Genomic DNA, 55248 nt, shown 5'->3' with positions numbered 1-55248 from the left:
CTGCTGGAACTGGTCGGCGCTGCGCTGGGGAGCACCAATGCCAGCAACGACCAGGAAGAGCCGAGCCTGGAAGACGACACGCCGCAACCCACAACAGGTCGCATTGCGGCCGGCCTCGAATCCATCAAGCGCCTGGTGCAGGTCGACCAGAAACCCATTGGCAGAACGCCGCGCTCGAACCTTGCCACCTACACCGGACTGTTCGACAACGTGCGCAAGCTGTTCGCCGCGACCGACGATGCGAAGGCTGCCGGTTACGACGCCGGGCAGTTCTCCTTCAACGTCGCCAAAGGTCGTTGCGAGGTCTGTGAGGGCGAAGGCTTCGTCAGCGTCGAACTGCTGTTCATGCCCAGCGTCTACGCACCCTGCCAGACCTGCCACGGCGCCCGTTACAACCCGCAGACATTGGCCGTCCGCTGGCAAGACCTGAACATCGCCCAGGTCCTGCAACTGACCGTCGACCAGGCCGTAGAGGTGTTCGCCGAACAACCCGCAGTACTGCGCTCCCTGACCGTCCTGCGCGACATCGGCCTTGGCTACCTACGCCTCGGCCAGCCCGCGACGGAGCTCTCCGGCGGCGAAGCCCAACGCATCAAACTCGCCACCGAACTGCAACGCAACCCTCGCGGCGCCACCCTCTACGTGCTCGACGAACCCACCACCGGCCTGCACCCCAGCGACGTCGACCGCCTGCTGGTGCAACTCAACGCGCTGGTCGACAACGGCCACAGCGTCATCGTCGTCGAGCATGAAATGCGCGTCGTCGCACAGAGTGACTGGGTGATCGACATCGGCCCGGGCGCAGGCGACCAGGGCGGCAACATTGTCGCCAGCGGCACGCCGGAGAAAGTCGCCAAGGCCAAGGCCAGCCGCACAGCGCCATTCTTGCGTGCAGTGTTGGCAGGGATCTAATTCCCGCCCACGCGGTCCGACGATACACGCAAACCACCCAGGGACAGATTCATGAAACGGATTTCCACCGCTGCACTCCTGCTATTGATGCTCTGCGGCTGCACCACCCCCGGCTCAAGCGTGAAAGACAAGATCTGGTACGCCGAAAAAGAACAGCCGGCGCGAGTGCCCTGGCACGTCTACCTGATGTTCAAGGACGATAACCATTTCATCTGGTGGCGCACCGTCGAAGGCCCCGACGCGGTGCTGAAGAAGTTCGATGCCTACACCCACGACAACGGGCCCGGCGTCGATTCACCGGTCAGCTACGTTCGCACGGGCGACCGCATCACAGCGCAGTCCCGCGATTCCGTGCACAGCAAGACAGGCGAAACGATCTTCACCGACATTCGGACATTCGATGGCCGATTCGTGGGTGACAGGCTGGAGATAGACTATCAGATGACCACCGTACGACCCGACCGCCCTTCGACTGAGGAGCGGGTGATTCGGTGGTCGTTGAAGCGGTTGAGTAGCGTGGGTGGGGAGTGACGCTAAGGACAATTAAAGCCCCCCCCTACTGCCCCATGATGATCCGGTACCGCCGCTGATACTCCTCGTACGAGACGTTCTCCTGCGTCAGCTTTTGTACTTGCTATGATCGAAACCTGCCACGCCGAACACTCGCTAAACCCTCGCCGAGCCGACAGGTTTGCGTCTTTCCACCGAAAGGCTCGGCGCCGGCATAGCCCCTCAATCACTTCGCAGCACGAAACTTCCGGATTAGTCATATGGTTCAGTCGTCAAGCCACTTGTACGCGCTTACAGTTGAGGCGTTTCAACGAAGCACGTAAGAAGGAGGCCCCATGCCGTTCAACAACAGATCTCAGCGCCAAGTCCAGAGCCTGCGACGTATGCGCGAGTGGCACCTCAGCCAGGCCGTCAAGGCAAAGATTGACGGAAAAATCGAGGAATCGGATTACCACTATCGGTATTATGACCTGCTCGGCCCGGCGGTCGAGGTGGCGACACCGGCAAGCCGCTGATCAATGCCTTTTAGGGCCGGACTGCTCAGTGAATCGAATGCTCGCTCGCAGGCGAGGCCGGCCATTCTGGATTCCGTAAGCTTTAACCAGCTCTCCCGCACGTTTGTCAGAGCGCTGGAGCTGGTGGGAGAGCATCGTTGGGGCGCGAGTGGCTGACGCGCCTCACTGGCTCACTGGGCAGTTCCGGCCTTCGCGGCTTGGCCTGCTTGACGGCCGTGGCAGGCAGGACATTGGTACATCACCTGGGCAATCGAACTCACCATGTGCTGGTGAATGCACAAAACATTGCGCGTAGGCAGGAGAGGAGTTGGTAAGCATTGATTGCAAAAAGCCCCGCGTGGCATAGGCCAGCGGGGCTTTTTGAGAAGGACTGAGCGCCCTTGGGAATCGCAATTGGTGCCCCGAGCCGGAGTCGAACCGGCACATCCTTTCGGACGACGGATTTTAAGTCCGGTGTGTCTACCAATTTCACCATCAGGGCGGTAGCACGTGTGCGTTGTCAGAGCAGCCCAACTGATAAGCAGTGGGTGCCGACAAGAGGTGGGAATATATACATCCCTACCCGGTGAAGCAAGCTTGAATGGCGTCTAAATGCGTCTGGACCTAAATTTCATGCGGATAAAAAAGCTCCGCAAAATCAAGGCCCTACTGCATCAGCGAAAGCATCATAGTCATGGGTGAAAGCTCAGGACAAGGAACGAAGCCTGCATGCCTGGCATAGTAGGTCACAAGGCTTTCGTTCAAGGGATGCACAATCACGGCGACTGACCCGATGATCTCGGAGGCTACGATGCAGCGTTCGATGGCGTCCGCCAACAGCGCGAGCGACAGACCACATCCACCCGCCCTTAGCGAAACGCCCATTCTCCCAAGAATTGTCACAGGCAATGGATCTGGAGCGTTACGGCGCATCTTTGCGGTTGTGCCATGGCGACGATCCACTGCTCCGTTGGAGAGCGTGTAGTAACCGGCGATGTTGTGAGTACCTTTGAAACAGACCACGTAAACCATAGCGTGTTTCGCCTGCTGCGCCTTGAGCGCTTTGGCTCGCAGGTATTCGTTGATCGAAGCTTCACCACAGTCGAAGTCATCGGTGATGTGAAGCGCATTCAGTTTTTCCGGTGGGCTCAGCTCCAGGGCTTTGGCCTTGCGAGCAGTTTCTTCACGCATTCGTTGCCCCCCAACGGATTATCTGCAAGCGCCCTCTCGAATCGGTCAAACGCGTCATCGCCCAGTAAAAATAGCCTGCGATCCAGCAGGACCTCCTCGGCACGCTTACAAGCGGCGTCGATGATGAAACTGGTCCGGTCAGTACCGAGCAGTTCAACCGCAGCATCGATCAGGCTTCTTTTCCTGGTATCGACCCGCATGTTGATTGGAACGGGTTTCTCACGCTCTAACGGTTGGTTCATGGTCTGGTTTCCTCTCCAGGGTGTTGCATGGCCGTGCACACAGATGGCTAGTGACTTGGCACAACACGGGGGTGTCCTTCCATTGACGCAGTGACGGGCAAATCGCAGTTGGATGCTAACATCCTGTATAGCTATCGTATAGCTGTATAGCAAATGCACTTACGATCCGCATGCGAGTAGCAAAAATGCACAGTCGTCTCGCGCAACGACCTGACTCGAAGCGTAGCCCGTACTGGAGGATTTCGAAGTTGCGGAATGATAGGAAATGATGCGGAACCTATCGCCTGAATTTCGGGCACAAAAAAACCCGTAAGACGTTGATCTTACGGGTTTTAAATGTGGAGGCCGAGGTCGGAATCGAACCGGCGTAAGCGGATTTGCAATCCGCGGCATAACCATTTTGCTACTCGGCCCCAAACGTACAGTACCCTGACAACTGACACTGAACGCGTTACAAACTGGAGCGGGAAACGAGACTCGAACTCGCGACCCCGACCTTGGCAAGGTCGTGCTCTACCAACTGAGCTATTCCCGCTTGGTGTGGGCGCCATTCTATAGATTCAAATGACGCCGTCAACCCTTTGATTTAAAAAAACTTATTTTTCTTCTGCGGTGGTGCGCAGATGCGGCCATGCGGCGCGCAGATATTGCAGCATCGACCAGAGGGTCAGCCCCGCCGCGACCATGAGCAGGATGTAGCCGAGCACCACCCAGAAGGTAAAGGCTGGCGGGTTGGCCAGCAGGATCACCAGCGCCAGCATCTGCGCGGCGGTTTTCCATTTGCCCAGGTTCGACACGGCGACCTGGGCGCGTGCGCCGATTTCGGCCATCCATTCGCGCAATGCCGAGATCACGATCTCGCGACCGATGATGACGGCGGCGGGCATGGTCAGCCAGAAATTGGCGTGAGCCTGTACCAGCAGTACCAGGGCGACGGCCACCATCAGCTTGTCGGCCACAGGATCCAGGAACGCGCCGAACGGTGTGCTCTGCTCCAGGCGGCGGGCCAGGTAGCCGTCGAGCCAGTCGGTGGCTGCGGCCAGCGCGAATACCGAACTGGCTGCCATGTAGCTCCAGTGATAAGGCAGGTAGAACAACAGAATGAAGATCGGAATCAGCAGGACACGTAATACGGTAATCAGATTAGGGATATTCATCGGCACAACTGGCTACGAGGTGAGCGGGCATTCTACTCGCTGTGCAGGTTTGCATAAATCGACTCTGCGAGCTTTTTACTGATTCCGGGTGCCTTGGCGATCTCTTCGACGCTGGCCCTGGACAATTCCTGTAACCCACCGAAGTGCTTGAGCAGGTCACGACGTCGGGTCGGCCCTACTCCCGCCACGCCCTCAAGGGTCGAGGTGCGGCGGGTCTTGCCGCGTCGGGCGCGGTGGCCGGTAATCGCGAAGCGGTGGGCTTCGTCGCGTATCTGTTGAATCAGGTGCAGCGCCGGCGAGTCGCCGCGCAGGGTGAACTCGTGGGCAGCATCATTGAGGTAGAGGGTCTCGAAGCCCGCCTTGCGGGTCGTGCCCTTGGCGACGCCGAGCAGGATCAGGTCCGGCACGGCCAGTTCGTTCATGACGTCGCGCGCCATGTTGAGCTGCCCCTTGCCACCATCAACCAGCAGGATGTCCGGCAGCTTGCCCTCGCCGTCCTTGATCTTGCCGAAACGTCGGGTCAGCGCCTGGTGCATCGCCGCATAGTCGTCCCCCGCCGTCACGCCTTCGATATTGTAGCGGCGGTAATCGGACTTGATCGGGCCTTCAGGCCCGAACACCACACAGGAGGCCACGGTGGCCTCGCCGCTGGAATGGCTGATGTCATAGCATTCAAGGCGCTGCGGTGGCTCGTCGAGTTTCAGGACGTCGGCCAGCGCTTCGAAGCGCGCGGCCATGTGCTGACGGTTGGCCAGTCTCGCAGCCAGCGCCTGTTCGGCGTTGGTCACCGCCAGTTGCTGCCAGCGCGCCCGGGTGCCGCGCACGCGGTGGCTGATGGTGATTTCCCGCCCGCGGGACGCATCGATGGCCTCGATCAGCGCGGGGAAGTCTTCGTTGACCACGTTGACGATGACTTCGCTCGGCAGCTCTCGCTCGCCGCCGCCCAGGAAATACTGGGCCAGGAACGCCGACATGACTTCGCCGACCTCCTCCTCGATACCCACCTGCGGGAAGAAGTTCTTGCTGCCCAGCACCCGCCCGCCGCGCACGCTGATCAGGTGCACACAGGCGCCGCCCGGGTTGACGAACGCGGCCACCACATCGACATCGCCGGTGCCGCTTTCCATGCTCTGCTGGTCCTGAACCCGACGCAGCAGGCCGATCTGGTCGCGCAGTTCGGCGGCATGCTCGAAGTTGAGGTCCATCGCCGCCTTTTCCATCAGCGCGTTCAACTCATCGGTCAGCGCATTGCTGCGCCCCTCGAGAAACATCACCGAGTGGCGTACGTCATCGGCGTACACCTGCGGCTCCACGAAGCCGACGCAAGGCGCCTTGCAACGCTTGATCTGGTATTGAAGGCACGGCCGGGTGCGGTTCTTGTAGAAGCTGTCTTCGCACTGGCGCACGTGAAAGGTCTTTTGCAGGATCGCCAGGCTTTCGCGAATCGCTCCCGCGCTCGGGTACGGCCCGAAATAGCGCCCCTTGGCCTTCTTCGCACCGCGGTGGATGCTCAAGCGCGGAAACGGCCCATCGGACAGGTGCACATACGGGTAGGATTTGTCGTCGCGCAGCAGAATGTTGTACGGCGGGCGCGACTCTTTGATGAGCGTCTGCTCCAGCAGCAACGCCTCGGTCTCGTTGGCGGTGATGGTGGTTTCGATCTGGCTGATGCGCCCGACCAGTGCGCTGGTCTTGGGTGCATGGCCGGTCTTGCGGAAGTAGCTGGCAAGACGCTTCTTGAGGTTTTTGGCCTTGCCCACGTAAAGCAGCCGCCCCTCGATATCGAACATGCGATAGACGCCGGGGCGGCCACTGCAGGTGGCGAGAAAGGCACTTGGATCGAACGGTTGGGTCATTTCAGGCGCTGGCATCGACCATGCCGTGACGTACAGCCAGCAAAGCCAGCTCGACATCGCTGCCGATGGATAGCTTCTCGAAGATACGGTAACGGTAGGTGTTCACGGTCTTGGGCGACAGGCACAGCTTGTCGGAGATGGTCTGCACCTTCTGGCAGCCGACAATCATCAGGGCAATCTGGATTTCCCGCTCGGACAGCAGGTCGAACGGCGAATTACTGGTTTGCGGCTGGAAGGACTTGAGCGCCAGCTGCTGGGCGATCTGCGGGCTGATGTAGCGCTGGCCGGCGAACACCAGGCGGATGGCCTGGACCATCTCGGTCAGCCCCGCGCCCTTGGTCATGTAGCCTGCGGCGCCGGCTTGCAGCAATCGGGTGGGGAACGGATCTTCTTCGCAGACCGTCACCGCGACCACCTTGATTTCGGGGTGGCTGCGCAGCATCTTGCGAGTGGCTTCGAGGCCGCCGATGCCTGGCATCTTCACGTCCATCAGCACCACGTCGGGTTTGAGTTCCCGGGCCTTCTTCAGCGATTCCTCGCCCGAATCCGCCTGCCCGACAACCTGCAGACCGTCGATGTCAGCCAGCATTCGCGTGATACCTGTGCGCACCAGATCATGGTCGTCGACAACCAGCACCCTAATCAAGCAAACACCTCACCAAACGATTTATGACGAACGCTCGTCACCTTAGCAAAAAGAAAATGCAGGACCTAGCTCGAAACATTGTTCCAGTGACGAGTTTTCAGAGGCCGTGCGAATGATCTACAACGATGCTGACAAGCTATCATCATCGACCATGAAACTTGCAAAAAATCTTCAAACGTACGCTTGCAGCCAGACAGGACTGTCAGTCCTCCTCTGAAGTGATTTTCTTTTCGGGGCTGTACGTCCCTTTGTATTCGGCCAGGGTCGTGGTCAGGCGCAGGATCGCGTCCCGATCCTCCTTGACCAGCGACCGGTAGCTGCCCAGCACCCACTCCTCCACTTCACTGAGGTTTTCGATGGGCGCAGGCGTGCGCGAACCGGTCAGCACGTACAACACGTCGACGCCTTTGGCAGCCACGGCAGCCAGGTAGTCTGCCTTGGGCGTGCGGTCGCCGCTCTCGTACTTGCCCTGCGCATTGGGCTCCACGCCACCAATTTCTCCGAATGCTCGTTGCGACAGCCCCAAGCGCTCGCGTTCTTCCCTAAGCCGGGCACCAATTCCACTCATTTGAATGCATAACCTTGTTGACCCCATCCTTACGAATGGTAGAATCGAGATAAATTTAAACAGACTTGAACGGTTTTGAACTATGCCCGGAATACGCACCGCAGCACAAGCCAAGGCCTGGCTAGAACAACAAGGTAAATCTGTTCAAGAGTTTGCTCGGGAAAACAGCGTCGATCCGGCAACGACTTATCAGATTCTTTCCGGCCGCAAGAAAGGTCGCAGAGGCGAGTCGCATAAAGTGGCCGTGCTGCTGGGCATGAAAGTCGGCGTGATTCCCGCCGAGCCGATTAAGGATGATGATGCGGCAGAGGCCGTTATTTAACCCTTAGTTGTAAGAAGTTTCTTTAAGAGTTGAAGGCCCATTACTGTCCCGGAGCGCTTCTTCTATCTGTAAGGATGCCGTCTGTTTCGCACGTTCAGCACCACCGACGCGTCTTCACCCCGCCTCCACGGCTCTCTCCATGCAGTAAAGCTCAGCGTCTTCATGCACATGGGCATAGCCCAGCCTGCGGTAGAGCTGTGTCGCCGGGTTGCTTTTGAACACTTTCAGACGAATGTGAGTGCAGCCCCGCTCCCGGGCGATACCTGCGATGCATCGCATCAGCCAGCCGCCCACACCCTCAGCCCGATAGGCTTCTATCAACTGCACGTCACGCAGGTAGAGGTAGCCGCCTTCGATGGTGAACCCCAGAAAACCGATCAGCCGGCCAACCTTGTGCACCCGGTAGCTTTCGCGCTCCGGCCATTGAGCGTCGAAGGCGTCCGGTTGCCAGACCATCCCGTGCCGTGCGTAGTAATCACGCATGTTGACCCGCGTCAGCTCCCGCGCGAACGGCAGGTCATCGTCCGTCGCCGGCTGCAGGCGCAGATCCTCTTCTCGCGCGGTCGCCATGTAAGCCCCTCATCTTCCTTGCGGTGGTGCCATTCTACTGACCGACCGCAGATTGACCAGCCCGGGCCCGGAATAGAGCGGCGCAAGTGTAACTTTTGATGAGGGTCATTGAATTTTCCAATTGAATTAGCGCACCCGCCTGAAGTAAGCTCGGTTTCAACTTACGGAGACAGACCATGTTGCCTTCCACCCTTTCCCAGCCTTGCCGCCCTGCCGACGCCTCGCGTCTGGTAGCGGACACTGCTGTGTGGAACGCGACCGCAGTCTGCTCGCCTGTTTCTTATTTTTATGGGTATTGGTTTAGCCACTGGCGCGCCTGATACCCAAACGGCGCCCACAACCACGGGACGCCAACCAGAGATAACTCTACCCCCGGTCGGCCTCCCGACCGGGGGTTTCGTTTTTCTGGGCCACGTAAAACCTGACTAACGCTTCACACAGAGGATCAAGACATGAACTACAGCACCTATTACCGCAACGACATCGACTTCGCATGGCGATTTAGCAGCCTCCGTTCGGGACAGTCAGCCGCCTCCGACCGGTCACTTGCAGGTGGCAAATCCGTAAATCGAGCCAATACGGCACATTGTCGAACACCCCAGTAGGCCCGCGCGGGACATTGCCCGCCGGCCAGGAAGCCCTGAACATGAATTCGTCCGTCGCTGCAAAAAATCTGTCTGACATGCCGGTCAACACCGTGACCCTGATCGACAGTCACCCTGCCCCACAACGCTTGCCCAGCACCCTGGCGCTGAAAAGCCAGTTGCCGCTGGACGCCGCCCTCACTGCGCAGATCCAGGCCCATCGCCAGTCGGTGCGCGCCATCCTCAACGGTGAAGACTCCCGCCTGCTGGTCGTCGTAGGCCCCTGCTCCATCCATGACCCGCAATCGGCCCTGGAATACGCCGGCCGCCTGGCCGAGCTTGCCACCGAAGTCAGCGACCAGATGCTGCTGGTGATGCGCGCCTATGTCGAAAAGCCCCGCACCACCGTTGGCTGGAAAGGCCTGGCTTACGATCCGCACCTGGACGGCAGCGATGACATGACCGCAGGCCTGACCCTGTCGCGACACCTGATGCGCGAAATGACCCGCCTCGGCCTGCCGATTGCGACCGAGCTGCTGCAACCCATGGCCGCTGGCTACTTCGACGATCTGCTGAGCTGGGTGGCCATCGGCGCACGCACCACCGAATCGCAGATCCACCGGGAAATGGCCAGCGGCCTGCAGATGCCGGTCGGTTTCAAGAACGGTACCGACGGCGGGATTTCCGTCGCTTGCGATGCGATTCGTTCGGCGGCCCATGCCCATCGCCACTTCGGTATCGACCGCCAGGGCCACCCCGCGATCATCGAGACCCAGGGCAACCCGGACACGCACATCGTGCTGCGCGGCGGCCACAACGGCCCGAACTTCGATGCCGCAAGCGTTGCGCAGGTCAATGCAAGCCTGGACAAGAACCGCATCGCGGCGCGCATCATGGTCGATTGCAGCCACGCCAACAGCGGCAAGGACCCTCTGCGTCAGCCTCAGGTGTTCAATGACGTGCTGCAGCAACGCCTGGCGGGCGACCAGACCCTCATCGGCATGATGCTGGAGAGCCACCTGTTCGAAGGCTGCCAGCCGCTGAGTGAGTCGATGCGCTACGGGGTTTCGGTCACCGATGGCTGCCTGGGCTGGGATCGCACCGAACGCCTGTTGCGTGAGGCGGTCAACCAGTTGCGCTACCGTTAACGGCCGTCAGACTGACAAGCCGGAACTTTCTCGGGAAAAGCCTTCCTTAATCCGGTAGGCTCTTTCTTTTTTTTGACAGGAGTAACTCACATGGCCAGAGCTACCGCTCGCCACATCCTTGTTTCCAGTGAAGAAAAGTGCAACGAACTCAAAGCCCAGATCGAAAACGGCGCCGACTTCGCCGAAGTCGCCAAGGCCAACTCCAGCTGCCCTTCCAGCCGCCAGGGCGGTGACCTGGGCTCGTTCGGCCCAGGCCAGATGGTCAAGGAATTCGACACTGTCGTGTTCAGCGCTCCGGTGAACGTCGTGCAGGGTCCGGTGAAGACCCAGTTCGGCTATCACCTGCTGGAAGTGACCAGTCGTCAGGACTGATCCACAGGTCACCCCACAAACGGCCCGCCCTCAAAAGCGGGCCGTTTTTTATTTGGTGCGGCGTATTTCGTTGCTGTATCGATTCCGGCAAAGAATTTGCTTTAACTTTTGTTCGGCCCGCAAGGCCGGTACATTGGCACGATGGTGCAAGCTGTTTATCCGGGCTGCGCTGCCGATGCGTCATGATCCAGCCGTATTGTGCGGTTACAAAGACACAGCCGTTGCGGTACCTTGCCACCACAGGTAACGAATAAAAAATATAGGGACGGGCCGCAATCGCCCGCCCATGACCTCAAACCCTGATGCCCGCAAACGGCGTCAGTCAGGATTCGTGTAATGCGTTTTGTTTTTTCATCGCTGATGGCCGCAACACTGGTCCTGCTTTCAGGTCTGCAACCTCTGTCCGCTGCTCCTCAATATGCCCTGACCGTCTACGGCGAGGCGCCTCGTTACCCTGCCGATTTCAAGCATTTCGACTACGTCAATCCCGATGCCCCAAAAGGCGGCAGCATGCGCCGCTCGGCACAGGAAATCGGGCAGTTCGATCACATCATGCCGTACATCGACAAGGGCACCGGGGTGTCTCAGGTCAACGGCCTGCTGTACTCACCGCTGGCGGTCAAGTCACTGGATGAGCCCTACACCGTCTATGGCCTGATCGCCGAAAAGATGGAGCGCGCCGCCGACGGCATGTCCCTGCGTTTCTACCTCAATCCCAAGGCGAAGTTCTCCGACGGCACCCCGATCACCGCCCAGGACGTGCGCTTCACCTACGATTTGCTGATGACCCAGGGCAGCCTGTCCTATCGCACCGAGTTCGGTGACGTCAAAGGCGTCGAGGTCGAATCGCCGACCCAGATCCGCTTTGACTTCAAGAGCAACGAAAGTCGCACCCTGCCGCTGGACCTGGCCTCCCTGCCGGTGTTTCCGGAGCACTGGTGGAAGGACCGGGATTTCGCCAATGGCGGCGGCTTCGAAGCGCCTGTAGGCAGCGGCCCGTACCGTGTCGGCAAGGTAGACCCGGGGCGCAGCATCACTTTCGAGCGCAACCCCGACTGGTGGGCCAAGGATCTGCCGGTCACCCGGGGGACGTACAACTTCGATCACTTCAGCGTCGAGTACTTCGGTGACACCGACGTCGCCCGGCAGGTGCTGCTCGGTGGCGGCTACGACTACAACCGCGAGTATTCGGCTACTGGCTATTCAGTGCGCTATGACAGCCCTGCGCTGACCGAAGGACGCCTGCAGCGGGCGCATCTGGCCCCGGGCATGGTGCAAAGCTCCCAGGGTTTCGTGTTCAACCTGGACCGGCCCAAGTTCCAGGACCGCCGGGTGCGCCAGGCCCTGGCGATGCTGTGGGATTTCGAGTGGACCAACCGGCAGATGATGCGCAACGTGTACGTGCGCCAGAACAGCTACTTCTCCAACAGCGATCTGGCGGCGACGCAATTGCCGACCGAATCGGAGCTGAAGATCCTCGACCCCCTGCGCGACCAGATCCCGCCAGAGGTCTTCACCACCGTGTTCCACACACCCAAGACCGACGGCACTGGCTTCATTCGCGACAAGCAACTGCAAGCCCTGGCCTTGCTGGAGGAAGCCGGCTGGATGCCCAAGGGCGACAAGCTGGTGAACGCCGAGGGCGAACCGCTCAGCTTCACGTTCCTCAACGGCCAGAGCGGTTTTGAAAAGATCCTGCTGCCCTACAAACGCAACCTGGCACAGATCGGCATCGATTTCGAAATCCGCCGCATCGATTCGGCGCAGTACCTGAACCGGGTCATGGCCCGGGACTACGACATGATCGTGACCGGCTACAGCGTCTCGACCTCACCGGGCATGGAGCTGTACAACAACTTCGGCTCCAAGGTCGCCAAGGACTCGGGCTCCAGCAACTACATGGTGCTGCGCGACCCGGCCATCGACACGCTGATCTACGGCCTGGCCAAGGCCGACAGCAAGCCTGCGATGATCGACTATGCCCATGCGCTGGATCGCGTGCTGCAATGGGGCTTCTACTGGATTCCCAACTACTACCCGCCGGGCTCGTCCACGGTGTGGTGGAACCGCTTTGGCATTCCCAAGGTTCAGGCCAACAACAGCGAGGCCATCGACACCTGGTGGGAGCTAAGCCCCCAGGCCTTGAGCCGTGAGCAATTCGCCCAGCAACGGGGTAACTCGGCGCTACCCTGGGAGGTGAAGTAATGTTTGGCTACCTGATGCGGCGCCTGTTGCTGATCATCCCGACCCTGCTGTGCATCCTGCTGGTGAACTTCTTTATCGTCCAGGCCGCGCCCGGCGGGCCGGTCGAGCAGGCAATCGCCAAGTTGCAAGGTGTGGCGGGCGGTACCATTGGCGCCGGACACACCGAAACCATGAATGTCGGCCAATCCCGCGCCAGCCGCGGGCTGGACCCCAAGCTCATCAAGGAGATCGAGCACCAGTACGGCTTCGACAAACCGCTGCATGAGCGCCTGTGGCTGATGCTGAAGAACTATGCGCGGCTGGATTTCGGCAACAGCTTCTTTCGCGGCGCCAAGGTCACCGACCTGATCCTGCAAAAGATGCCCGTGTCGATATCACTGGGCCTGTGGGCGACGCTGATCACCTATCTGGTGTCGATCCCGCTGGGCATTCGCAAGGCGGTCAAGCACGGCAGTCATTTCGACATCTGGAGCAGCACCGCGATCATCATTGGCTACGCCATGCCCGCATTCCTGTTTGCCATGCTGCTGGTGGTGCTGTTTGCCGGCGGCACCTCGCTGAGCTGGTTTCCGGTGCGTGGGCTGGTGTCGGAAAACTTTGACTCATTGACCACCCTGGGCAAGATCGCCGACTACTTCTGGCACCTGGTGCTGCCGGTCATGTCGTTGGTGATCGGTGGGTTCGCGACGCTGACCATTCTGACCAAGAACTCCTTCCTCAACGAGGTCACCCGCCAGTACGTGATCACCGCCCGAGCCAAGGGCCTGAGCGAGCATCGCGTGCTGTACGGCCATGTATTCCGCAACGCGATGCTGCTGGTGGTGGCGGGCATTCCCCAAGCGTTCATCAGCGTGTTCTTCGCGGGATCGCTGATGATTGAGGTGATCTTCTCCCTCGATGGCCTGGGGCGCATGAGCTATGAAGCGGCCGTTTCCCGGGATTACCCGGTGGTGTTCGGCACGCTGTTCATCTTCACGCTGTTCGGGCTTCTGATCAAACTGGTCGGGGACATCTGCTACACCCTGGTCGACCCCCGAATCGACTTCAGCGCGAGGAATGCATGATGCGCAGGCTGTCTCCGGTGGCTCGCCGACGTTTCGAGCGCTTTCGCAACAACCGCCGTGGCTGGTGGTCGTTGTGGCTGTTCTGTGGGCTGTTCGTCATCAGCCTGTGCGGCGAACTGATCGCCAACGACAAGCCGTTGGTGCTCAGTTACCAACACGAATTGTACTTTCCTGCCTTCAAACGCTACACCGAGGTGGAGTTTGGCGGCCAGTTGCCCTTCCAGCCCGATTACCGCAGCGATTATGTGCGCGAGCTGATTACCAAGGGCGATGGCTGGATGTTGTTCCCGCCGATCCCCTTCAGCGATGACACACCCAACTATGACCTGAACAAGCCAGCTCCCAGTCCGCCCTCGGAAATCAACTGGCTGGGCACCGACGACCAGGCCCGCGACGTGCTGGCGCGGGTCATCTTCGGTTCTCGGGTGTCGATTCTGTTTGCGTTGGCACTGACGGTCATCAGCGCCTTGATCGGCATTGCGGCGGGTGCGCTACAAGGCTATTACGGCGGCTGGGTGGACCTGATCGGCCAGCGGCTGCTGGAGGTCTGGTCCGGCCTGCCGGTGCTGTACCTGCTGATTATTCTTTCGGGGTTCGTCGAGCCCAATTTCTGGTGGCTCCTGGGGATCATGGCGCTGTTCTCGTGGCTGGCGCTGGTCGATGTGGTGCGAGCCGAGTTCCTGCGCGGGCGCAATCTGGAATACGTCAAGGCCGCCCGCGCGTTGGGCCTCGATGACCGCAAAGTGATCATGCGGCACATTCTGCCCAACGCCATGAACGCCACCTTGAGCTACCTGCCGTTCATCCTGACCGGCGCAATCTCGACCCTGACGGCCCTCGATTTCCTCGGCTTCGGCATGCCCGCCGGCAGCGCCTCGCTGGGCGAACTGATCGGTCAGGGCAAGCAGAACCTGCAAGCGCCATGGCTCGGCTTCACGGCATTCTTCACCCTGGCGCTGATTCTGTCGTTGCTGGTGTTCATTGGCGAGGCGTTGCGCGACGCCTTCGACCCGAGGTCCTGACATGTCTGAAAATCTGATTGAAATCCGAGACTTGTCAGTATCTTTTAATGGAAATACTGTCGTCAGGAACCTGAGCCTGGACATCCCCGCTGGCCAGTGTCTGGCGCTGGTTGGCGAGTCCGGCTCGGGCAAGTCCGTGACCGCTCACTCGATCCTGCAACTGTTGCCACAGGCCGGCACTGTCAGCACCGGGAGCATTCGCTATCGTGGCCAGGAGCTGCTCGGCGCTGATGGCAAGCTGATGCGGCGCATCCGTGGCAACCAGATCGCGATGATCTTCCAGGAGCCGATGACCTCGCTGAACCCGCTGCACACGGTGGCCAAGCAGATCGGCGAGACCCTGTTGCTGCACAAGGGCATGAGTGGCAAGGCCGCGCAGGTACGCATTCTCGAATTGCTGGAGCTGGTGGGCATCCAGCACCCCAAGAAGCGCCTGAAGGCCTATCCGCATCAATTGTCGGGTGGGCAGCGGCAACGGGTAATGATTGCCATGGCGCTGGCTTGCGAGCCCGAGTTGCTCATCGCCGACGAACCGACCACGGCGCTCGATGTCACCGTTCAGCGTAAAATTCTGTTGCTGCTCAAGAACTTGCAGCAACGTCTTAACATGTCACTTCTACTCATCAGCCACGACCTCAACCTGGTCCACAGCATTGCCCAGCAAGTCTGCGTGATGCGCGCCGGTGAAATAGTCGAGCAGTCCAATTGCCACACCCTGTTCAAAACCCCGCAACACCCCTACAGCCGCCTGCTGCTTGACGCAGAACCCGCAGGCGAGCCGCTTCCCCGGGATACACGTGAGAAAGTACTTGAAGTCGAAAACCTGCGCGTCTGGTTCTCCCTGGGCGGCGGGATCTTCAATCGCCATCACGAATACCTCAAGGCCGTGGACGATATCAGCCTGAGCATCGAGCGTGGCAAGACCCTGGGCATCGTGGGCGAGTCCGGCTCCGGCAAATCGACACTTGGTCAGGCAATCCTGCGCTTGCTCGAATCGCGTGGCAGTATCCGCTTCAAGGGCCAGTCACTGGACACCCTGAACCAGAAGCAGATGCGCCCCTGGCGCAAGCAGATGCAGGTGGTGTTTCAAGACCCTTATGGCAGTCTCAGCCCGCGCATGTCGGTGGCGCAGATCATCAGCGAGGGGCTGGAAGTCCACAGCGAACTGGACAAGGTGTGCTGTGAGGCCGAAGTGATTCGTGTACTGGAGGAAGTCGGCATCGATCCGTTGAGCCGGCATCGTTACCCCCATGAATTTTCCGGCGGGCAGCGGCAGCGTATCGCCATTGCCCGGGCGTTGGTGCTCAAACCTGCCCTGATCCTGCTCGATGAACCGACGTCCGCACTGGATCGCACCGTGCAGAAACAGGTCGTCGCGCTGTTGCGTCAGTTGCAGGAAAAACACGGCCTGACCTACCTGTTCATCAGCCATGACCTGGCGGTGGTGCGTGCGCTTGCCCATGACCTGATCGTGGTCAAGGACGGCAAGGTGGTCGAGCGCGGCGCCAGCCATGACGTATTCGATGCGCCTCAGCACCCCTATACCAAGGAACTGCTGGCGGCGGCGCACCCGGGCTTCAACTGAGACAGGCATTGAATAACAGCGAAAACCAGCAGTCTGTGCGGCCAGTTGCCGGAGTAACAGGAACTACGGAACAGTGCATGAAAGACAGTGACAGCCTCAAGGATTACCGACGCGTGCGGCGACTGGCGATCCGTTCGCTGTTCGAAATCATCGAGCAGTCCAGTGAAGGTACTGTGATCGGGGACAAGGAAGCGCGGATCGTCTGGATCAACGAGCGATATGCCAGGCGTTTCGGGCTGGAAGATGCCAGCCGTGCGGTCGGTCAGCCCTGTGAGAAAGTGATTCCCGGCAGCCTGCTGCGCCAGGTGGCGAGCAACGGCCAGCCGATCCTGCTGGACATGATGGACACCGCCAAGGACCCGCTGGTGGTGATGCGCCTGCCGATCCACGACGACGTCGGCGGGGTGATCGGCGCCATCGGCTTTGCCCTGTTCGATGAGCTGCACGCGCTGTCGCCGCTGCTCAAGCGTTACCTGAGCATGCAGCAGGAGCTGGCCTCGACCCGCTCGCTTTTACGCCAGCGCCAGGCCAAGTACAGCTTTGCGCATTTCATCGGCACCAGTGCCGCCAGCCTTGAAGTCAAGCGCCGGGCGCGGCGCAGCGCCAGCACGGAATCGCCTGTATTGCTGCTGGGCGAAACCGGCACCGGCAAGGAGCTGTTGGCCCACGCCATCCACAACACGTCGCCACGGGCGCACAAGCCGTTCGTGAGCATCAACAGCGCGGCGATTCCGGAGACCCTGCTTGAAGCCGAGTTTTTCGGCACCGCACCGGGCGCGTTTACCGGCGCGGATCGTCGTGGTCGCCAGGGCAAGCTGCACCTGGCCGAGGGCGGCACGCTGTTTCTCGACGAGATCGGCGACATGCCCCTGCCTTTGCAGAGCAAGTTGTTGCGGGTGTTGCAGGAGAAAGAATACGAACCCGTGGGCTCCAACCAGATGGTCAAGAGCGACGTGCGGTTGATCGCCGCAACCTCCACCGACCTTGAAGCGGCGATCAAGCGCGGCGAGTTCCGCGCTGACCTGTATTACCGCCTCAACGTGCTGCCGATTGCCGTGCCGCCCTTGCGCGAGCGGCTGGATGACCTGCCGGCCCTGAGCGAGGCGATTCTGGAGGAGCTGCGCAGCCAGCATGATCTGACGCCCTCGGGAATGGCAATGCTTGGGCAGCACGCCTGGCCGGGCAACATCCGCGAACTGCGCAATGTGCTGGAGCGCGCCGCCTTGCTCAGTGACGACCCGCACCTTGAAGCCGAGGACATCCGGGCGGCCATCGGCACGCTGGTGCCTGTGGTGAGGACGGCTCCTGTGCTGTCGGCTTCAGCCAGCCAGGAGTCCTACAGCGATGCCCGGCAGCGCTTCGACCGCGATCTGATCCAGACGCGCCTGGCCCAATGCAAGGGCAACGTGGTGCTGGCGGCGCAGCAGTTGGGGCTGGGACGGTCGACGCTTTACAAAAAGATGGCGGCGTTGGGGATTGTTGAGTCTCAATAACGAGACACGTCCACAAAAAGAGACAGCAGTTCAAACGACGTTCCCGTAGCAGCACGGCTTGCCGGCGGGAGCGATCTTGAGAATGTCCCCGCCGGCAAGCCGTGCTGCTACGGGTCGGGTGTCTCAATAATGAGACTTTAACGCACGCCGCTGAGGTTCTCATCTAAAATAATTGATATAAATCAATCACTTAGCCAACTGGCACAAAACTGGCTATACCTCCTGTTACGCGGCTCGACCGCTTCCATAAGAAAAACAACAGGAGACACTCGATGAGTGTGATCATCGCCTTGGCAGCCCTTGCGCTGTTGATGCTTGCTGCTTACCGTGGTTACAGCGTTATTCTCTTTGCCCCCATCGCCGCCCTGGGTGCGGTGCTGCTGACCGACCCTTCCGCCGTGGCCCCGGCCTTCACCGGCGTGTTCATGGACAAGATGGTGGGCTTCGTCAAACTCTACTTCCCCGTGTTCCTGCTCGGCGCCGTGTTCGGCAAGCTGATCGAGCTGTCCGGGTTTTCCCGCTCCATCGTCGCCGCCGCCATCAGGCTCCTGGGCACCCGTCAGGCGATGCTGGTGATCGTGCTGGTCTGCGCCTTGCTCACCTACGGCGGCGTTTCGCTGTTCGTGGTGGTGTTCGCGGTGTACCCCTTTGCCGCCGAGATGTTCCGCCAGAGCGACATCCCCAAGCGCCTGATTCCCGCGACCATCGCCTTGGGTGCGTTCTCCTTCACCATGGACGCCCTGCCCGGCACGCCGCAGATCCAGAACATCATCCCCTCGACCTTCTTCAACACCACCGCCTGGGCCGCGCCCTGGCTGGGCCTGATCGGCACCGCGTTCGTGTTCTGCGCCGGCATGCTGTTCCTCCAGCGCCAGCGCAACAAGGCCCAGCGCGCCGGTGAAGGTTACGGCACCGAACTGCGCAACGAGCCGGAAACCGCCGAGGACATCCGGCTGCCCAACCCCTGGATCGCCCTGGCGCCCTTGCTGTTGGTGGGCGTGATGAACCTGCTGTTCACCCGGTGGATTCCCCAGTGGTACGGCAAGACCCACACCCTGGCGCTGCCGGGCATGGCGGCGCCGGTGCAGACTGAAATCTCCAAGATCACCGCAATCTGGGCCGTTGAAGCAGCTTTGCTGGTGGGCATTGTGTTCGTGCTGCTGTTCGCCTTCGGCGCCGTGAAATCGAAGCTGGCCGAGGGCAGCAAGGGCGCGGTCAGTGGCGCGCTGCTGGCGGCGATGAACACGGCGTCCGAGTACGGCTTCGGCGCGGTGATCGCCTCCCTGCCGGGTTTTCTGGTGCTGGCGGACTGGCTCAAGTCCATTCCCAATCCGCTGGTCAACGAAGCGATCACCGTGACCTTGCTGGCCGGTATCACCGGCTCGGCCTCGGGCGGCATGAGCATCGCGCTGGCGGCGATGTCCGACAGTTTCATCAGCGCCGCCCACGCCGCCAACATTCCGCTGGAGGTCCTGCACCGGGTCGCGGCCATGGCCAGCGGCGGCATGGACACCCTGCCCCACAACGGCGCCGTCATCACGCTGCTGGCGGTCACGGGGCTCACCCACCGCGAGGCGTACAAGGATATCTTCGGTATCACCATCATCAAGACCCTGGCGGTCTTCGTGGTGATCGCCACGTTCTATGCAACCGGCATCGTATGAGGAATCGAACATGAGTCTGCAAGGCAAAACCGCATTGGTCACCGGCTCCACCAGCGGCATTGGGCTGGGCATCGCCCTGACGCTGGCCAAAGCCGGGGCGAACCTGGTGCTCAACGGCTTCGGCGATGCGTCGGCGGTGATCGAGCAGGTCAAGCAGTTCGGTGGCAAGGTCGGCCACCACCCGGCGGACGTCAGCGACGTAGCGCAGATCGCCGACATGATCGCCTATGCCGAGCGCGAGTTTGGCGGCGTGGACATTCTGGTCAACAACGCCGGCATCCAGCACGTCGATGCGGTGGAAGACTTCCCGGTGGAAAGCTGGGACAAGATCATCGCGATCAACCTGTCCTCGGTGTTCCACAGCACCCGCCTGTGCCTGCCGGGCATGAAGGCCAAGGGCTGGGGGCGCATCGTCAACATCGCTTCAGTGCACGGCCTGGTGGGCTCGACCGGCAAGGCGGCCTACGTGGCAGCCAAGCACGGGGTGATCGGGCTGACCAAGGTGGTCGGCCTGGAGACGGCGACCAGCAAAGTGACCTGCAACGCCATCTGCCCCGGCTGGGTGCTGACGCCACTGGTGCAGAAGCAGATCGACGATCGCGGCGCTGAAACCGGCGACCTGGAGCAGGCCAAGCATGACCTGCTGGCCGAAAAACAGCCTTCGCTGGAGTTTGTCACGCCGACGCAGCTGGGTGAGTTGACGCTGTTTCTGTGCAGCGAAGCCGGCGCGCAGGTGCGTGGGGCGGCGTGGAATATCGATGGAGGGTGGCTGGCGCGCTGAGATTGCCTTTGCGGCTGACTCATGCGTAATCCTTGAAATCGCCCCCGCCGGCAAGCCGTGCTGCTACGGTTTCAACGTCGTCCACAACATCGGCGATCACATCGAACCGTCGTAGCAGCACGGCTTGCCGGCGGGGGCGTCCTGGGAGCCGCCATTGCTCTAGGAACCCGGTTCATCCCGCTCGTCCACCAACCCCCAATCCTTCACGTCCACCTGGGCCGCAGGCTGTGGCGCCGGGGGTGGTGTGGTGATGGTGCTCGGGCCGTTTTCGTTGTGCAGCTTCAGGCGCAGGCGCACGTTGTTCGCCGAGTCGGCATTCTTCAGCGCTTCGTCTTCGCTGATCGCCCCTTCGATGGCCAGGTCATACAGCGCATTGTCGAACGTCTGCATGCCCAGGTTCGTGGACTTCTCCATGATGCCCTTGAGTTCGGTCAGCTCGTTGCGGTGAATCAGGTCGCGAATGGTCGGCGTGCCGAGCATCACTTCCACCGCCGCCCGGCGCTTGCCGTCCTTGGTCTTGACCAGCCGCTGGGACACGAACGCCTTGAGGTTGTTGCCCAGATCGTGCAGCAACTGCGGCCGACGCTCTTCGGGGAAGAAGTTGATGATGCGGTCCAGCGCCTGGTTGGCGTTGTTGGCGTGCAGGGTGGAAATCGCCAGGTGGCCGGTGTCGGCGAACGCCAGGGCGTGTTCCATGGTTTCACGGTCGCGGATCTCGCCGATCAGGATCACGTCCGGCGCCTGGCGCAGGGTGTTCTTCAGCGCGGCATGGAAGCTGCGGGTATCGACCCCGACTTCGCGCTGGTTGATGATCGACTTCTTGTGCCGATGGATGAACTCCACCGGGTCCTCGATGGTGATGATATGCCCGCTGGCGTGGCGGTTGCGGTGGTCGATCAACGCCGCAAGCGACGTGGACTTGCCCGAGCCGGTCGCGCCGACGAACAACACCAGCCCGTGTTTTTCCATGACCACGTCCAGCAGCACGGGCGGCAGGTGCAGGTCTTCGAACTTGGGGATGTCGAGCTTGATGTTACGCGCGACGATGGACACCTCGTTGCGCTGCTTGAAGATGTTGATCCGGAAACGCCCGACCCCCGACAGGGAAAACGCCAGGTTCATCTCAAGCTCGCGTTCGAAATCCTGCTTCTGTTCGGCGTCCATGATGCCGTCGGCAATCAGCGCCACGTCGCCAGGCTTGAAGGCCTCGGTGCCCAGGGGCTTGAGCACGCCATTGAACTTGGCGCACGGCGGCGCACCGGTGGAGAGATAGAGATCCGATCCGTCCTGGGTGGCAAGAACCTTCAACAACGCCGGGAAATCCATAAGTCACACCGCACATAAAGGTTTTAAGAAGACTGTAGGTCGACAGCAACGTTCGCGCCCCTAAGACTAGACGCATGCTGCAGGCTCGACGAAAGTGAAGGAAATTACCTGAAATCCCGCCGCAAGGGCATAATGCGCGGCTTTTTTATCGAGGCATTTTCATCATGAAAGCTCAAGCCCGGCACATTCTGGTCAAGACCGCCGAAGAAGCCGAGAAGCTCAAGCAACGCATTGCCCAGGGCGAAGCGTTCGATGTACTGGCAAAGAAGTACTCCACCTGCCCGTCCGGCAAGCGCGGCGGCGACCTGGGCGAGGTGCGCCCCGGCCAGATGGTGTCCGCCATCGATCAGATCATCTTCAAGAAACCGCTGCGCACGGTGCACGGGCCGGTGAAGAGCAAGTTCGGCTACCACCTGGTGCAGGTGTTTTTCCGGGATTGACCCTGCGTGTCGCCTTCGTAGCAGCACGGCTTGCCGGCGGGAGCGGTGTATCAGGCGACCTTTGCGTCACAGGATAATCGCTCCCGCCGGCAAGCCGTGCTGCTACGGGGTAAATCAGGCGGGCATCACGCTGCGTGGAATCAGCGCGCCCGGATGCTGGATCACCAGGCTGGCCAGCCGGTGCCCCGCCTCTGCCGCTTCCTGCGGGCCACCACCACGCAGACGCCTGGCAAGATAACCCGCACTGAACGAATCCCCCGCCGCCGTGGTATCAATCACCTTGCTCACCGGTTGCGCCGCAATTTCATATCGGCGATTGTCGGCGCGCACGAGGCAACTCTGGGCGCCGCGCTTGACCACCACTTCCTTCACACCCATGTCGCGGTAAGCGCTCAGGATCTGCTCGCTGTCGGTGTAGCCGAACAGCGCCTGCTCATCGTCTTCGGTGAGCAAGGCCACATCGACCTCGTGCATGACCGAACGGTACGCCTGGCGGGCCTGATCGACGCTGCGCCACAGACGCGGCCGGTAGTTGTTGTCGAACACCACGCAGGCCCCACGATCCCGGGCGTCGCCCAGGGTCGAGAGCAGCCGCGCCCGTCCGACTTCGCCCAGCACCGCCAGGGTGATGCCGCTGAAGTACAGGACGTCGTATTGCACCAGCGCCTCCAGCACAGCGTCGGCGGACGGCGTGGTGAAACACTCGCGCACCGCCGCCTCGTTGCGCCAGTACAGAAAGCGCCGCTCGCCGTTTTCGTCGGTCTGGATGCAATACAGCCCAGGCAAACGCCCCGGCAAGCGCTGGACCTGACTCAGGCCGATGCCCTCCTCGGTCCAGATCGCACACATGGCATCGCTGAAACTGTCGTCGCCCAGCGCGGTGACGTAATCGACCTGCGCCGCCGAACCCAGCAAGCGCGACAGGTAGACCGCCGTGTTCAGGGTATCGCCACCGAAGCTCTGCTTGAGGGTGCCGTTGGCGTGCTGCTGCAACTCGATCATGCATTCGCCGATCAGCGCCACCCGCGGGTGGCTGTGGCTGACAAGTTCACTCATCGCCCATCTCCGTCAGAAGCAGGTGTCGAAGGATTCGATCACGCTCAGGTCATCACCTACCAGGCAGCCGGTGCGCCATTTATCGAAGGTCAGGCACGGGTGCGAAGTGCCGAAGGAAATGATGTCGCCCACTTTCAGGTCACATCCCGGCGCCACGGTCATGAACGCGTGCTGATCCATCACAGCGGTCACCTTGCAGGCGCTGACATCGTCGCCCACGGCAGGCACCACGCCGGCCTTGTAACGCTTGATCGGGTTCGGCATGCCGGCGTCAAACGCCACGTCACGCTTGCCCAGGGCAATCACCGCAAAGCCGGGCTCGGGCATCGACTGCACGTGCGCCCAGACTTCCATGGCCGGTTGCAGGCCTTCGGAGAGATCCTGACGGCGGTCGAGCACGCAGCATTGCGCCTCTTTGTAGATGCCGTGGTCGTGTACCACATAGCTGCCGGGGCGCAGCACGCCGAGGAAGCGTTCGCGAACCTGCTGCTTGTCGAACTCCTCGGCGATCAGGTCGTACCAGGCCGAGCCCGACGCCGTGACGATCGGGCGATCCAGGGCAAAGGCGCCCTTGTCCTGCAGGGTCACCGCCAGGCGCACCAGGGAGGCTGCGAACGCACGAATCCCGGCGATGGCCTTGTCGCCGTGGATCACGCCTTCGTAACCCTCGATACCGGTGAGTTTCAGGGCCGGTTGCGCGGCGATGGCGTCGGCCAGATCCATGACCTCCTGCTCGGTGCGGCAACCGCAACGGCCACCGACCACGCCGTATTCGATCATCACGTTGAGTTGCACGCCCTTGGAGGCGAAGAACTCACCCAGCGCCTTGACGTTGTCCGGATGGTCCACCATGCAGTGGAAATCGAACTGAGTGTCGGCCAGCATCTGGGCAATGATCGCCATGTTCGGCGCGCCGACCAACTGGTTGGCCATCAGCACACGGCGCACACCGTGGGCATAGGCGGCGCGGGTCTGGGTGGCAGTGGCCAGGGTGATGCCCCATGCGCCTTGCTGCAACTGACGCTGGAACAGCGCCGGCACCATGCTGGTCTTGCCGTGGGGCGCGAGTTCCGCGCCGCTGTCGCTGACGAATTTCTGCATCCAGCGAATGTTGTGTTGCAGTGCCTTGTCGTGAATGACCAGCGCAGGCAGGCTGACATCCCTGACCAGGTGATCGCCAGGCTGGGTGGCGCCTTTTTCCAGTGCGGCAGTGCTCATGTGTAGTCTCCTGAATTCTTGTTCGATGGCGGATCGGGAACCGCGCAGTCTTTGAACCGGTTAATCGTTGACCCGACGGGCCAGGCCGTTGGCGCTGTCGATCAGCACCTTGCGGTAGTGTTCGTAATGGGTCTTGGCGTCCGCCCGGGGCGCGACAATGCACAGGGTCGCGATGCAGATGCCCTGCTTGTCCCTGACCGGTGCGGCGAAACAATGGGTAAAGGTATCGGCGATGCTGTTGAAGGAAAAAAAGCCTTCTTCATGCGCCTTGCGGATCTCGCCGAGAAAGGTCTCGATCGGCAGGCGCTGGCCGTCCGGGAGAATGAAATCGTCTTCGTCGATCAGGTCGATGATCGACTGATCGCTCAGATGCCCCAGCAGCAGGCGGCCCGAGGCCGTCCATGGGATCGGGGCGTCTTCGCCGATGTCCGAGGAAATCCGGAAATGCCGGGCGCCCTCCTTCATCAGCGCGACGGTGTACTTGCGCCCGTTGAGCAGGCACATCTGCGCGGTTTCGCGGGTCTGCTCGACGATTTCGTTCAGGCTGCCTTCAGCCTCACGGGTAAAATCGAAATGCCGCAGATGCGCCTGGCCCAGAAAATACAGCTGGCGCCCCAGGTACACATGGCCCTCCTTGCCCACGGTCTCGAGGATCCGCCGCTCGAGCAGCGAACTGACCAGCTCATAGACCGTCGATTTCGGGCTGCCGATGCCGCTGGCAATTTCATTGGGCCGCAAAGGCGTGCCCTTTTCCTTGAGGAAATCGAGAATCTCGAACGCCCGGTCCAGACCACGTGCCCGGCGTTTGATGGTGTCTTCGGTCATAACAGCAGCTCCAAGCTGAGCGGCGGGGGTGCGTTAAGCACCTTTACCTTGAGAAAAAAGTCGCCAGTTTTTAGCTTCAAGCTACAAGTTTCAAGCCGCACGCGTATCGTCTTGATACACGCGCACAGCTTGAAGCTTGGAGCTTGCGGCTTTCAACTGCTTCATTTCTTCTTGTAGGCGATGCAATCGATCTCGACCTTGCAATCGACCATCATGTTCGCCTGCACGCAGGCGCGCGCCGGGGCGTGCTCGGGCTTGAAGTATTCGCCGAACACCTTGTTGAAGCTCCAGAAGTCACGCGGGTCTTCCAGCCAGACACCCACACGCACCACGTCCTCCAGGCCGTAACCGGCTTCGGTGAGGATCGCGACCAGGTTCTGCATGGTCTGGTGGGTCTGCTCGACGATGCCGCCCACGATGATTTCGCCATCGCGCGCTGGCACCTGGCCGGACACGTGCAGCCAGCCGTCAGCCTCGACTGCGCGGGCGAATGGACGTGGCTGGCCGCCACCTGCGGTGCTACCTGCGCCGTAACGAGTAATGCTCATGAAAGATCTCCTTGGGTTGAGCGGTTAAAAACGAATGTTCTTGAGAAATTCTGCCAGGCGCGCCGACTTCGGCTGCTCGAACAGCGCCTTGGGCGGGCCCTGCTCTTCGATGCGGCCCTGGTTCATGAAGACGATCTGGTCGGACACCTCGTACGCAAAGCGCATTTCGTGGGTGACCAAGAGCATGGTCATGCCCTCTTCGGCCAGGCCCTTGATGACGCTCAGCACCTCGCCGACCAGCTCCGGATCGAGCGCGGACGTCACTTCGTCGAACAGCATCAGGCTTGGGTTCATGGCGATGGCGCGGGCAATGGCCACGCGTTGCTGCTGCCCACCGGACAACTGCCCCGGGTAGTGATTGCGGCGTTCAAGCAGGCCCACGCGCTCCAGCCATTTTTCGGCCAGGGCGACGGCCTGGTCCTTGGGCAGCTTTTTCACCTTGAGCAGGCCCAGGGTGACGTTCTGCAGCGCAGTCAGGTGCGGGAACAGGTTGAACTGCTGGAACGCCATGCCGGTCATCGCCCGGTGCTGGGCGATCACGCGTTCGGGGTGTCGAACGCGCTTGCCGTTGACGTCGCTGTAGCCGATGTCCTGGCCTTCGAGACGAATGTGCCCGCCCTGGAACTCTTCGAGCAGGTTCACGCAGCGCAGCAAGGTGGTCTTGCCCGAGCCGCTGGAACCGATCAGGGTGACGACGTTGCCCTTGTTCATCTTGAGGTCAACGCCCTTGAGCACTTCCACCGGCCCGTAGGATTTGTGCAGCCCTTCGATGCTGAGGAGCGCCGGGGCGGCTTGTGCGGTTTGAGTCAGAGTCATGGCAAGGCCACCCGTTTTTCGATTTGGCGCCCGAGAAGCTCGATGGCGTAATTGATGACGAAGAAGAGGAATCCGGCGAACAGGTAAAACTCGAGGGTCATGAAGTTACGGGCGATGATCTGTTGCGTGCTGAGCAGCAACTCGGCCACCCCGATCACCGACAACAGGGTCGAAGCCTTGACGATTTCCGTGGACGAGTTCACCCAGGTCGGCAGGATCTGGCGCAACGCCTGAGGCAGCAGCACGTAGCTCAGCGACTGGCTGAACGTCAGGCCGATGGCCTTGCCGGCTTCCAGTTGCCCACGGGGAATGGCCTGCAGCGCGCCGCGCACGATTTCCGCGACGTGGGAGCCGCAGAACAGCGTCAGGCCCAGTGCGCCCGCCTTGAACGCGGTGATCTGCCAGCCAAGGGCCGGCGCCATGTAGAAGCACGCCAGCACCAGCACGAAGACCGGTGTGCCGCGAATCAGATCGACGTAGGCGCGAAACGGCAGGCGTGCCCACCACTTGCCATAGGTCAGGATCAGACCGGCGAACATGCCCAGGATCGTACCCAGGACAATCGCCAGGCCCGCACACTGAATGCTGGTCACAAAACCCGCCCACAACGGCTCGCGGGCAATCCACAACTCCTGCAGCCAGCCAGGTTGTTCGTACATATCGGCAGCCTCCTAGCGGCGAATCGCCAAGCGCTGTTCGAGGTAGCGCAAGAGCATGGCGATGAGGTAACAGGCCGCGACATACAACGCCGTGGTCACCAGCCAGGTTTCGATCACCCGGTAGCTTTCGACGTTGATCTTGCGCGCGTAATAAGTGAGTTCCGGCACCGCGATGGCCGCGGCCAGCGAGGTGTCCTTGAACAGCGAGATGAAGTTGTTCGACAGCGCCGGCAGCACGTTGCGCAGCATCACCGGAACGATGATGTACGCCCGCACCTGCCATTCACCCAGGCCGATGGCCAGGCCCGCTTCGCGCTGGCCCTTGTGGATGCTGAGCAGGCCTGCGCGAAACACTTCGGTCAGGTAGGCCCCGGCGTAGACCGACAGGGTCACGATGAACGACGGAATCTTGTCCAGGCGAATACCAAGGCTCGGCAAGGCGAAGTAGATCAGCAGGATCAGCACCAGGATCGGCGTGTTGCGAATCACGGTGACATACACCGACGCGACGATGCGCAGCGCGCGGTACTTTGACAGCATCGCAAACGCAGCCATCAGGCCGATCACGCAGCCGATGGCGATGGAAATCAGGGCCAGTTCAAGGCCCAGGCCCAGCCCCGCCAGCAGGCTGGGGAAATCCCGCCAGACTGCCGCAAAGTTCAACTGATAATTCATGGTCAAAAGTACCTGGGACAGGAAGGCGCCACGGCCCTCTCTGCCCCGTCAGTTGCAGGTTGCGTTACTTGTATTCCATCGGGAAGCCAATGGCTGGAGTCGGCAGGTCAACGCCGAACCACTTCTTGAAGGACTCCGCATACGCCGGGAATTCCACACCGGTCATGGCTTCATGCAGCGCGGTGTTGACGAAGTTCAGCCAGTCTTGGTCGCCACGTTTGACGGCGCAGGCGTAGGTCTGCGGGCTCCAGGCGAAGGCCGGGGAACGATAACGGCCAGGGTTCTGCACCATCAGGTATTTGACCGAAGACTGGTCGGTGGCGGCCGCGTCGGCGCGACCGGAGTTGATGGCCTGGTACATCAGATCGACGCTGTCGTACTGGTCAACTTTGGCCTTGGGCAGCGCCTGATGCACCAGCTCCTCGGCATAGACGTTTTGCAGCACCGCGACAGTGACGCCCTCGCCCGCGCCTTTCAGGTCGTCGATTTCCTTGTACTTGCTGTTGTTCGGCAGCAACAGCGCCACGCCCTCGCGGTAGTACGGCAGGGTGAACGCAACCTGTTGCGCGCGGCTGGCAGTGACGGTGATGAACTGGCAGCTCATGTCGACCTTGTCGGTCAGCAGGTTGGGAATCCGCGCATCGGACGATTGCACCACGAATTCGACTTTCGACGGGTCGTTGAACAAACCCTTTGCGACGATGCGCGCAATGTCGATATCAAAGCCCTGCAATTTGCCGTCGGCACCCTGGAAGTGCCAAGGCGCGTTGGTGCTGCCGGTGCCCACGACCAGATGGCCGCGCTGCAAGACGCTGTCAAGTTTGCTGTCTGCCGCCTGCGCCACAGAAACGCAGGTGGCCGCAGCCGCCAGAACAAACGCAAAAGCTTTCACAAATGAGGGTCCGCGATGCATGGGAGAAGCTCCGTCGAGTCGTTATTAATTCCGCTATAGCGGAACCTAGTTTGTAACAACGGAATGAATAGCAGGAAGTGTGCCACAGAATCGGCAAAAAGAAAGGGCCGGGAAAAAGCTCGCGAGATCAATGAGCTAGAGTTGAAATGCCATCATCGGCAGTCTTAGGAGCCGCCCGCTGCCCGCTACTGAAGGCCACATCCACGGGTAACGCGGCCCCAGTGTTGTGCGTAAAGCCCCACAATCGCGCATCAGGAGCGCCATGCGCTCAAGCCTGGGAAAGGTTGATCGACCGTTTGTCACCGGGCGCGGGACATTGACATGCCCATGAGGGCCTAAGACCAGGTAATGCCTCTGTTCAAAGGAGACGCATCATGAACACGCACACATTGGCAAGCCTGTTCCTGGCAGGCCTGCTGAGCATGAGCCCTGCCCTGAGCCTGGCGGGGTCAACCTCGGCCGCAGACGCCGGCGGCTCGGCCCTGCCGCCCGGGATCAACCCGACCACACCGGCAGGCGGAAACGGCGGTGATGCCGATGGCCTGGAGAAAAAACCGGCCAACCCGCAAGCGCCCGGCAAAGAGAAGAAGGCGGCCCCGTCCAAGAGCAATGAAAAGCCCGCCTCCACCGTGCACAAGAAATCAACTGCGCCCAAACAATAAGTTCAACTCCTGGGTAGGGTTCACATATGAACTTTGTGTGAACCCGCACCCGCTCGGGCTCCCGCTGCCCTAAGATGGAATCAGACGCGTAAAGAATGGAATAACAACAAGGGAACGTTGGCACCGTAAATGCTTCAAAGGTTTATGAAGTTTTTGTGACAAGGCTGTGACTATGTACAGTCATTGCGCTTCTCACAGGTGTACGGTGAAGGAAATTGAAATGAAACAACGCGCAACTGTGATTTGCCGACGGGATGACCAGATCCTGTACGTGCGCAAACCCAAGGCCAAGTGGACACTCCCCGGCGGCAAGATCGAAGCCGATGAATCCCCTGCCCAGGCTGCCTCCCGTGAACTGCGAGAGGAAACCGGTCTGATCCTCGAGGACCTTTCCTACGTCACCCGTTTCGAAGGCGGCGAAGTGCTGCATCACGTCTTTGAAGTGTCTGTCACCTTCATGGCCACACCCACTGCCAGGAATGAAATCGCTGATTGCCAGTGGTTCACGGCCAAGCAACTGTGCGATATCAAGGTCAATCCGTCCGCCAAGTCCATCGTCAAGGCATTTCTGGACGACGTTAAGTCATAGCCAGCCAGCTCAGGCTTTCCTTAGCGCGCAGCGTCTGGGGTGCATCAGGCTTTTGTAGGTGGCCGAGACCGAAATCCAGATCAGTGCCAAGGTGCCCGTTACCACTCCGGCCTTGTGCTCACGCAGCACACCCAACTGCTCGGGCGTCGCGGTATAGGCCATGACCCCGGCCAGCACTGCGGCCACCGCGCTTGAGCAGGACGTGGCAATGAGCAGCGCGTGGGTGAGGTCCGGTGTCTGACGGTAGAAAAGCGCGCTGGCAATGTAGACGGCAATCGCCGCCACGCTAATGAAGAACGAATACTGAAACTGGGTCTCGCTCATCGCCAACGCCTCAGAAATCCCGGGATTTGAGGATATGCAGCGCGCAGGCGGCGCCGAGCACCGCACCCACCGCAGCGCTGCCCATGCCGGGCACCAGCAGGTTTGCGATGGTCGCCGAACCTGTGGTCATGGCGATCATGCGCACGTCCATCAGGCGAGAAATCAAAGGGCGAGACGAATTATTGCGAATGTCCTTGCGCGGCATGTTCATGTCCATCCATGTGAGACGAAGGTGAGCGCGCTTAGGCGCTGACTGGTTGCCCGGAAGTCTGGAAGGCCCTGGCGCGCTTGGCAATGGAGGGACATTAAAAACAGACGCTTCCTACATATGCACGGCTCTTACCCCGATGTTGGACTATCCCAAAAAGCCGAGGATGGAAATGTGCTCCAGGACCCGCAAGTACTTCTCATATCCATCCTTTCCCAGGACGAGCGGGGGGACGCCGAACAAGACCGTCAAAACTGCAAAACCGACGCCTGCCCACCAGGAGCTTCGGAAAGCGAAGAGGGTGCACGGCACCAGGATGAAAATGGTTATCAATACCGAGAGTTTTCTATCCCTGGCTTGCTCGTCATACCGCTCAAACATCCTGCACCTCCTGGCTAGATCTGCTGAGTATTAGCAGCGAAGAGATACGCTTACAACCCTGCCCAGCCACTGCATGGCCTCCCCCTCTAGGCGGCGAAGCGCAGACCGGGCTTTTTGTACCTATAAACGTGATGCGCGATGCTGCAGGAGCCAAAGTGCCACTACTTGTGTAAAATTGGCCAGCTATGCCCAGTGAGGGCTGAGAACGGGTACATCCAAAGGAAGCTGGTGATGCAAGTAGTACGCAATTTTACCGTAGCCACGTTAATCGCACTGACTGCAGGATGCGCGACCGGGCTTAACTCATCTCAAGAAGCGGAGCTTGCAAGCTATCGCGCAAATAACTTGGCAGTTGAGGAAAAGAACTCGGGCGCTGCTGCTGGGCTCGGACTGTTGCCTGGCGGCGGCTCATTTTATGGTCGAGCATATGGTTACGGGGTCGTGAACCTACTGTTGTGGCCGATTTCCATTCTATGGGATCCAGTAAGCGGGTATGACGCGGCGGAGTCCATAAACTATCAAGCCACCAGAGCGCACGTGAAGAGCTTGAAGAAAGCCGACCTCGATGAGTTGGATAGTAAGCTCGCTGCCGATGAAATTGATATGAAGGGCTACACCCTGGAAAAGCGAAAGGTTGAGGAAAAATATTCCTACAAGCTTTGACGGAAGTTTCGCTGCTTAGCCATTGCCAACCGAAAGCCCGCCACTTGAGCGGGCTTTTTCATGTTTTGATCCGAACTGAGAACATTTGTACTCCTTGCCTATTGCCATCCGTTTGGATCCTTTTTACTGTATATGCATACAGCGGTAAAAATGGAGGCTCACAATGCTTCAGCAGCCCGAGTTCTGCCAGGTAAAGCCCAGGTGCTACGAGCAGATCGGCCACCTGCATCACCCGGCCTCTCGCCAGTAGCGGGGCCGGGTTCCTCAGATTCAATAATCGCCAGAGTAGAAAAAATGAATTTGTGACTTGCCCGCCAGGTCAAGAATTATGAACGCAGTAAATCTGACGAGGTGACAGTAATGACTATCCAGGCAGAGACACTCGTACAACTGACCGAAGCGCTCCAAGAAAGAGGAATGAACCTGGTTGCAGATGTTCACTTCACTCGAGCGCCGTACCGGCAAAATCATCGCTGGATCTGCATCGTAGAGTGACACCGCTCTCTGCCGGCGGCTCGGACTAAGACTCCACCGCCGGCCCCACTGCCCCGCTACACCGTGTTCCCTTCCTGCTCCACCAACTGGATAACCCACTCCCTGACCGCATCAGCAGGTGCCATGGCGCTCGGTTACCAAGGCGGCAACCAGCCACCGGAGGGTCACTGCGCCAATCGTTTCTTGAACATTGGCCGGGCAGAAGGCGTGGCGCGGGAAAGGATTTCGCCTACTGCTTTCCTCCCTTCAAGAACTCGGCGCACATCCGCCAGACCTCCGACCTGCACAAGCAGTGGGTCCCAACCCTGCGCGAACTGGGGGTGCGACACCGTCCACCGTATAACTGTCGTCATACTTATGCGACAATCTGCATAATGTCTGGCATGAATCCCTCCTTTATTGCCCAACAGCTCGGACACTCAGTCCAGATGCTGCTCTCCACTTATGCGCGCTGGCTCAGTTCGAGCGGCGATTGGGGTGAGATGGAAAAGCTAAGGATTGGTCCAAACCTGGTCCAAGGCCAAAACCAGCAATCAGTAACTCCTTGATAGGTAAAGCAATTGATCTCCACAGCTAACATCACCATGCAGTTCGGCCCCAAGCCGCTGTTCGAGAACGTTTCGGTCAAATTCAACAACGGCAATCGTTATGGCCTCATCGGTGCCAACGGCTGTGGCAAATCCACCTTCATGAAAATCCTGGGTGGCGATCTGGACCCGTCCGGTGGCCAGGTGATGCTCGAGCCGAACGTTCGTCTGGGTAAACTGCGTCAGGATCAGTTCGCCTACGAGCAGTTCAGCGTGATCGACACCGTGATCATGGGTCACGAGGAGCTGTGGAAGGTCAAGGCCGAGCGCGACCGTATCTACTCGCTGCCGGAAATGACCGAAGACGACGGCATGGCTGTGGCGGAGCTGGAAACCGAATTCGCCGAGATGGACGGCTACACCGCCGAATCCCGCGCTGGCGAGCTGCTGCTGGGCCTGGGTATTCCGCTGGAACAGCATTTCGGCCCGATGAGCGAAGTCGCGCCAGGCTGGAAACTGCGCGTGCTGCTGGCCCAGGCGCTGTTCTCCGATCCTGAAGTGCTGTTGCTCGACGAACCGACCAACCACCTGGATATCAACACCATTCGCTGGCTGGAAACCATTCTCACGGCGCGTAACAGCACCATGATTATCATTTCCCACGACCGTCACTTCCTCAACAGCGTCTGCACCCACATGGCTGACCTGGACTACGGCGAGCTGCGCCTGTTCCCGGGCAACTACGATGAGTACATGACCGCCGCGACCCAGTCCCGCGAGCAGTTGCTGTCGGACAACGCCAAGAAGAAAGCCCAGATCGCCGAGCTGCAGACCTTCGTCAGCCGCTTCTCGGCCAACGCCTCGAAAGCCAAGCAGGCCACTTCCCGCGCCAAGCAGATCGACAAGATCCAGTTGGCCGAGGTCAAGCCATCGAGCCGCGTCAGCCCGTTCATCCGTTTCGAACAGACCAAAAAGCTGCACCGCCAGGCCGTGACCATCGAGCACATGTCCAAAGGCTTCGACGGCAAGACGCTGTTCAAGAATTTCAGCTTCACCGTTGAAGCCGGCGAGCGCGTGGCGATCATCGGCCCGAACGGTATCGGCAAGACCACCCTGCTGCGCACGCTGATGGGCGAACTGGCGCCGGATGCGGGCGCCGTGAAGTGGACCGAGAGCGCGGAGCTGGGCTATTACGCTCAGGACCACGCCCACGACTTCGAAGACGACGTCACCCTGTTCGACTGGATGGGCCAGTGGACTTCGGGCGAGCAAGTGATCCGTGGCACCCTGGGTCGCATGCTGTTTTCCAACGACGAAATCCTGAAATCGGTGAAGGTCATCTCCGGTGGTGAGCAGGGCCGCATGCTGTTCGGCAAGCTGATCCTGCAGAAGCCGAACGTGCTGGTGATGGACGAACCGACCAACCACCTGGACATGGAATCCATCGAGGCGCTAAACCTGGCGCTGGAAAACTACCCGGGCACGCTGATCTTCGTCAGCCACGACCGCGAGTTCGTATCGTCCCTGGCCACCCGCATCATCGAGTTGAGCGCCGACGGCGTGACCGACTTCAGCGGCACCTACGACGATTACCTGCGCAGCCAGGGTGTGGTGTTCTAAAACACGCCCCCGCGGTAATCCCGAAGCCCCGTCCCGTGACGGGGCTTTTTTATTGGCGCATCCCGCTTCCCGGGGTAAATGTGCAGATCAATGATTGCGCCAACAAATGTCGGTTTAAATCGTTAGCCTGCTTTCATTTCCGCTCGCCTCGGGTAATGATGATGCACCACTCCCACCGCTCCAGCGAAGAGTCCTATGTCCGCCGCCTTGCCGCCCGATACCCCCGTCCGCAACGCCAGTTCAACGGCGATTACCCTGCAGATCGTCTCCATAGTCTTCTATACCTTCATCGCATTCCTGTGCATCGGCCTGCCCATCGCGGTGATGCCGGGCTACGTGCATGACCAATTGGGGTTCAGCGCGGTGGTGGCCGGGCTGGTCATCGGTGCGCAGTACCTGGCGACATTGCTCAGCCGACCTTTCGCCGGCGGCATCTGCGACAACATCGGCACCAAGCGCGCCATCGTCTACGGCCTCACAGGCATCGCGATCAGTGGCGCGCTGACGGTGGTGGCCATCCTGCTGCAAAGCCTTGCCAGCATCAGTCTTGCGATCCTGATCATCGCCCGGCTGATCCTCGGCGCATCCCAAGGACTGATCGGCGTCGGCACCATCAGTTGGTGCATCGGCCTGGTCGGCGCAGAACACACGGCGCGCTCGATTTCCTGGAACGGCATCGCCTCCTACGGCGCCATCGCCATTGGCGCACCGCTGGGCGTGCTGATGGTCGATGCCCTGGGGTTCGTCAGTCTGGGGCTGGTGTTGGCGGCGCTCGCCATGGGCGCCCTGCTGCTAATCCGCAACAAACCACCGGTGCCGGTGGTGCGCGGCGACCGCATGCCGTTCTGGTCTGTGTTCGGGCGCGTGGCGCCTTACGGGCTGAGCCTTACGCTGTCATCCATCGGCTATGGCACCCTGACCACCTTCATCACCCTGTTCTACGTCAGCCGCGGCTGGCAAGGCGCTGCCTGGTGCCTGACGGTGTTCGGCGTGTGCTTCATCGTCGCCCGGCTGTTTTTCATCAACGCCATCAACCGTTTCGGCGGCTACCGCTCGGCCATCGTCTGCATGTCGGTTGAAACCGTGGGCCTGGTGCTGCTGTGGCTGGCGCCCAATACCCTGGTGGCGCTGATCGGTGCGGGATTTGCCGGTTTTGGCCTGTCGCTGGTGTACCCGGCGATTGGTGTCGAGGCGATCAAACAGGTGCCCAACAGCAGCCGGGGCGCGGGCCTGGGCGCCTATGCGGTGTTCTTCGACCTGGCGCTGGCGGTTTCCGGCCCGCTGATGGGCGCGATTGCGCTGGGCATGGGTTATGGCTGGATCTTTTTCTTCGCCGCGCTCCTGTCGGTGCTGGCACTGGCCCTGACGCTGTTGCTGTCACGCCGGCCGGCAGTCGATACGCGGTTATAAGCGCAGCCAGGCGCGGGGCAAAAAAAGCCTGAACTGCCGCGCCTGCCTCCGGTCGGACCTATTACACCCCAGTAGCTCACCGAACAGGAGCGTGCGTGTGATTCCCGACCCGGATGGCATGGGTGCCACCCCTTCGCAACTGGCTGGCATGCCCGACGTTCACCGTTTGCGTGTGCTGACGGTCAATACCCACAAAGGCTTTACCGCGCTGAACCGGCGCTTCATTCTGCCGGAACTGCGCGAAGCGGTGCGCAGTACGGGCGCCGACCTGGTGTTTTTGCAAGAGGTGCTTGGCGGCCACGATCGCCACGCCGCCCGCTACCATGACTGGCCGATGACCTCGCAATACGAGTTTCTCGCCGACAGCATGTGGAGCGACTTTGCCTACGGCCGTAATGCGGTCTACCCCGACGGCCACCACGGCAATGCATTGCTGTCCAAATACCCCATCCTGCAATACCGCAATCTCGACGTCTCGATCACCGGCCCCGAACGCCGCGGCCTGTTGCACTGCGTGTTGCAGGTGCCGGGGCATGAGGAAGTCCATGCGATCTGCGTGCACCTGAGTCTCTTGGAGAGCCACCGGCAGTTGCAACTGGACTTGCTGTGCGCCCTGCTCGACTCCCTGCCCGAGCATGCGCCGGTGGTGATTGCCGGAGATTTCAACGACTGGCAGTTGCAAGGCAACAAGCGGCTGGCGCGCTGCACCTACCTGCACGAGGCCTTCGAGCGCAGCCACGGGCGGCTGGCGAAGACTTATCCAGCGCGTTTCCCCCTGCTGCGCCTGGACCGGATCTACCTGCGCAATGCCACCAGCCACAATCCGAAGATTCTCGGCACGCGCCCCTGGACGCACCTGTCCGACCACCTGCCGCTGGCGGTCGAAGTGCACATGTAGCGCCGCCATGGAGCCATGCGGCCATCATCCGTTTGTCAGGTAAGCGGCCAATTGTTTAAACCAACCTTGCTGTACCTCATCCCACATTATGCGAGCCACATGACTCGCACTTCTCATAACAAGAGGTACGCAATCATGGCTAACACCGGAAAATCGAACCCTGGCAACTTCCAGAACGACCGCGAAAAAGCCAGCGATGCTGGCAAGAAAGGCGGCCAGGCTTCGGGCGGCAGCAACGTCGCCAACGACCGGCAGAAAGCAACCGACGCAAACCGCTCAGATGCCAACAAAAAAGGCGGTTCGATGCCACAAGGCGGCGCAGGCCGCAAATCCTGATTTATTGAAAGTCAGAGAGACGAGCGAGGGCGAAAGCTCTCGCTCTTTTTTTGGCTGCAATCAAGTCGGGTGGTCAGGATCGATCAAGGGCACGGTGGCATCGCGGTCGAACTGTGAGCCTGGGTCTTCGTTGCCGGGGTCGTTATCGACGTCCACCTCAATCTCTTCTTCAGTCTGAACAGCGCCGTGGGGCTTGGGTTCGGGGACGTTGATGTGAGTTTGCATGGCCGTTCTTCCTCATTTCTTGTGTATGGAGCTTAGCTGGCGCTGACCGTCCAGTGGACCGCGTCTTCAGGGAATTGATACTGCTCGACCCGATGGGCGATCCCGCAGGCCAGCGAATCTTCTGCCCGAATGACCTTTTCCTCTGCCGACAGGCACTTGCCGATATCCACCGGGTGCGCCGCGCCCTCGGTTTCACTCAGATAGATATTCACGTAGCGCTGCAGGTCATTATCGAGGCTGCGCAGGTATTCGCGAATCCGCGAGTGGTCCACCGAGCTCTGGTTGAAGTACCAGCTCATGGGGTGGATCAGGAACCGCGAATGGGGGCAGACGATGCGCTCATGGGCGGCCAGGTAAATGACAATGCCCATGGATTCGATATTGCCGCTGTTGAGCGCGCGGATCGGCACCTTCAGGGATTTCAGAAAGTTGTACAGCGTGAACCCCAGCGCCGTGCTGCCACCTGCCGTGGACAGGTTCAACAGCAGCCCCGTGGCGCCCTTGCCGATGGCCTCGAGGCAGCGGTCGCGCAATTGCTCGGTGCTGGCCTGGTCGACCCCGCAATGAAAGTGAACGATGTGCTCGGTCATCAACTGCCCTCCGCTGCCGGATAACGATGCCTGGTCAAAGGTTGGAAGCGTTCCGGCCCATGAAAGTTGCATCCACACCCTGTAGGAGCGCGCTTGCCCGCGACAGCAGTGCAACAATCACCGCTGATGTGTCTGAAAGATCGCTATCGCGGGCAAGCGCGCTCCTACGGCCGAACTCCTGCTTCACTGAGGGATCAGTTAAGAATCCGCATCCCCACACTCCATGACACCAGACAGGACACTCATATGAGTCTGCACGACAAGATCATTGGCCATCTGGGCTTCGGCTCTGCCCCACTGGGCAACATGTTTCGCACCATCAGCGAAGAAGAAGCCGCCGCCACCGTGCAGTCGGCGTGGGATCAGGGCATTCGCTACTTCGACACAGCGCCGATCTACGGTGCAGGCCTCTCCGAACTGCGGCTGGGCCAGGCGCTGGCCAGCCAGCCTCGCGACCAATACACCCTCAGCACCAAGGTCGGGCGCCTGGTGTCCGATGAGCTGGACGACAGCCCCCGCAGCGGCCCGTTCAGCGAAGGCCTGAAGAACAGAATAGTCACCGACTACTCCGCCGACGCGACCATGCGTTCGATTGCCGCGAGCCTGGAGCGCCTGAACACCGACCGGCTGGACATCGTGTTCGTCCACGACATCGCCCAGGATGCCCACGGTGACGAATGGATCGAACACTTCAATATTGCCCGCAAAGGCGCCTTCAGGACCCTGACCCGGTTGCGCGAGGAAGGCGTCATCAAGGCCTGGGGCCTGGGCGTCAACCGCGTCGAACCTTGCGAGCTGACCCTGGACTTGGGTGAAGCACAGCCTGACGGTTTTCTGCTGGCCGGACGCTACTCTCTGCTGGACCACGACCAACCACTGCAACGCCTGTTCAGCAAGGCCCGGGAGCACAACGCTGAATTCGTCGTGGGTGGGCCATACAGCTCGGGCGTGCTGGTGGGCGGCCAGCATTTCGAGTACCAGCCGGCGCCAGCGGCGATGCTGGACAAGGTGGCGCACATCCAGGAAATCGCCCGGCAATATCAGGTGGACATCAAGGCAGCGGCCTTGCAGTTCGTGCTGGCCAACCCATTGGTCGCGGCGGTGATCCCGGGCGCCAGCCGCCCTACGCGGATCACCGAGGATGTGACGGCCTTACACGCGCAGGTGCCGGACGGGTTCTGGCAGGCCATGCGCGATCAGGGCTTCATCGCGGCGCAAGCGCCGGTGCCGATGAAGGATTGACCTTCACAACTCTTATCCGTAGCAGCCCGGCCGGGCGGCGCTCCGCTTGCCGGCGGGGGCGTCCTCCAAATCGCCCCCGCCGGCAAGCCGGACTGCTACGGGGCATCTACCACCGACCATCTGTAACATCCCCGTTGACTCATCTGGCATTTCGGTTAGTCTCTCCAGCGCACTGTATACAAAAACAAATACAAATAGCGCCGGAGATTGTTGAACATGCCAGTAGACAACACCCTGGATCCAGCCCTTGCCGCCCATGCCTCCACCGCCGATCACCCGGCCCTGAGCCCCCGCCTTCACAACCACGACCTCGCGCCCCGACGCGCCGAAGGCAGAACATGGGGTGGATACAGTATCTTTGCCCTTTGGACCAATGATGTACACAATCTCGCCAACTACTCCTTCGCCATCGGCCTCTATGCCTTGGGGCTGGGCGGCTGGCAGATCATGCTGTCACTCGCCATCGGTGCAGCATTCGTCTACCTGTGCATGAACCTCACCGGTGACATGGGCGTGAAGACCGGCGTGCCGTTTCCGGTCATCAGCCGGGTCAGTTTCGGCATCTTCGGCGCGCAGATTCCGGCTTTGATCCGGGCGGTCATCGCCATCGCCTGGTTCGGGATTCAGACTTATCTGGCGTCGGTGGTGCTGCGGGTGCTGCTCACCGCACTGGACCCGGCACTGGACAGCTACGACCACGACTCGCTGTTAGGGCTCTCAACCCTTGGCTGGGTGTGTTTCGTCAGCATTTGGCTGGTGCAATTCGTGATTCTGGCCTACGGCATGGAGATGGTCCGTAAATATGAAGCCTTCGCCGGGCCCGTGATTCTGCTGACCGTCGCCAGCCTGGCGGTGTGGATGTTCACCCAGGCCAACGGCCAGATTGCCTGGTCGAACAAGACGCCGCTGGAGGGGCTGTCGATGTGGCGCAGCATCTTCGCTGGCAGCGCGTTGTGGCTGGCGATCTACGGCACGCTGATTCTGAATTTCTGTGACTTCTCCCGCTCCGCGCCCTGCAAGAAAACCATCCGCAAGGGCAATTTCTGGGGCTTGCCGGTGAACGTGCTGCTGTTCGCCTTCATCACCGTGATCATTTGCGGCGCACAGTTCTCCATCAACGGCCAGATCATCGAAAGCCCCACCGACATCATCAAGACCATCCCCAATACCTTCTTTCTGGTACTGGGCTGCCTGGCCTTCCTGATCGTCACGGTGGCGGTGAACATCATGGCCAACTTCGTCGCACCGGCCTTCGTCATCAGCAGCCTGGCGCCGCGCTACCTGACTTTCCGCCGCGCAGGGATGCTCAGCGCCACAGTCGCGGTGCTGATACTGCCGTGGAATCTCTACAACAGCCCGGTGGTGATCGTGTATTTTCTGTCGGGCCTGGGCGCCCTGCTCGGCCCGCTGTACGGCGTGATCACCGCCGACTACTGGCTGCTGCGCAAGGGCCGTGTGGATGTGCCGCAGCTGTACACGGAAGATCCGGCCGGGCCGTATCACTATTCACGCGGGGTCAACCTGCGCGCGGTCTGGGCGTTCATTCCCGCCGCGATCATTTCGACCATCACGGCGCTGATGCCGGCCTTCGAATCGGTTTCGCCGTTTTCCTGGCTGATGGGCGCCGCCATCGGCGCGGCGTTGTACCTGCTGCTGGCCGACCGGCGCCAACGCTTCAAGGACGTCAGTGGCGAGGCCATTGCCGTGCAAGACATCAAGCATTGATTGCAAGCGAGAGAGTTCACCCATGCGTATTTTGATCGTCAACGTCAACACCACCCAGTCGATGACCCAGACCATCGCCGAGCAGGCGCGCAGTGTCGCCTCCCCCGGCACCGAGATCGTCGGCCTGACCCCGCGCTTCGGTGCGGAGTCGGTCGAGGGCAACTTCGAGAGCTACCTGGCGGCCATTGCGGTGATGGACCGAGTGATGTCCTACGACCAGCCATTCGATGCGGTGATTCAGGCAGGCTACGGCGAACATGGCCGCGAGGGTTTGCAGGAACTGCTGGAGGTGCCGGTGGTGGACATCACCGAAGCCGCTGCGAGCCTTGCGATGCTGTTGGGCCACAAGTACTCGGTGGTGACGACACTGGATCGAGCAGTGCCGCTGATTGAAGACCGGCTGAAGCTGGCCGGGGTCTACGAGCGCTGTGCGTCGGTGCGGGCCAGTGGCATGAGTGTGCTGGAGCTTGAAGAGATGCCGGGGCGCGCCATCGAAGCCATCGTCGAGCAGGCCGCCCATGCCGTGACCCACGACAAGGCCGAGGTGATTTGCCTGGGTTGTGGCGGCATGGCCGGGCTGGACCAGATGATTCGTGATCGCGCCGGTGTGCCGGTGGTCGATGGCGTGACCGCGGCGGTGGCGTTGGCCGAATCGTTGGTGCGTTTGGGTTTGAAGACGTCCAAGGTGCGCACCTACGCCACGCCGCGTCCGAAGAAGGTGATTGGCTGGCCGTTGTTGCCGTGATCACTTGCCCGTAGCAGCACGGCCGGGCGGCGTTCCGCTTGCCGGCGTCGGCGATCTTGCGGGCGTCCCGCGGGCAAGCCCGGCTGCTACGGAACCGCGGTGGCTGCAAGAATCGCGACATGCACCTTACCCGTAGCAGCACGGCTTGCCGGCGGGAGCGATCTTGAGGACGCCGACGCCGGCAAGCCGGACTGCTACGGTGGCCGCGAGAATCGGGGCGGGCGCAATGCCTGTAAATCGTTTAGTATCCCCGCCGCCGGTTTCCACTCGGAATTAATAGGGAATCCGCGAGCCTGGCCGGTCGATGACACCAGGCTCAAACGGAACTGTCCCCGCAACTGTAGGCGCTGAGCCCTGCTTCACGATTGCCACTGGGTATCCCCGGGAAGGCCGGAGCATGGCGACGATGCGCCAGTCAGGAGACCTGCCGGCAAGCGTCAATCATTCACCGGCGGGGTGTCCGGGAAGGACTCCCGTGTGCGCGGCTTTCCATTCGCGCCTGCAACGCATCGGGATGTGCTTTCCAGTGCCAGTTCGTCGACCATCAGGCTTACTGGAGATCGCCTTTCATGTCGCTGCGCCGCCTCGCCCTTCTGTTCACCGGCCTTTCGCTGTCCAGCGCCGCATTCGCCGCGCCCACGCATTACCCGCTGACGATCGACAACTGCGGCGTACCGCTGACCTTCGCCCACGCCCCGCACAAAGCCGTGACCATCGGCCAGGCCGCCACCGAAATGCTCTACTCCCTGGGCTTGAGCCAGCAGGTGGTCGGCACTTCGCTGTGGTTCAATCAGGTTCTGGCGCAATATCAGGACGCCAACAGCAGGATCGAGCGCCTGGCCGACAACGCCCCCAGTTTCGAATCGGTGATTGGCAAGCGCCCGGACTTCGTGCCGGTGCAGTTCGAGTGGATGGTCGGCCCTCAAGGCGCGGTCGGCACCCGCCAGCAGTTTGCGGACTTGAAAATCCCGACCTACATCCTGCCGTCTGACTGCGAGGGCAAGGACAACTTGGTCGGCGCTGATGGCACGCGCCTGCAAGCCTTCAACATCGACACGCTGTACAAGAGCATTGCCCAACAGGCCGAGATCTTCGACGTACAAGACCGTGGCCAGGCGTTGATCGCCGAGTACAAGGCGCGTCTGGGCAAGGCGGTTGAGCAGGCGAAAAAACATGACAGCAACAGCGCATCGGCAGTGTTCTGGTTCTCCAGCCCCGACCTCAATGCCGCGCCATTCGTGGCCGGACGCAAGGGCATCCCGAATTTCATGCTCGATACCCTGGGCATGCGCAACATCGTCGAGTCGGATGAAGAATGGCCGACCGTCGGTTGGGAAACCATCGCCAAGGCCAATCCGACGATTCTGGTCATCGCCCGCATGGACCGCCGTCGCTTCCCGGCGGACGATCACGAGAAGAAGCTGGCGTTCCTCAGATCCGACCCCGTCACCCGCAACATGGACGCGGTGAAGAACAACCGCATCGTCATCATGGACGCCAGCGCCATGGAGTCCAGCGTGCGTCTGTTCGACGGCATCGAACAGCTTGCCAAGGCCACCGAAGGCCAATGAGTCAATTGAATATCGGCCGCGCGTTGGGCCACTGCCTGTGGGTCAGCGGCGCGCTATTGCTGGCGGTGATCGCCGGGGTGGCCGTTGGCGAAACCTCGATCAGCCTGCCGGTGATCTTCCAGGTGCTGGCCAACAAGCTATGGGCGGCTGGTTACGTGTTGGACCCCATCGATGAAGGGATTGTCTGGAACTACCGCCTCACCCGCGCCATCGTTGCGGCGGCGTGCGGCGCAGGTCTGGCGATTTCCGGGGTGGTGCTGCAGTCACTGCTGCGCAATGCGCTGGCCGATCCGTACCTGCTGGGCATCTCGGCGGGCGCCTCCACGGGCGCCGTGCTGGTGACGCTGATCGGCCTGGGTGCCGGGGCCATTTCATTGTCCACCGGTGCCTTCGCCGGGGCGATTGCGGCGTTCGCACTGGTCGCCCTGCTCGCCCGCTCCTCCCGGGGGGAATCGGCTGCCAACCAGATCATCCTCGCCGGTATCGCAGGCTCACAGTTGTTCAACGCCGTGACCTCGTTTCTGATCACCAAGTCGGCCAACGCCGAACAGGCGCGGGGCATCATGTTCTGGTTGCTGGGCAACCTCAGCGGCGTGCGCTGGTCATCGGTGATGCTGGCCGTGCCCGTGGTGTTGCTCGGCTTGCTGGTGTGCCTGTGGCACCGTCGGGCTCTGGATGCCTTCACCTTCGGCAGCGACTCGGCCGCCTCGCTGGGCATTCCGGTGCGCCGCGTGCAGGCCATCCTGATCGCCACCGCGGCGCTGGTGACGGCGGTGATGGTGTCGATTGTCGGCTCCATCGGTTTCGTCGGGCTGGTCATCCCTCATGCGGTGCGGATGATCGCTGGCGTGCGCCATGCGCGCCTGCTGCCCTTGAGCGCCTTGAGTGGCGCACTGTTTCTGATCGCCGCTGACGTGTTGTCGCGCACGCTGATCAAAGGCCAGGTGCTGCCCATTGGCGTGATCACTGCGCTGGTGGGCGCGCCGGTGTTTGCCCTGATCCTGATTCGCGGGAATCGCACACGATGAATGCCCTGACCGAAAACACCGCCACCGTGCTGGGTGGCACCGACTTGGGTTACGTCATCAAGGGCGCGCAGTTGCTCGACGGCGTGACCCTCGGCATTCGTGCGGGCGAGAACCTCGGCATCGTGGGGCCCAATGGCTCGGGTAAATCGACGCTTATCCGGCTGCTGGCGGGGATTCTCACGCCCACGTCCGGCGAGGTTCGGCTGGGTGATCAGCGTCTGGCCGCCCTCAAGCGACGCGACATCGCCCAGCGCGTGGCGGTGGTCGAGCAGCATGCCGAAACCAGCGATTCCATCAGCCTGTTGCAGGCGGTGGAACTGGGGCGCACGCCGTGGCTGTCTGCGCTGGCGCCGTGGAGCGATGAAGACCGGCAGATCGTCAGCCAAGCCATCGCCGATGTGAACCTTGCGCACCTGGCCCACCGCGCCTGGCACACCCTCTCAGGCGGCGAGCGCCAACGGGCGCACATTGCCCGGGCACTGGCCCAGCGGCCGCAGATTCTGCTGCTGGATGAGCCGACCAACCATCTGGATATCCAGCAGCAACTGTCGATTCTTTCGCTGGTGCATCGCTTGCCGGTGACCACGGTCATTGCGCTGCACGACCTGAATCAGGCGCTGGCCTGTGATCGCCTGGCGGTAATGGATGGCGGGCGGCTGGTGGCGCTGGGTTCGCCTTTCGAGGTCCTGTCGCCTGAGCGCCTGCATACAACCTTTGGCGTGCACGGACACTGGCTGACCGATCCGTTCGACGGCGCACGGATTCTGCGGCTGCGTCCTCTCTAGCCGCTACCACCGCTGAAACACCTATCCATGACTCAAGATTCCCGCCCCTTTGCCGATAGCGGCATACCATCAGACGGATTTGCTTCAAACATCGCACTGTCCTGATCGACCCGCTGCCCTGCAGCCCATTTCTACGCGTGAATCCAAAAACAATCAGGAGCGCCGATGAACATCAAACAGAAACTCACCTGGGCTTTCGCGGTAATCGCCTGCCTGCCGATCATCCTCGTTGCAACCATCGTTATCGTTAACCTGCGCAGTGATGCCCAGAGCGATTTCGTCGACGGCAGCAGCCGGGAAATCCGCCAGGTGGCCAACGCCATGCAGCTGTTCTTCGACGGCATCCGCCAGAACGTCGACTACCTGGCCGCCCACCCGACGGTTACCGGCGCAGGTGACGGCGTGAAAAGCTACATGAGCGCCGATGCGCCGAACATCGCCCAGACCGAGCCGGACCATCAGCTGTACAGCCTGTTCGAGAGCCTGGCCAAGAGCCACCCGGACTACTCCTACGTGTCATACGGCCTGGCCAACGGCAGCTATGCGTTCTGGCCCGGCGATCCGAAAATGGCCAGCTACGATCCGCGCCAGCGCCCCTGGTACAAGACCGCCCAGGCCAACCCGGGCAAAACCCTGCGCACCGAAGCCTACTATTGGGCAGGCGACGATGCGGTACTGGTCAGCACCGTGCGCGCGGTCAACAACACCCTGGGCAGCAACGGTGGCGTGGTCAACATCGACGTGTCCCTCAAGCAGCTGACCAGCATCGTCAAGCAGATCAAGCTGGGCGAAACCGGCTACCTGATGCTGATGGAAAACAACGGCACGGTACTGGTGGACCCGAAACAACCCGAGCACAACTTCAAGAAGCTGGCGGACCTGGGCGATGGCTTCACCCAACTGGCCAAGGCTGGCCCTGGCCTCACCGAGGTGAGCATCAATGGCGAGCACTTCATGGCCAACGTGTTCCCGTCCGAGCAACTGGGCTGGAGCTTTATCGGCCTGATCAAGCAGGAAGAAGTGATGGCCTCGGCCACTCGCCTGACCTGGCTGATCGCCGGGATTGCCGCCGTGCTGGCGGTGATCTTCGCCGTGGTCGGCGCCAGTTTCGCGACGTTGATCGTGCGCCCGATTCGCGGCGTGGCCAGCGGCCTGGAAGGCATTGCCCAGGGTGAAGGCGACTTGACCAAGAGCCTGTCGGTGCGCGGCAAGGATGAAACCGCGCAACTGGCCAACTGGTTCAACCAGTTCCTGGCGGCGATTCGCGGGCTGATCCAGCACATCGGCCATGCGGCCACCAAGATTCTCGACAGCTCCACCAGCTCGACCCGGGTGTCCAACGACATGGCCGAAGCCGCCGGCAGGCAGCGCGAAGCGGTGGACATGGTGTCGACCGCGTTCCATGAAATGGTCGCCACCGCCAACGAAGTCGCCCGCTCCTGCAGCCAGGCCGCCGATTCGGCCGACAGCGGCCAGCGTCAGGCCCGCGAAGGCCAGCGGCAGATCGATGATGCTGTGAACAGCGTCGATCAACTGAGTGCCGAGATCTCACGTTCGGCAAACGACATGTCGCAGCTGGAAAAGGACAGCAACGACATCCAGTCGATCCTCGACACCATTCGTTCGATTGCCGAGCAGACCAACCTGCTGGCGCTCAACGCAGCCATCGAGGCGGCACGGGCCGGCGAACAGGGACGCGGCTTTGCGGTGGTTGCCGATGAGGTCCGGGCACTGGCCAAGCGCACGGCGGACTCCACTGCCGAGATCGACTCGCTGTTGGGCAACCTGGCCAAGCGCACCGCGTCGGTGGCGCAACAGATGCACGCAAGCCTGGACGTGTCCCAGCAGTCCGTGGCGAAGATCGGCCAGGCGCGCAGCAGCTTCGGGCAGATTCGCGAGTCGGTGGACGTGATCCGCGACATGAACACCCAGATCGCCACCGCCGCCGAACAGCAGCATCAGGTGGCCGAAGACATCAACCGGCACATCAGCCAGATTCATGGTGATGCGCAATTGGTGGCTGAACTTGCGGATTCGGCGCGAGGTGATTCGAAGAACCTTGCGGCCCTGTCCAACGAGCTGGACAGCCTGGTGCGTCGGTTCAGAACGTGATGCCACTCCCGTAGCAGCACGGCTTGCCGGCGGGGGCGTCCGGAAGATAGCTGACGCCGGCAAGCCGGACTGCTACGTGGCTATGCAGCAACTCGTACCTGTAGGAGCGCGCTTGCCCGCGACCGCGGTGGGCCAGGCACCATCAAGGCGTCTGACCCGACGTATTCGCGGGCAAGCGCGCTCCTACAAGAAGCGGCGCTCGTTTCCATCGATTTACCACGCCACGATGGTCGAATCCGCCCGTGGTTCGGTGCCGCCGCACAACACGCCGCTGACCGGGTCACGCACGATGATCTGCCCCCGGCCGTAATCGGTGGAGTCGTAGGCGATGACAATCTCATGCCCGCGCCGGGCGAGCGCGGCGGCCAGATCCTTGGAGGCGCCCTGCTCGATGCCGATCTGCATGCCGCCCAGCCACTGCCACCTAGGCGCATCCAGCGCGGCCTGCGGGTTGAGCCCGAAATCCACCAGGTTCATCACCATCTGCACGTGGCCCTGGGGCTGCATGTACCCTCCCATCACGCCGAACGGCCCCACCGCCTCGCCGCCCTTGGTGATGAAACCGGGAATGATGGTGTGAAAGGTCTTCTTCCCCGGCACCAGGCAATTGGCGTGGCTGGCATCCAGGCTGAACTCCTGCCCGCGGTTCTGCAACGCAAGACCGCTGTCCGGCAACACCACCCCGGAACCGAAACCGTGATAGTTGCTCTGGATGAACGACACCATGTTGCCCTCGGCGTCGGCGGTGGCCATGTACACCGTGCCGCTTGAGTGCGGATCGCCAGGCTTGGGTGCCTGGGCACGCTCACCGATCAGCGCCCGACGCTCGTCGCTGTAGCGGTCGCTCAACAGGTCGGCCACCGCCACCCGCATGTGCAGCGGGTCGGTGATGTGGTGCAGGCCATCGGCGTAGGCCAGCTTCATGGCTTCCAGCTGGCGATGCCAGGTCAGTTGGCTGTCGCGATGGTCGAAGTCGAAGCCTTCTAGAATCTTCAGCGTCATCAGCGCCACCAGCCCCTGGCCGCTGGGCGGGATTTCCCAGACGTCATAGCCGCGGTAATTGACGCTGATCGGATCGACCCACTGCGGCTGAAAGCCGGCCAGGTCCTCGGCCCGCAGATAGCCGCCGGTTGCCCTGGAATGTGCGTCCAGCCGCTTGGCCAGGTCCCCGCGATACAGGCTTTCGCACTGGGTTGCGGCGAGCTCTTCAAGGGTGCGCGCCTGGGCCGGGTTGCGGAACACCTCCCCCGCCCTCGGCGCACGGCCATCGATAAGGAAGGTATCGAACCAGCTCTCCAACGCTTCATCGCGATGGGGCGAGAATTCGTCCAGCGCAATCTGCCACTGATGCGCAACCACCGGTGATACCGCGAACCCGTCCCGGGCCAAACTGATGGCCGGTGCCAGCAACTCGGCAAACGGCAGCTTGCCGAAGCGTCGGGACAGTTCGGCCCAGGCCGCCGGGCAGCCAGGCACCGTCACCGGGGTCCAGCCATACAGCGGCATCTGCCCGTGGCCTGCGGCCTTGACCGCTTCGATGCTCAAGGTGGCCGGCGCATTGCCATTAGCATTCAGGCCATGCAACTTGCCCTGGGTCCAGACCAGCGCAAAGGCGTCACCGCCGATGCCGCAGCCAGTGGGTTCGACCACGGTCAGCGCAGCGGCGGTGGCAATCGCCGCATCGATGGCGTTGCCGCCCTTTTGCATCACTTCCATGCCAGCCTGCGCCGCCAGCGGCTGCGAGGCGGCGACCATGCCACGGCGGGCAAACACACTCTGGCGCCGGGACGGATACGGGTACTCGTGTGCGGAAAAATTCAACATGGCGAAGGCTCTTCAAAACAGGTTCATTGGCCAGACTTGATGCGGTTCCATTCGCGGGTAATCAGGCGCTGGATGTTGTCCGGCAGGTCGGCGGAAACGAAGGCTTTGCTGATCACTTCGTCGCTTGGGTAGATCCCCGGATTGCCGCTGACTTTCGGGTCCATCAGGGCGGTGGCGTCGGTATTGGGGTTGGCGTAGCCCACGTAATCGCTGACCTTGGCGATCACCTCCGGACGCAGCAGGTAGTTGACGAAGGCATGGGCGTTGGCGACGTTGCCGGCGTCCTTGGGAATGGCCAGCATGTCGAACCAAAGGTTCACGCCTTCCTTGGGGATCAGGTAGCGAATGTCGACGTTCTTGCCGGCTTCGTGGGCGCGGGTTTGGGCCTGCATCACGTCCCCGGAATAGCCGATAGCCACGCAGATGTCGCCGTTGGCCAGGTCCGCCGTGTATTTGGACGAGTTGAAGTAAGTCACCGAAGGCCGCAATTTCATCAGCAATGCCGAGGCCTTCTTGTAGTCGTCAGGCCTGGTGCTGTTGGGGTCCAGGCCGAGATAGAGCAGCGCCTGAGGGATGATCTTCACCGGTGCATCGAGAAAGGCCACGCCGCAGGGCTTGAGCTTGGCCAGGTTGGCGGGGTCGAAGACCATCGACCAGGAATCCAGGACCACGTCCTTGCCCAACACCGCCTTGACCTTCTCTGCGTTGTAGCCGATGCCCACCGTGCCCCACATGTAGGGCACTGCATAGCGGTTGCCCGGATCGGCCGCCTCAAGGCGCTTCATCAAGCGCGGGTCCAGGTGATTCCAGTTGCTCAGCAACGAACGCTGCAGCGGCTGATAGGCCCCGGCGCGGATCTGCTTGGACAGGAACTGGCTGGACGGCACCACCAGGTCGTACCCGGAATGACCGGAAAGCATCTTGGCTTCGAGCATCTCGTTGGTGTCGAAGATGTCGTACTCGACCTTGATGCCGCTGTCCTGCTGGAAGTTTTTCAGGGTATCGGGACCGATGTAGTCGGACCAGTTGTACATTTTCATCACACCGTCGGCGGCTTGAGCAACAGGCAGCACAGCGACAGAACACAACGCAGCGGCAAAGCAGATCGAACGCATGGTGATTTCCTTATGAGCGTTACAGCACGCGGCTGAGAAAGGCTTGGGTACGCGGATGGGACGGACGGGTGAAAATCTGCTGCGGCGGGCCCTGCTCGATCAATTCCCCCTGATCGAGCACCACGACGCGGTCGGCCACTTCACGGGCAAAGCCCATTTCGTGGGTCACCACCACCATGGTCATCCCGTCGTCGGCCAGCTCTTTCATGACCTCCAGCACCTCGCCCACGGTTTCAGGGTCCAGTGCGCTGGTGGGTTCGTCGAAGAGCATGGCCTTGGGTTTCATGGCCAGCGCCCGGGCGATGGCCACCCGTTGCTGCTGACCGCCGGATAGCATCGACGGATAATGTGCGGCCTTGTCTGCCAGGCCGACCCGGGCCAGCAGTTCCCGGCCCTGGCTCAAGGCCTCATGGCGAGGCACGCCCAGCACATGGATCGGCGCCTCGATGATGTTTTCCAGCGCCGTCATGTGCGCGAACAGGTTGAAGCGCTGGAACACCATGCCGATGTCGCGGCGCTGACGGGCGATGTTGCGCTCCGAATCGCGCACCAGGCTGCCGTCGGCGCGTTCGCGGTAGCCCATGTTCTGGCCGTTGACCCGGATGCGCCCGGACTGAATGTCTTCCAGCAGATTGATGCAGCGGATGAAGGTGGTCTTGCCCGAGCCCGAGGCGCCGATCAGCACCACCACTTCGCCTTTGCGCACCTGCAGGGAAATGCCTTTGAGGATTTCCAGATCACCGAAGGACTTGTGAACGTCCAGCGCCTCGATGATCAGTTCTTCACTTTGATGCGCCATCTCAACGCCCCCTCAACAGTTTCATCGTGCTGCGGCCAAACATCCGCCGGGCCGCAGGCGGCTGGCGGTCGGACTGGCCGAAGCGCTGCTCCAGCCAGCGCTGGAAGAAGCCCCACAGGGTGGTCAGCATCAGGAAGTAGATCGCCACCACCAGATACAACTCGAACACGCGAAAGGTCGCCGAGGTAATCATCTGGGTGCTGAGCAGCAACTCCTGCACACCGATCACGCTGACCAGCGTGGTGTTCTTGAGCATCACGTTGAACTCGTTGCCCAACGGCGGCACGATCACCCGGAACGCCTGGGGCAGCACGATGCGGCGCATCAGCTTGCCGAAGGTCATGCCCAGTGAACGGCCGGCCTCGTACTGACCCTTGTCCACCGCGCCGATGCCTGCGCGGATGATCTCGGCCATGTACGCCCCTTCGTTCAGGCCCAGGGCAATGATCGCCGCCTGAATGTTGCCCGGGATGATGAACCAGCCAAGGTCGATGTCTTCGAAACGGAAGATCCCGCCCGCCGCCAGCGCCGTGTACAGGAACACGATCTGCACCAGCAGCGGCGTGCCGCGCATCAGCCACACGTAAAACCGAACCGGCAGGTACAACAGCGGGTTCTTCGACAGACGCATCAATGCCGCCACCAGCCCCAGCACGCAGCCAAGCAGCATCGCCAGCACGCTGATCAGGCACGTCAACCACAGCCCCGTGAGGTAGACCCCACTGGGCTGGGTCAGGTATTGCCAGAACACTTCCCAATTGAAATTCATCATGCAACCCCGTTCTGCGCCGGCTTAATCAAGCTTGTCGCTTTCCACGTGCCACTTGGCGAGTAACTGGGTGTAGCTGCCGTCGCTGCGCATGTCGCTGATGATCTGCTGCACGGCAGTGGTCAGTTGTGCATCGTCCTTGCGAATGCCGAGCCCGGTCAGGATGCGGCTGAACGCGGGCACGCCTTCCTGGAACAGATCCGGGGCCATGGCGGCGTAGTAACCGGCGGTTTCGACGGTGGTGCCATAGGCGTCCACCTGCTTGATGCGCAGCGCCTGGAAGGCATCGGTGTCGGTGTTGTAGACCACCAGCTTGAGCGGCGGCTTGCCGGCCTTGGCCAAGGTCTCGTTCTGGGTGTCGAGCAGGGTCTTGATGGTCGAACCGTTGAGCACCGCGACCTTGTTCCCGGACAGGTCATCCAGCGACTTGATGCCCTTGGGGTTGCCCTTGGGCACCACCACCGACTGGCTGGAGTACATGTAGTTGACGATGTTGATCACTTCGCGCCGCTCGGGCTTGTCGAACAACTGGTCGACGATCATGTCGCACTGTTGCGCCAGCAGCGCCGGGACCAGCCCCGAGAACGGAATCACCCGCCACTCCACCTTCTTGCCGCCCAGGCGCTTGGCGACTTCCAGCCCCAGGTCGATGGTCAGGCCCACCGGTTTCTGCGCGGCATCGAATGACACCAGCGGCGGCGAATCCATGCCTGAGCAATAGGTGAGTTTGTCGACCTTCTGCAGCCGGTCCGGCACCGTCGTGGCGGCGGATGCCAGCGGTGCGAGCAGACTCAGGGAAACGAGCATGGCCAGTGTGGCGGGTGTGTGCATGACGAAAGCTCCAATGTTCGGTAAGAAAGCAAGGGCAGTTTTGAACGTCAGTACGGTGTAACGGGCGGGCTGGTTGCCCGCTTCTGGTTGAGGGTCAGGCGTTTTTCTGTTGTTCGAGAAAGTCGATCAGGCTCGGCACGGTGCCTTCGATGTGCTCGCGCAGGATGCGCTCGGCCTGCTCGGCATCCCCGGCGCGCAGGGCATCGAGGATCACGGCGTGCTCATCACGGGCGCTCAGGGGCTTGTCGCCGTGTTCCAGCCACAGGCGCATGTGCGGCTCGATGACCGTGTACAGGGCGCTGATCTGGCGCATCAGGCGGCCGCGCTCGCTGAGGCTGCACAGGTATTCGTGGAATTCGCGGTGGCGGCTGACCCACTCGGAACTGTCGTCGCGGTAGGCGTCCATGTCGTCGAGCAGGCGTTCGAGGTGGGTCAGGTGACGCTCGGTGATCTTCGGCACCGCGACACGGATCGCCAAACCTTCCAGCGCACTGCGCATCTCGAAGACTTCACGCATCTCATCAATGTTCAGGCCGCTGACCACCGCGCCGCGATTGGGCCGCAGCGTCACCAGCCCATCGGCGGCCAGGCGCCTGAACGCCTCGCGCACCGGCATACGGCTCATGCCGATCTCGCCGGCGATGTCCTCGGCGATCAGGCGCTCGCCCATCTTGTAGGTGCCTTTGCAAATCCCATCGAGCAGGAAGGCATAGGCCTCTTCTTCGGCGGTTACGGCTTGGCGGTCGGTGTAACGGGGGGCGAGTCGCATGTGTCACCTGTTTGTATTTTTGTATCCAATCATCCACGGATACGAAAAAGCAAAGTCAGTGCCAGCTTTGCAAAAGCACCTGCAAGGTAATGAAAGGGATAGGGATTTAGCGCAAATGCGAAAATCGGCAGCGCAAGCGATGTGCTACCAATCGGATCAGGCATGGGTACAGGCGCACAACCATGGGGCATGGGCGTGCATGGGGGAACGACGTCCGGGCGTCAGGGGTGACGAATCACCGACTCGATACGCTGCATGGCCGGCAACAGCGCCTCGGCGATTTCCTGAGCCTTGGGTGTCGGTTGCATCTTGCGGTCGCGGCGCAGGAACAAGGGGTCGCCGAAGAACTCGCGCAGGCGCACCAGGGAGCCACTTACCGCCGGTTGCGTCACACGCAAATGCTGGGCCGCGCCACTGACGCTGCGCTCGCGAAACACTACCAGGAAGGTCAGCAACAGGTTCAGGTCAAGACTCAGCAGAATATCTTCATTGAGGGACATCAGCTCACCCCGCTCGGCTCGGTGACAAAACTGTTGAACTGGATATGGCTGATGGCGCCGCACGAAAGCAGCTCCATGAAACCGGCCAGCTCAGGATGAGAGAAGTGAGCCTGCATCTGCGCCTCGGACTGCCAGTAACCGCTGACGATCCAGGAGGCGTCACAGGCCTTGCTGGCGGTCAGGGTGTAGGCAATGCACGGCGTGGTGCTATTCAACACATCGAGCATGCGCGGCACACGGGCATCGACTTCACTGCGACGCCCGTGGGTGGCGTGTATTTCTACGGTGTTGATCGCCGATACAAGCATCATCCTCTCCTGCGATAAATGATGGGGCGATTCTGACGCGCCAGACGCCCCGGATAAACCACAGGTTTGGAGTTTCTGCGTTGCGGATTAAGCGACAATTAACCCAAGGGTCAGATGGCCAGGCTGTCGACCACCCCGCCGTCGACTCGCAGCGCCGCGCCGGTGGTAGCAGAAGACAGCGGCGAAGCGAGATACGCCACCAGGTTCGCCACTTCATCGACCTCGGCGATCCGCTGGATGATCGACGAAGGCCGCGCCGTGCGCACGAAGTGGTTGGCCTCATCCCGGGCACTGCGGCCGGATTGGGCCATGGCGTCCTTGAGCATGTCCTCGACGCCGTCGGTGAAGGTCGGGCCCGGCAGGATCGCGTTGACCGTGACCCCGGTGCCCGCCAGACGCTTGGCCAGACCGTGGGAAACGGCCAGGTTGGCAGCCTTGGTGGTGCCGTAGTTGATCATGTTGGCCGGGATGGCCACGCCGGACTCGGACGATACGAAGATCACCCTGCCCCATTTCTGCTCGACCATGCCGCCCACGTAGTGGCGCGACAGGCGCACGCCGGAAATGACGTTGGTTTCGTAGAAACGGCTCCATTCGCTGTCGTCGGTTTCGAAGAAGTCTACTTCGTTGAAGATGCCCAGGTTGTTGACCAGAATGTCGGCGCGCGGATGGGCCTCGAACAGACGCTGGGCGCCCTCTGCGGTGCCCAGGTCCGCCACCAGGCCATGCAATTGTGCGTCTGGCACGTCGCGTTTGATCGACGCGATGGCTTCATCCACCTTGCCCTGCCCACGGCCGGCAATCACCACCGAGGCCCCGCACTGTGCCAACGCCTTGCCGATCGCCAGACCGATACCGGCTGTCGAACCGCTGACGATGGCGAGTTTTCCGTTCAGGTCGATTTTCATGCTGCATCTCCATCAAGGCTATCAAGGTGGGCGGCTGAAAACGGGCCCAATGGCCGCGTCAGCCGGTCGCCAGGGTGACGACAACGAAGCCAAGCGTAGATGCAAAAGCGCGAGACCGTCCAAGACATGCTTGGACTAAGTTGAGACGCTAGAGGTCTTACCTCGATATCGCAGGTTTGAACACTGTAGGAGCGCGCTTGCCCGCGACAGCGTCCTCGAGATCGCTCCCGCGGGCAAGCCCGGCTGCTACGGGGTTGGGGTGAAACTGGCATCCGCGTTCACTCAGAACCGTAGCAGCACGGCTTGCCGGCGGGGGCGTACTTGAGATCGCCGTCGCGGGCAAGCGCGCTCCTACGGGGATCGGGGTGTGCTTGCCTCTGGTGAACACCCCCACACCCCGTAGCAGCACGGCTTGCCGGCGGGGGCG

At 61.2% G+C, this 55248-nt stretch carries 57 protein-coding genes, 3 tRNA genes, 2 pseudogenes and 1 riboswitch (1 of these 63 only partly in view); of the genes and pseudogenes, 30 read left to right on the top strand and 32 right to left on the bottom strand.

The window, feature by feature from the left end:
* The 3 genes from ACIPO9_RS05765 to ACIPO9_RS05755 all read left to right on the top strand — a co-directional run.
* On the top strand, window positions 1-912 hold the 3' end of the coding sequence (locus tag ACIPO9_RS05765) for an excinuclease ABC subunit A (RefSeq protein ID WP_400779295.1). The gene continues 1665 nt to the left of window position 1, outside the view; the window shows 912 of its 2577 coding nt (coding positions 1666-2577); its start codon lies off the left edge, out of view; its stop codon occupies window positions 910-912.
* A 51-nt stretch (window positions 913-963) separates the two neighbouring features.
* Complete coding sequence (locus tag ACIPO9_RS05760) at window positions 964-1443, top strand: hypothetical protein (RefSeq protein ID WP_400779293.1); 480 nt, start codon at window positions 964-966, stop codon at window positions 1441-1443.
* 314 nt (window positions 1444-1757) lie between these two features.
* Window positions 1758-1937: a hypothetical protein gene (locus ACIPO9_RS05755; RefSeq protein WP_274130922.1), complete on the top strand. Its 180-nt coding sequence runs from the start codon at window positions 1758-1760 to the stop codon at window positions 1935-1937.
* Window positions 1938-2331: 394 nt separating this feature from the next.
* Here the strand turns inward: ACIPO9_RS05755 and ACIPO9_RS05750 are convergent.
* From ACIPO9_RS05750 to ACIPO9_RS05710, 9 genes are all read right to left on the bottom strand, one after another.
* Window positions 2332-2418 (bottom strand) — tRNA-Leu (locus ACIPO9_RS05750).
* A gap of 164 nt (window positions 2419-2582) precedes the next feature.
* Entirely contained in the window at window positions 2583-3107 is a 525-nt protein-coding gene (locus tag ACIPO9_RS05745; RefSeq protein WP_400606958.1) for a hypothetical protein, read from the bottom strand.
* Window positions 3065-3349, bottom strand: a complete 285-nt coding sequence (locus tag ACIPO9_RS05740) for a DUF1778 domain-containing protein (protein WP_400606960.1) — start codon at window positions 3347-3349, stop codon at window positions 3065-3067. Before ACIPO9_RS05740 ends, ACIPO9_RS05745 begins: the two co-directional genes overlap by 43 nt.
* Window positions 3350-3688: 339 nt before the next feature.
* Window positions 3689-3762 (bottom strand) — tRNA-Cys (locus ACIPO9_RS05735).
* Between the two features lie 46 nt (window positions 3763-3808).
* Window positions 3809-3884: transfer RNA gene (locus ACIPO9_RS05730), tRNA-Gly, on the bottom strand.
* Between the two features lie 61 nt (window positions 3885-3945).
* Window positions 3946-4506 (bottom strand): CDP-diacylglycerol--glycerol-3-phosphate 3-phosphatidyltransferase, encoded by a 561-nt coding sequence (gene pgsA / locus ACIPO9_RS05725; protein ID WP_400606963.1) that lies wholly within the window; start codon window positions 4504-4506, stop codon window positions 3946-3948.
* A gap of 32 nt (window positions 4507-4538) precedes the next feature.
* On the bottom strand, window positions 4539-6362 hold the full coding sequence (uvrC, locus tag ACIPO9_RS05720) for an excinuclease ABC subunit UvrC (RefSeq protein ID WP_274131139.1): 1824 nt from the start codon (window positions 6360-6362) through the stop codon (window positions 4539-4541).
* Between the two features lies 1 nt (window position 6363).
* Window positions 6364-7008, bottom strand: coding sequence for a UvrY/SirA/GacA family response regulator transcription factor (uvrY, locus tag ACIPO9_RS05715; protein ID WP_274130916.1), 645 nt, complete (start codon window positions 7006-7008; stop codon window positions 6364-6366).
* A 202-nt stretch (window positions 7009-7210) separates the two neighbouring features.
* Window positions 7211-7576 carry a helix-turn-helix domain-containing protein gene (locus ACIPO9_RS05710; RefSeq protein ID WP_274130915.1) on the bottom strand — a complete coding sequence of 122 codons (366 nt, stop codon included), beginning with the start codon at window positions 7574-7576 and terminating at the stop codon, window positions 7211-7213.
* 82 nt (window positions 7577-7658) lie between these two features.
* Between ACIPO9_RS05710 and ACIPO9_RS05705 the strand changes: the two genes are divergently transcribed.
* Complete coding sequence (locus ACIPO9_RS05705) at window positions 7659-7898, top strand: DNA-binding protein (protein ID WP_274130914.1); 240 nt, start codon at window positions 7659-7661, stop codon at window positions 7896-7898.
* A gap of 114 nt (window positions 7899-8012) precedes the next feature.
* Here the strand turns inward: ACIPO9_RS05705 and ACIPO9_RS05700 are convergent, their stop codons facing one another.
* Window positions 8013-8468: a GNAT family N-acetyltransferase gene (locus tag ACIPO9_RS05700; protein WP_400779291.1), complete on the bottom strand. Its 456-nt coding sequence runs from the start codon at window positions 8466-8468 to the stop codon at window positions 8013-8015.
* 646 nt (window positions 8469-9114) lie between these two features.
* On the opposite strand from ACIPO9_RS05700, the gene ACIPO9_RS05695 reads away from it, so the two are divergent.
* The 9 genes from ACIPO9_RS05695 to ACIPO9_RS05655 all read left to right on the top strand — a co-directional run bounded on the left by ACIPO9_RS05695 (window position 9115) and on the right by ACIPO9_RS05655 (window position 20386).
* Window positions 9115-10200, top strand: coding sequence for a 3-deoxy-7-phosphoheptulonate synthase (locus ACIPO9_RS05695; protein ID WP_400779289.1), 1086 nt, complete (start codon window positions 9115-9117; stop codon window positions 10198-10200).
* A gap of 90 nt (window positions 10201-10290) precedes the next feature.
* Window positions 10291-10572, top strand: coding sequence for a peptidylprolyl isomerase (locus tag ACIPO9_RS05690; RefSeq protein ID WP_274130911.1), 282 nt, complete (start codon window positions 10291-10293; stop codon window positions 10570-10572).
* 336 nt (window positions 10573-10908) lie between these two features.
* Window positions 10909-12777 (top strand): extracellular solute-binding protein, encoded by a 1869-nt coding sequence (locus ACIPO9_RS05685; RefSeq protein ID WP_400779287.1) that lies wholly within the window; start codon window positions 10909-10911, stop codon window positions 12775-12777.
* Window positions 12777-13841, top strand: a complete 1065-nt coding sequence (locus tag ACIPO9_RS05680; RefSeq protein WP_274130909.1) for a microcin C ABC transporter permease YejB — start codon at window positions 12777-12779, stop codon at window positions 13839-13841. Before ACIPO9_RS05685 ends, ACIPO9_RS05680 begins: the two co-directional genes overlap by 1 nt.
* Entirely contained in the window at window positions 13841-14863 is a 1023-nt protein-coding gene (locus ACIPO9_RS05675; protein ID WP_400606974.1) for an ABC transporter permease, read from the top strand. Before ACIPO9_RS05680 ends, ACIPO9_RS05675 begins: the two co-directional genes overlap by 1 nt.
* Window position 14864: 1 nt before the next feature.
* On the top strand, window positions 14865-16448 hold the full coding sequence (locus tag ACIPO9_RS05670; protein ID WP_400779285.1) for an ABC transporter ATP-binding protein: 1584 nt from the start codon (window positions 14865-14867) through the stop codon (window positions 16446-16448).
* 77 nt (window positions 16449-16525) lie between these two features.
* A complete protein-coding gene (locus ACIPO9_RS05665; RefSeq protein WP_400779284.1) occupies window positions 16526-17941 on the top strand; it encodes a sigma-54 interaction domain-containing protein in 1416 nt (471 codons plus the stop codon).
* 272 nt (window positions 17942-18213) lie between these two features.
* Entirely contained in the window at window positions 18214-19605 is a 1392-nt protein-coding gene (locus ACIPO9_RS05660; protein ID WP_400779282.1) for a GntP family permease, read from the top strand.
* 10 nt (window positions 19606-19615) lie between these two features.
* A complete protein-coding gene (locus ACIPO9_RS05655; protein WP_400779280.1) occupies window positions 19616-20386 on the top strand; it encodes a 3-hydroxybutyrate dehydrogenase in 771 nt (256 codons plus the stop codon).
* Between the two features lie 159 nt (window positions 20387-20545).
* On the opposite strand, the gene ACIPO9_RS05650 is transcribed toward ACIPO9_RS05655, so the two are convergent.
* On the bottom strand, window positions 20546-21712 hold the full coding sequence (locus ACIPO9_RS05650; protein WP_274130903.1) for a PilT/PilU family type 4a pilus ATPase: 1167 nt from the start codon (window positions 21710-21712) through the stop codon (window positions 20546-20548).
* Window positions 21713-21876: 164 nt separating this feature from the next.
* On the opposite strand from ACIPO9_RS05650, the gene ACIPO9_RS05645 reads away from it, so the two are divergent.
* Window positions 21877-22152, top strand: coding sequence for a peptidylprolyl isomerase (locus ACIPO9_RS05645; RefSeq protein WP_400606984.1), 276 nt, complete (start codon window positions 21877-21879; stop codon window positions 22150-22152).
* Between the two features lie 114 nt (window positions 22153-22266).
* On the opposite strand, the gene ACIPO9_RS05640 is transcribed toward ACIPO9_RS05645, so the two are convergent.
* The 8 genes from ACIPO9_RS05640 to ACIPO9_RS05605 all read right to left on the bottom strand — a co-directional run bounded on the left by ACIPO9_RS05640 (window position 22267) and on the right by ACIPO9_RS05605 (window position 28862).
* Complete coding sequence (locus ACIPO9_RS05640) at window positions 22267-23208, bottom strand: sugar kinase (RefSeq protein ID WP_274130901.1); 942 nt, start codon at window positions 23206-23208, stop codon at window positions 22267-22269.
* A 12-nt stretch (window positions 23209-23220) separates the two neighbouring features.
* Complete coding sequence (locus ACIPO9_RS05635) at window positions 23221-24426, bottom strand: amino acid deaminase (RefSeq protein ID WP_400606988.1); 1206 nt, start codon at window positions 24424-24426, stop codon at window positions 23221-23223.
* 60 nt (window positions 24427-24486) lie between these two features.
* On the bottom strand, window positions 24487-25251 hold the full coding sequence (locus ACIPO9_RS05630) for an IclR family transcriptional regulator (protein WP_400779278.1): 765 nt from the start codon (window positions 25249-25251) through the stop codon (window positions 24487-24489).
* A 161-nt stretch (window positions 25252-25412) separates the two neighbouring features.
* Window positions 25413-25799 (bottom strand): RidA family protein, encoded by a 387-nt coding sequence (locus ACIPO9_RS05625; protein WP_400606992.1) that lies wholly within the window; start codon window positions 25797-25799, stop codon window positions 25413-25415.
* A gap of 24 nt (window positions 25800-25823) precedes the next feature.
* A complete protein-coding gene (locus ACIPO9_RS05620) occupies window positions 25824-26615 on the bottom strand; it encodes an amino acid ABC transporter ATP-binding protein (RefSeq protein ID WP_400779276.1) in 792 nt (263 codons plus the stop codon).
* Window positions 26612-27274 (bottom strand): amino acid ABC transporter permease, encoded by a 663-nt coding sequence (locus tag ACIPO9_RS05615; RefSeq protein ID WP_400779275.1) that lies wholly within the window; start codon window positions 27272-27274, stop codon window positions 26612-26614. The genes ACIPO9_RS05620 and ACIPO9_RS05615 overlap by 4 nt, the downstream gene beginning before the upstream one ends.
* Window positions 27275-27286: 12 nt before the next feature.
* Window positions 27287-27949, bottom strand: a complete 663-nt coding sequence (locus ACIPO9_RS05610) for an amino acid ABC transporter permease (protein ID WP_274134630.1) — start codon at window positions 27947-27949, stop codon at window positions 27287-27289.
* Between the two features lie 64 nt (window positions 27950-28013).
* Window positions 28014-28862 (bottom strand): transporter substrate-binding domain-containing protein, encoded by an 849-nt coding sequence (locus ACIPO9_RS05605; RefSeq protein WP_274134632.1) that lies wholly within the window; start codon window positions 28860-28862, stop codon window positions 28014-28016.
* A 374-nt stretch (window positions 28863-29236) separates the two neighbouring features.
* Between ACIPO9_RS05605 and ACIPO9_RS05600 the strand changes: the two genes are divergently transcribed.
* Both ACIPO9_RS05600 and ACIPO9_RS05595 read left to right on the top strand, forming a co-directional pair.
* Window positions 29237-29524 carry a hypothetical protein gene (locus ACIPO9_RS05600; RefSeq protein WP_400779273.1) on the top strand — a complete coding sequence of 96 codons (288 nt, stop codon included), beginning with the start codon at window positions 29237-29239 and terminating at the stop codon, window positions 29522-29524.
* Window positions 29525-29744: 220 nt separating this feature from the next.
* On the top strand, window positions 29745-30113 hold the full coding sequence (locus ACIPO9_RS05595; protein WP_400779271.1) for an NUDIX hydrolase: 369 nt from the start codon (window positions 29745-29747) through the stop codon (window positions 30111-30113).
* Between the two features lie 9 nt (window positions 30114-30122).
* On the opposite strand, the gene ACIPO9_RS05590 is transcribed toward ACIPO9_RS05595, so the two are convergent.
* Together ACIPO9_RS05590 and ACIPO9_RS05585 are read right to left on the bottom strand one after the other, a co-directional pair.
* Window positions 30123-30437 (bottom strand): hypothetical protein, encoded by a 315-nt coding sequence (locus ACIPO9_RS05590; protein WP_400606999.1) that lies wholly within the window; start codon window positions 30435-30437, stop codon window positions 30123-30125.
* A 10-nt stretch (window positions 30438-30447) separates the two neighbouring features.
* Window positions 30448-30648: a hypothetical protein gene (locus tag ACIPO9_RS05585; protein WP_274134640.1), complete on the bottom strand. Its 201-nt coding sequence runs from the start codon at window positions 30646-30648 to the stop codon at window positions 30448-30450.
* Window positions 30649-31257: 609 nt separating this feature from the next.
* Between ACIPO9_RS05585 and ACIPO9_RS05580 the strand changes: the two genes are divergently transcribed.
* From ACIPO9_RS05580 to ACIPO9_RS05555, 6 genes and pseudogenes are all read left to right on the top strand, one after another.
* Window positions 31258-31689 carry a hypothetical protein gene (locus tag ACIPO9_RS05580; protein ID WP_400779269.1) on the top strand — a complete coding sequence of 144 codons (432 nt, stop codon included), beginning with the start codon at window positions 31258-31260 and terminating at the stop codon, window positions 31687-31689.
* Between the two features lie 680 nt (window positions 31690-32369).
* Window positions 32370-32732 (top strand): annotated as a pseudogene (locus tag ACIPO9_RS05575) (site-specific integrase); the annotation flags it as partial.
* 12 nt (window positions 32733-32744) lie between these two features.
* A complete protein-coding gene (locus ACIPO9_RS05570; RefSeq protein ID WP_274134643.1) occupies window positions 32745-34331 on the top strand; it encodes an ABC-F family ATPase in 1587 nt (528 codons plus the stop codon).
* Window positions 34332-34526: 195 nt separating this feature from the next.
* Window positions 34527-35741 carry an MFS transporter gene (locus ACIPO9_RS05565; RefSeq protein ID WP_400779267.1) on the top strand — a complete coding sequence of 405 codons (1215 nt, stop codon included), beginning with the start codon at window positions 34527-34529 and terminating at the stop codon, window positions 35739-35741.
* A 118-nt stretch (window positions 35742-35859) separates the two neighbouring features.
* Window positions 35860-36639, top strand: a complete 780-nt coding sequence (locus ACIPO9_RS05560; RefSeq protein WP_274134714.1) for an endonuclease/exonuclease/phosphatase family protein — start codon at window positions 35860-35862, stop codon at window positions 36637-36639.
* Window positions 36640-36774: 135 nt separating this feature from the next.
* Window positions 36775-36975 (top strand): general stress protein, encoded by a 201-nt coding sequence (locus ACIPO9_RS05555; protein ID WP_274134645.1) that lies wholly within the window; start codon window positions 36775-36777, stop codon window positions 36973-36975.
* 60 nt (window positions 36976-37035) lie between these two features.
* Here the strand turns inward: ACIPO9_RS05555 and ACIPO9_RS05550 are convergent, their stop codons facing one another.
* Both ACIPO9_RS05550 and ACIPO9_RS05545 read right to left on the bottom strand, forming a co-directional pair.
* Window positions 37036-37200 carry a hypothetical protein gene (locus ACIPO9_RS05550; protein WP_400779265.1) on the bottom strand — a complete coding sequence of 55 codons (165 nt, stop codon included), beginning with the start codon at window positions 37198-37200 and terminating at the stop codon, window positions 37036-37038.
* A gap of 32 nt (window positions 37201-37232) precedes the next feature.
* Window positions 37233-37790 carry an ATP-dependent Clp protease proteolytic subunit gene (locus ACIPO9_RS05545; RefSeq protein WP_274134647.1) on the bottom strand — a complete coding sequence of 186 codons (558 nt, stop codon included), beginning with the start codon at window positions 37788-37790 and terminating at the stop codon, window positions 37233-37235.
* 246 nt (window positions 37791-38036) lie between these two features.
* On the opposite strand from ACIPO9_RS05545, the gene ACIPO9_RS05540 reads away from it, so the two are divergent.
* The 8 genes and pseudogenes from ACIPO9_RS05540 to ACIPO9_RS05505 all read left to right on the top strand — a co-directional run bounded on the left by ACIPO9_RS05540 (window position 38037) and on the right by ACIPO9_RS05505 (window position 46998).
* Window positions 38037-39032 carry an aldo/keto reductase gene (locus ACIPO9_RS05540; protein ID WP_400779263.1) on the top strand — a complete coding sequence of 332 codons (996 nt, stop codon included), beginning with the start codon at window positions 38037-38039 and terminating at the stop codon, window positions 39030-39032.
* Window positions 39033-39248: 216 nt separating this feature from the next.
* Window positions 39249-40757: an NCS1 family nucleobase:cation symporter-1 gene (locus tag ACIPO9_RS05535; protein WP_400779261.1), complete on the top strand. Its 1509-nt coding sequence runs from the start codon at window positions 39249-39251 to the stop codon at window positions 40755-40757.
* Between the two features lie 22 nt (window positions 40758-40779).
* Window positions 40780-41502, top strand: a complete 723-nt coding sequence (locus ACIPO9_RS05530) for an aspartate/glutamate racemase family protein (protein ID WP_274134650.1) — start codon at window positions 40780-40782, stop codon at window positions 41500-41502.
* 240 nt (window positions 41503-41742) lie between these two features.
* Window positions 41743-41949, top strand: a riboswitch (cobalamin riboswitch).
* Between the two features lie 122 nt (window positions 41950-42071).
* Window positions 42072-43073 (top strand): ABC transporter substrate-binding protein, encoded by a 1002-nt coding sequence (locus tag ACIPO9_RS05525; protein WP_400779259.1) that lies wholly within the window; start codon window positions 42072-42074, stop codon window positions 43071-43073.
* Window positions 43070-44101 carry a FecCD family ABC transporter permease gene (locus ACIPO9_RS05520; RefSeq protein ID WP_400779257.1) on the top strand — a complete coding sequence of 344 codons (1032 nt, stop codon included), beginning with the start codon at window positions 43070-43072 and terminating at the stop codon, window positions 44099-44101. The genes ACIPO9_RS05525 and ACIPO9_RS05520 overlap by 4 nt, the downstream gene beginning before the upstream one ends.
* Window positions 44098-44886, top strand: coding sequence for an ABC transporter ATP-binding protein (locus tag ACIPO9_RS05515; RefSeq protein ID WP_400779255.1), 789 nt, complete (start codon window positions 44098-44100; stop codon window positions 44884-44886). Before ACIPO9_RS05520 ends, ACIPO9_RS05515 begins: the two co-directional genes overlap by 4 nt.
* A gap of 165 nt (window positions 44887-45051) precedes the next feature.
* A pseudogene (locus tag ACIPO9_RS05510) lies at window positions 45052-46140 on the top strand (cache domain-containing protein); the annotation flags it as partial.
* Window positions 46141-46230: 90 nt separating this feature from the next.
* Window positions 46231-46998: a methyl-accepting chemotaxis protein gene (locus tag ACIPO9_RS05505; protein WP_400779853.1), complete on the top strand. Its 768-nt coding sequence runs from the start codon at window positions 46231-46233 to the stop codon at window positions 46996-46998.
* A gap of 213 nt (window positions 46999-47211) precedes the next feature.
* Here ACIPO9_RS05505 and ACIPO9_RS05500 read toward each other — a convergent pair whose 3' ends face one another.
* The 9 genes from ACIPO9_RS05500 to ACIPO9_RS05460 form a co-directional block, all read right to left on the bottom strand.
* Window positions 47212-48822 (bottom strand): gamma-glutamyltransferase family protein, encoded by a 1611-nt coding sequence (locus tag ACIPO9_RS05500; protein WP_400779254.1) that lies wholly within the window; start codon window positions 48820-48822, stop codon window positions 47212-47214.
* A 23-nt stretch (window positions 48823-48845) separates the two neighbouring features.
* Complete coding sequence (locus ACIPO9_RS05495) at window positions 48846-49937, bottom strand: polyamine ABC transporter substrate-binding protein (protein WP_400779253.1); 1092 nt, start codon at window positions 49935-49937, stop codon at window positions 48846-48848.
* Between the two features lie 19 nt (window positions 49938-49956).
* Complete coding sequence (locus tag ACIPO9_RS05490) at window positions 49957-50736, bottom strand: amino acid ABC transporter ATP-binding protein (protein ID WP_400779251.1); 780 nt, start codon at window positions 50734-50736, stop codon at window positions 49957-49959.
* 1 nt (window position 50737) lies between these two features.
* Entirely contained in the window at window positions 50738-51505 is a 768-nt protein-coding gene (locus tag ACIPO9_RS05485; RefSeq protein ID WP_400779852.1) for an amino acid ABC transporter permease, read from the bottom strand.
* A gap of 24 nt (window positions 51506-51529) precedes the next feature.
* Complete coding sequence (locus ACIPO9_RS05480) at window positions 51530-52312, bottom strand: ABC transporter substrate-binding protein (protein WP_400779850.1); 783 nt, start codon at window positions 52310-52312, stop codon at window positions 51530-51532.
* A 118-nt stretch (window positions 52313-52430) separates the two neighbouring features.
* A complete protein-coding gene (locus tag ACIPO9_RS05475) occupies window positions 52431-53105 on the bottom strand; it encodes a GntR family transcriptional regulator (RefSeq protein ID WP_400779250.1) in 675 nt (224 codons plus the stop codon).
* Window positions 53106-53326: 221 nt separating this feature from the next.
* Window positions 53327-53605, bottom strand: a complete 279-nt coding sequence (locus tag ACIPO9_RS05470) for a LysR family transcriptional regulator (protein WP_274134670.1) — start codon at window positions 53603-53605, stop codon at window positions 53327-53329.
* On the bottom strand, window positions 53605-53913 hold the full coding sequence (locus ACIPO9_RS05465) for a putative quinol monooxygenase (RefSeq protein WP_400607033.1): 309 nt from the start codon (window positions 53911-53913) through the stop codon (window positions 53605-53607). The genes ACIPO9_RS05470 and ACIPO9_RS05465 overlap by 1 nt, the downstream gene beginning before the upstream one ends.
* A gap of 110 nt (window positions 53914-54023) precedes the next feature.
* On the bottom strand, window positions 54024-54821 hold the full coding sequence (locus ACIPO9_RS05460) for an SDR family NAD(P)-dependent oxidoreductase (RefSeq protein ID WP_400779249.1): 798 nt from the start codon (window positions 54819-54821) through the stop codon (window positions 54024-54026).
* Window positions 54822-55248: the final 427 nt, after the last annotated feature.

Origin of the sequence: Pseudomonas sp. NPDC090203 (assembly GCF_044746765.1) — a bacterium.
Taxonomy (GTDB): domain Bacteria; phylum Pseudomonadota; class Gammaproteobacteria; order Pseudomonadales; family Pseudomonadaceae; genus Aquipseudomonas; species Aquipseudomonas putida_AD.
This window is presented reverse-complemented; position numbering and strand designations above follow the sequence as displayed.

Coding starts and splice junctions, on each gene's coding strand:
- ACIPO9_RS05760 (WP_400779293.1), top strand. CDS start 964: ATGAAACGGATTTCCACCGCTGCACTCCTGCTATTGATGCTCTGCGGC.
- ACIPO9_RS05755 (WP_274130922.1), top strand. CDS start 1,758: ATGCCGTTCAACAACAGATCTCAGCGCCAAGTCCAGAGCCTGCGACGT.
- ACIPO9_RS05745 (WP_400606958.1), bottom strand. CDS start 3,107: ATGCGTGAAGAAACTGCTCGCAAGGCCAAAGCCCTGGAGCTGAGCCCA.
- ACIPO9_RS05740 (WP_400606960.1), bottom strand. CDS start 3,349: ATGAACCAACCGTTAGAGCGTGAGAAACCCGTTCCAATCAACATGCGG.
- pgsA (WP_400606963.1), bottom strand. CDS start 4,506: ATGAATATCCCTAATCTGATTACCGTATTACGTGTCCTGCTGATTCCG.
- uvrC (WP_274131139.1), bottom strand. CDS start 6,362: ATGACCCAACCGTTCGATCCAAGTGCCTTTCTCGCCACCTGCAGTGGC.
- ACIPO9_RS05710 (WP_274130915.1), bottom strand. CDS start 7,576: ATGAGTGGAATTGGTGCCCGGCTTAGGGAAGAACGCGAGCGCTTGGGG.
- ACIPO9_RS05705 (WP_274130914.1), top strand. CDS start 7,659: ATGCCCGGAATACGCACCGCAGCACAAGCCAAGGCCTGGCTAGAACAA.
- ACIPO9_RS05700 (WP_400779291.1), bottom strand. CDS start 8,468: ATGGCGACCGCGCGAGAAGAGGATCTGCGCCTGCAGCCGGCGACGGAC.
- ACIPO9_RS05695 (WP_400779289.1), top strand. CDS start 9,115: ATGAATTCGTCCGTCGCTGCAAAAAATCTGTCTGACATGCCGGTCAAC.
- ACIPO9_RS05690 (WP_274130911.1), top strand. CDS start 10,291: ATGGCCAGAGCTACCGCTCGCCACATCCTTGTTTCCAGTGAAGAAAAG.
- ACIPO9_RS05685 (WP_400779287.1), top strand. CDS start 10,909: ATGCGTTTTGTTTTTTCATCGCTGATGGCCGCAACACTGGTCCTGCTT.
- ACIPO9_RS05680 (WP_274130909.1), top strand. CDS start 12,777: ATGTTTGGCTACCTGATGCGGCGCCTGTTGCTGATCATCCCGACCCTG.
- ACIPO9_RS05675 (WP_400606974.1), top strand. CDS start 13,841: ATGCGCAGGCTGTCTCCGGTGGCTCGCCGACGTTTCGAGCGCTTTCGC.
- ACIPO9_RS05670 (WP_400779285.1), top strand. CDS start 14,865: ATGTCTGAAAATCTGATTGAAATCCGAGACTTGTCAGTATCTTTTAAT.
- ACIPO9_RS05665 (WP_400779284.1), top strand. CDS start 16,526: ATGAAAGACAGTGACAGCCTCAAGGATTACCGACGCGTGCGGCGACTG.
- ACIPO9_RS05660 (WP_400779282.1), top strand. CDS start 18,214: ATGAGTGTGATCATCGCCTTGGCAGCCCTTGCGCTGTTGATGCTTGCT.
- ACIPO9_RS05655 (WP_400779280.1), top strand. CDS start 19,616: ATGAGTCTGCAAGGCAAAACCGCATTGGTCACCGGCTCCACCAGCGGC.
- ACIPO9_RS05650 (WP_274130903.1), bottom strand. CDS start 21,712: ATGGATTTCCCGGCGTTGTTGAAGGTTCTTGCCACCCAGGACGGATCG.
- ACIPO9_RS05645 (WP_400606984.1), top strand. CDS start 21,877: ATGAAAGCTCAAGCCCGGCACATTCTGGTCAAGACCGCCGAAGAAGCC.
- ACIPO9_RS05640 (WP_274130901.1), bottom strand. CDS start 23,208: ATGAGTGAACTTGTCAGCCACAGCCACCCGCGGGTGGCGCTGATCGGC.
- ACIPO9_RS05635 (WP_400606988.1), bottom strand. CDS start 24,426: ATGAGCACTGCCGCACTGGAAAAAGGCGCCACCCAGCCTGGCGATCAC.
- ACIPO9_RS05630 (WP_400779278.1), bottom strand. CDS start 25,251: ATGACCGAAGACACCATCAAACGCCGGGCACGTGGTCTGGACCGGGCG.
- ACIPO9_RS05625 (WP_400606992.1), bottom strand. CDS start 25,799: ATGAGCATTACTCGTTACGGCGCAGGTAGCACCGCAGGTGGCGGCCAG.
- ACIPO9_RS05620 (WP_400779276.1), bottom strand. CDS start 26,615: ATGACTCTGACTCAAACCGCACAAGCCGCCCCGGCGCTCCTCAGCATC.
- ACIPO9_RS05615 (WP_400779275.1), bottom strand. CDS start 27,274: ATGTACGAACAACCTGGCTGGCTGCAGGAGTTGTGGATTGCCCGCGAG.
- ACIPO9_RS05610 (WP_274134630.1), bottom strand. CDS start 27,949: ATGAATTATCAGTTGAACTTTGCGGCAGTCTGGCGGGATTTCCCCAGC.
- ACIPO9_RS05605 (WP_274134632.1), bottom strand. CDS start 28,862: ATGCATCGCGGACCCTCATTTGTGAAAGCTTTTGCGTTTGTTCTGGCG.
- ACIPO9_RS05600 (WP_400779273.1), top strand. CDS start 29,237: ATGAACACGCACACATTGGCAAGCCTGTTCCTGGCAGGCCTGCTGAGC.
- ACIPO9_RS05595 (WP_400779271.1), top strand. CDS start 29,745: ATGAAACAACGCGCAACTGTGATTTGCCGACGGGATGACCAGATCCTG.
- ACIPO9_RS05590 (WP_400606999.1), bottom strand. CDS start 30,437: ATGAGCGAGACCCAGTTTCAGTATTCGTTCTTCATTAGCGTGGCGGCG.
- ACIPO9_RS05585 (WP_274134640.1), bottom strand. CDS start 30,648: ATGAACATGCCGCGCAAGGACATTCGCAATAATTCGTCTCGCCCTTTG.
- ACIPO9_RS05580 (WP_400779269.1), top strand. CDS start 31,258: ATGCAAGTAGTACGCAATTTTACCGTAGCCACGTTAATCGCACTGACT.
- ACIPO9_RS05565 (WP_400779267.1), top strand. CDS start 34,527: ATGTCCGCCGCCTTGCCGCCCGATACCCCCGTCCGCAACGCCAGTTCA.
- ACIPO9_RS05560 (WP_274134714.1), top strand. CDS start 35,860: ATGGGTGCCACCCCTTCGCAACTGGCTGGCATGCCCGACGTTCACCGT.
- ACIPO9_RS05555 (WP_274134645.1), top strand. CDS start 36,775: ATGGCTAACACCGGAAAATCGAACCCTGGCAACTTCCAGAACGACCGC.
- ACIPO9_RS05550 (WP_400779265.1), bottom strand. CDS start 37,200: ATGCAAACTCACATCAACGTCCCCGAACCCAAGCCCCACGGCGCTGTT.
- ACIPO9_RS05545 (WP_274134647.1), bottom strand. CDS start 37,790: ATGACCGAGCACATCGTTCACTTTCATTGCGGGGTCGACCAGGCCAGC.
- ACIPO9_RS05540 (WP_400779263.1), top strand. CDS start 38,037: ATGAGTCTGCACGACAAGATCATTGGCCATCTGGGCTTCGGCTCTGCC.
- ACIPO9_RS05535 (WP_400779261.1), top strand. CDS start 39,249: ATGCCAGTAGACAACACCCTGGATCCAGCCCTTGCCGCCCATGCCTCC.
- ACIPO9_RS05530 (WP_274134650.1), top strand. CDS start 40,780: ATGCGTATTTTGATCGTCAACGTCAACACCACCCAGTCGATGACCCAG.
- ACIPO9_RS05525 (WP_400779259.1), top strand. CDS start 42,072: ATGTCGCTGCGCCGCCTCGCCCTTCTGTTCACCGGCCTTTCGCTGTCC.
- ACIPO9_RS05520 (WP_400779257.1), top strand. CDS start 43,070: ATGAGTCAATTGAATATCGGCCGCGCGTTGGGCCACTGCCTGTGGGTC.
- ACIPO9_RS05515 (WP_400779255.1), top strand. CDS start 44,098: ATGAATGCCCTGACCGAAAACACCGCCACCGTGCTGGGTGGCACCGAC.
- ACIPO9_RS05505 (WP_400779853.1), top strand. CDS start 46,231: ATGGCCGAAGCCGCCGGCAGGCAGCGCGAAGCGGTGGACATGGTGTCG.
- ACIPO9_RS05500 (WP_400779254.1), bottom strand. CDS start 48,822: ATGTTGAATTTTTCCGCACACGAGTACCCGTATCCGTCCCGGCGCCAG.
- ACIPO9_RS05495 (WP_400779253.1), bottom strand. CDS start 49,937: ATGCGTTCGATCTGCTTTGCCGCTGCGTTGTGTTCTGTCGCTGTGCTG.
- ACIPO9_RS05490 (WP_400779251.1), bottom strand. CDS start 50,736: ATGGCGCATCAAAGTGAAGAACTGATCATCGAGGCGCTGGACGTTCAC.
- ACIPO9_RS05485 (WP_400779852.1), bottom strand. CDS start 51,505: ATGAATTTCAATTGGGAAGTGTTCTGGCAATACCTGACCCAGCCCAGT.
- ACIPO9_RS05480 (WP_400779850.1), bottom strand. CDS start 52,312: ATGCTCGTTTCCCTGAGTCTGCTCGCACCGCTGGCATCCGCCGCCACG.
- ACIPO9_RS05475 (WP_400779250.1), bottom strand. CDS start 53,105: ATGCGACTCGCCCCCCGTTACACCGACCGCCAAGCCGTAACCGCCGAA.
- ACIPO9_RS05470 (WP_274134670.1), bottom strand. CDS start 53,605: ATGTCCCTCAATGAAGATATTCTGCTGAGTCTTGACCTGAACCTGTTG.
- ACIPO9_RS05465 (WP_400607033.1), bottom strand. CDS start 53,913: ATGCTTGTATCGGCGATCAACACCGTAGAAATACACGCCACCCACGGG.
- ACIPO9_RS05460 (WP_400779249.1), bottom strand. CDS start 54,821: ATGAAAATCGACCTGAACGGAAAACTCGCCATCGTCAGCGGTTCGACA.